The organism is Streptomyces sp. NPDC005811, from assembly GCF_040630405.1.
Taxonomy (GTDB): Bacteria; Actinomycetota; Actinomycetes; order Streptomycetales; family Streptomycetaceae; genus Streptomyces.
Genome location: NZ_JBEXXK010000068.1, coordinates 1 through 57,542 on the forward strand (window position 1 = coordinate 1; position 57,542 = coordinate 57,542).

The window sequence follows — 57,542 nt, forward strand, 5'->3', positions numbered from 1 at the left end:
CAGGGCCGCCGAGGGGCGGTGAGCACACGGCCGGTGCCGGTGGCACTCCCCGGGGCCGGGCCGCGGCGGTCGGCGTGATCGCAACCGGAGAGTGGCCGCCAGGGCCGTGCCGACCCTCCGAGCGCTCACCACGACCCGCGGCGGTACGGCGGCCGCTCACGGCCGCCGAGGGGCGGTGAGCACACGGCCGGTGCCGGTGGCTCTCCCCGGGGCCGGGCCGCGGCGGTGGGCGGTGATCAACCGGAGGGTGGCCGCCAGGGCCGTCGCGACCAGGACGAGGAGCAGCTGGGAGGTGTGCGTCCCGGCGCTGTCCGCGGCACGGGCGACGGGGTTGGCCAGGCCGAGCCGGTCCAGCAGCCAGCCGAGGGCCGCGCCGGCCGTCAGCGCCGCGCACGCGCCCCGCAGCACGGAGTGCCCGCGCAGCCGGGTGAGACAGATCAGGCCCGGCAGGGCGAGGAGGACCAGGACGAGTTGCACGGCTTCGATGCCGAGGTTGAATCCCGCGAGGCTGAGGGCCAGTTGGGTGGTGGAGAGGTGCATCTCGGCGAGCGTGAGCGAGAAGGCCAGGCCGTGCCCGAGCCCGAAGAAACCCGCGACCAGGGCTTCCCGCCCGGGGAATATCGGGCGCATGGCGTGCACGGCACCGACGAGAATACTGAAGGCGATGAAAACCTCGACCGGCTGAGCCGGAATGTCGAGACGTCCGAAAGCACTCAGCGCGAGCGCCAGGGAATGCCCGACGGTGAAAGCGAGAGTCGTCCGGCCTGTTCGCCGTATCGCGGTCCGGTTGTCCACTGTTCCCCGCCAGCGTTTTCCGGCCACCCGAAGAGGGGCGGGAAGCAGAAGAATCAGCAGGAAGAGCAGATGATCGGTGCCGTCGAGAATGTGAGCGGCGCCGAGCCGGAACATGGCGTACGTCCCGCTCCAGACGCTCCCGCTCTCCAGGTCGACGGTGAGGGGGGCGACGGTCATGGTCCGGGTGTCGACGCGGATGACGCCGACCTCGGTCGCGGTGTCCTGCCCCGCGTCGGCCACGCGGCCGGCGGCCCAGTCCTGCCGGACGGAGACCATCACGGTGTGGGTGACGACCTGGTGGACGACGGCGTCGTAGTCGAGGACGAACCGGCGCGGGTCCCCGCCGGAGGGCGGGGTGAGCGTGGCCCGCACCGTCAGCTCGCGGTAGGTGCCGGTGGAGGTCTGCTCCGCCCGCCCCAGGGCCAGGGCGCCGAAGGCGACGGTCCATGCCTCGCCCCCGCGGGTGGTGGGGTGCAGATGCGCGGACAGGTAGCGGCGGATCGCGGCGGTCCGCGCCGACAGCTGCTCGGCGGTGGTGGAGTCGTCCAGGGCGATACCGCTGGCCCGGGAGAAGTCGCTGACCGGCAGCTCCAGTTCGGCGGTCACCGACGTCTCGTGCACGTCGAGCAGCAGCACCGAGTGGGGCATGGGATGGGCGGCGGCGGGCGGCGCTGCCAGAAGCAGCGCCGCCGTCACCGTCACCGCGATCCCGGCCAGCATGCGCAGCGCATGCGACAGTGAGATCGGCCGGCGGTTCATCAGAACGAGAACTCTCCGCCGTAGTCGGTGGTGTGGTCCCGGTAGACGGTGTGGTAGTGGATCTGATCCGAGTACACCACGCCGTCCTGGCAGACGAACTCGATCCAGACACCGGGTCCGTCGATGCGCACGTAGTCGCCCTGGGCGCTCAGATCGGTCGAGCCGGAGTACGAGATGTAGGTCTCGTCCAGTTCCGACTTGTAGGTGCTCAGCACGGAGGCGGCGGTGGTGTCGTCCGCCACGTCGACCCACGGTTCGATGGCGTTCAGGACCAGCTCCTGCTGGTCGTCGGTGAGTTCGCCGACCGCGAGCCCCTCCTTCGTCGTGGGGAAGTCGCCGTCGTCGTCCGGACCGAGCAGCACGTCGCTGAACGACTCGGAGAGCTTCGCCTCCGTGAGTTCGTCGCTGCTCAGCGAGGAGACCATGGCGGACATCGCGTCGTACATCCCGGACAGCGGTGCGTACGTGGTGCCGTCGTCGGTCCAGCTGGTCGGCTCCACCCCGACGAAGTACGGCGTGGAGCCCTCGACCTCCCCGTCCTTGTAGGTGAGGTTCAGGGCGAGGTGGTGACCGCCGAAGTGCAGCTGCCAGGTGCCGTCCGTGCTCGGGGTGCCGAGGAACGCCAGGTAGTAGTTGCCGCTGCCGTAGCCGCTGGCGGACTCGCCGAGGTAGTCGTCGGCGGCCAGGATCTGGGTGATCTGGTCGTTGCCGGTGTCGGTGCCGGTACCGGTCGCCGCCTCGATCACCGCCTTGGCGGCGGTCAGCTGGGTGTCGCTGAGCGAGCTGAACGCGATGCCGACCCGACAGGTCGAACCGCACGGGAGGTTCGACCAGGCGGTGGCGTTCGCCTGGGTGAAGTCGAGGAGCACGGACGACTGCTGGTCGTCGTCGAGGGTGTCCAGGAAGGCGTCGGCCGCGGCGACCACATCCGAGGCGGAGGCGGTGGAGGCGGCGGAGGCGGCCGCGGACGGGGCGGTCGCGGTCGCCGCCCCGTCGACGGACGCGGCATGGGCGTTCACGTACACCGCCCCGAAGAGCAGGACCGTTCCCGCGGCGAACGCCGCGCCGGCCTTCTTCAACCGGTTCTTCGACCTGCGGTGGGTATGGTTCTCCGACATTTTCTCTATCCCTTCCAAAGAGGCTTCACGGAATTCCAGAAATCCCCTTCGGGAAGGTTGGTCTCAGGAATTCCGTGCCGTTGTTTTGGTGAGATAAAGAAACCAGTCGGCACTGTGGCAGACATCGAGAAACAGTCGGGGTTGGCTATGCGATGCTGTGCCCGGAAGCCGGCGGCTTAAGGTTTCCCGACTTCAACTCTCTTGCCCGGCTTGGGATATGACGTACCGTCATCACCCGGTCCGGCGGATGAGCGCCAGATACATGGCGTCGGTGCCGTGCACATGCGGCCACAGCTGGATGTCGGGCCCGTCGCCCAGCGACGGCACGCCCGGCAGCAGCGGCCTCGCGTCGACGAGGTCGGTCTGCGGGAACTGCTTGAGCACGTCGGAGACGACCGCCCGGGTCTCCGCGAGATGCGGTGAGCAGGTGGCGTACCCGACGACACCGCCGACCCGCACGGCCTCCAGGGCGGTCCGCAGCAGCCCGCGCTGCAACGGCGCGAAGCCTTCGAGGTCCTCGGGCCGGCGCCGCCAGCGCGCCTCGGGACGCCGTCGCAGGGCGCCCAGGCCGGTGCAGGGCACGTCCATCAGGACCCGGTCGAAGGAACCGGGCCGCCACGGCGGGCGGAGCCCGTCGGCGGCGATGACCTGGTAGGGCCCGGGATTGCCGTGCAGCGCCTTGGCCACCAGACCCGCCCGGTGCGGCTGCTTCTCGGAGGCGAGCAGCACGGCCCCGCGCTCGGCGGCCAGGGCGGCGAGCAGCGCGGCCTTGCCGCCGGGCCCGGCACACCCGTCGAGCCACCTCTCGTCCCGCCCCTCCACGGGCGCGGCGGCGAGGGCGAGCGCGACGAGCTGGCTCCCCTCGTCCTGGACCCCCGCACGCCCCTCGCGTACGGCGTCGACGGCCCCGGGCTCCCCGCCCTCGGTGAGCCGCACGGCGTACGGCGACCAGCGTCCCGGTACGGCGGCGTGCTCCCGGAGCAGTTCCTCCGGCGTGGCCCGCCCGGGCCGGGCGACCAGGGTGACCTCCGGCCGCTCGTTGTCGGCCTCGAGCAGGTCCTCGATCCCGGCCCGCCCGCCGCCGAGCGAGTCCCACAGCGCGGAGACGACCCAGCGCGGATGCGCGTGCACGACCGCGAGGTGCTCCTCGGGGTCGTCGTCGTACGGCGGGGCGACCTGCTCCAGCCAGCCGTCGAGATCGTGCTGGGCGATCTTCCGCAGCACGGCGTTGACGAACTTGGCCCGCCCGTCGCCGAGCACGACCCGCGCCAGCTCGACCGCGGAGGACACGGCGGCGTGCGTCGGGATCCGCGTCCCGAGCAACTGGTGCGCGCCCAGGCTGAGGACGTCGAGCACCGGGGGATCGACTTCCCTCAGCGGCCGGTCCACACAGGCGGAGATGACGGCGTCGTACGTCCCCTGCCGGCGCAGCGTGCCGTACACCAGCTCGGTGGCGAGCGCCGCGTCGCGCGCGTCGAACGTGTCGGGTCCCTCCTTCTCCCGCGCCTTGCGCAGCAGCGGCGGCAGCACCAGGTTGGCGTAGGCGTCCCGCTCGTCCACGGCCCGCAGCGCCTCGAAGGCGAGCATGCGGACCGGGTCCTTCTGGGGCCGGCGGTAGGGCCGGGCGGGCTTGCGGGGACGGGGGGACTGGTCGCTCACGAAAAAGGTGCTCCGGACTGGGGGAAGGAAGGGGCGTCCAGCGTACGACGTGCACGCCGGACCGGCGCAGGAGCGTTACGCCCCGACCCGCTCGCCCTCGCCGATGCGCACCCCGCGCGCCCAGTCGGCGGCCCGCATCGGCTTCTTGCCCTGGGCCTGGACCCACAGCAACTCGACGGCGTACGACCCGGTCCCGACGTGGACGCTGTTCTTGCCGACGGCCAGCGCGCCGGGAGCGAGGTCGTCCCGCCCGGGGACCGGCTGCACATGGATGAGCTTGAGCCGCTCGCCCCGGAAGGTGGTCCAGGCGCCGGGGGCGGGCGTGCACCCGCGCACGACCCGGTCCACCCGCAGCGCGGGGGCGGCCCAGTCGATCAGCGCGTCCTCGACGGTGATCTTGGGGGCGAGCGTGATCCCGTCCGCCGGCTGCGGCACGGCCTTCAGGCTGCCGTCCTCGATCCCGTCCATGGTGGCCGCGAGCAGTCCCGCGCCCGCGAAGGCGAGGCGCGTCAGCAGATCCCCGCTGGTGTCGGTGGCCCGCACCACCTCGGTGACGGTCCCGTAGACGGGCCCGGAGTCCAGCCCCTCCTCGATCAGGAAGGTGGACGCCCCGGTGATCTCGTCCCCCGCCATGACCGCGTGCTGCACCGGCGCGGCGCCACGCCAGGCCGGCAGCAGCGAGAAGTGCAGGTTGACCCAGCCGTGGGCCGGGATGTCGAGCGCCACCTTGGGCAGCAGGGCCCCGTAGGCGACGACGGGACAGCAGTCCGGCGCGATCTCCCGCAGCCGCTCCAGGAACTCCGGGTCCCGGGGCCGCGCTGGCTTCAGCACCTCGATGCCCGCCTCCTCGGCCCGCTGGGCGACGGGAGAGGCCACCATCCGGCGCCCCCGCCCGGCCTGCGCGTCGGGCCGCGTCACGACGGCGGCCACCTCGTGCCGCCCGGAGGCGAGCAGAGCATCCAGGGCGGGAACGGCGACCTCGGGGGTACCGGCGAAGACGAGCTTCATGAAGGGACGGGCCTCTCGAAGAAACCAACTACGGGCAACGCACAAGTCTATGACCCCACCCCGAGCCCCCCACCTCGATTACCGAGGGGGCGCGGACCGGCACCGGGAGCGCCCGCATATGCCCATACGCGCCCACACCGTGACCAGCGGAGCGCACCCGCGTTGGTCAAGAAAGAGTTGACCTTCTCCCCAACGCCGGTTCGAGAGGCTTGTTCATGGCCGACCATGCAACCCACGACGCCCAGGCCCGGGCCAGCCTGCACTTGCTGGTGCGGGACATCGAGCGGGTCCGCCGGCAGGTGGACGCGCTGCGCACCCTCACCGCCCAGCTGGGCAACGTCTACCGCCCCCGCCGCTCCGGCCCCTCCACGGGCTTCGTCGTCTACGGACGCGCCCCCGCCCCGACGGTCCGCCTCGCCCAGGAACTCCGGGACAGCGTCGAGACCCTGGTCACCGCGGCGGTGGACTTCGACCGCTCGCTCGGCTTCTCGTGGGACGCGGTGGGCTCCGCGCTGGGCGTCACCAAGCAGGCGGTCCACCGCCGCTACGGCTCCCGCAGGGCCGCCGCCGCCCAGGCGCCCGCCGAGACCGAGCGGACCCCGGTGGATCCGACCGGCCCCCGCACGGTCAGCGTGAACACGGGCCTGCCGACGGTCCCCACCGTCCCCGCCGCCCGCTCCATGCCGACCCAGCCGACGGCGGGCAGCCCGGCCCTGCGCGACGAGGTGAGACCGACCGCCTTCCCCGGCCCGCGCAACGGCTGAGGCCACCCGCCGCTCCTGCCCTCTCGGCCCCCTCCCGAGAGGGCAGCCGCAATTCCGGAGCCCCGGCTCAGCCCGGCCGGCCACCGCTCACCCGATGTCCCCGGGATCGACCCGCACCCACACCCGCCCCGATTCCTCCGCCCCCCGGGCCATCCGAGCGGCCTGAGCCGACTTCAGCGCGCCCGCCAGCGCCGCTCCCCGCCCCGGCGGCACCCGCACCAGCGCCCGCTCCCAGTGCTCCCCCGCGGGCGGCGCCCCCGTCCGCCTCGGCCGGCCCGGTGGGGTGACCGGCAACGGCACCGGCCCCAGCACCTCCGCCTCGGCGGGCAGTGCGGCCGCCCCCAGGAACGCGGCCACCGCCTCCGCCGTCCCCGACACCGACGCCATCCTCGACACCGGCGGGAATCCCAGCTCGGCCCGCTCCGAGAGCTCCCGCAGCGCATGGCCCACGGGATCCCACCGCACCAGCGCCTGCACGGGCCGTAGCGTCGGCTCGGCGACGACCACCACGGTCCCGCCCTCCCCCTGCGGCCGTACCAGCGCCGCGGCCGCGATCCAGCGCCGCAGCGCGTCCTCCCCGGCGCGCAGATCGGGCCGGCCCAGCATGGCCCAGCCGTCGAGCAGCAGCGCCGCCGCGTACCCGCCCTCGGCCACCGGCTCGGCCCCCGGGGTGCTCACCACCAGCGCGGGCGCCCCGGGCACCGTGTCGAGGACGTGCTCCCGCCCGGACGTGCGCACCGGGACGGCCGGGAACGCCCGCCCCAGCTCCTCCGCGGTCCGCCGCGCCCCCACGACCTGGGCCCGCAGCCGGAACGACCCGCACTCCGGACAGTGCCACGCGCTCTCCTCCCGTCCGCACCACCCGCACCACAGCGCCCCGCCGTCCCGCGCCTCCAGCGGCCCTGAGCAGTGCCGGCACCGGGCGGCGGCCCGGCACTGCGCGCACGCCATCCGCGGTACGTACCCGCGCCGCGGCACCTGGACCAGCACCGGCCCGTGGCGCAGCCCCTCCCGGGCCGCCTGCCAGGCGAGGGACGGCAGCCGGGCGGCGCGCGCGGCCTCGTCCCGCGCCAGGTCCTGGTCCCCCACGGTCCGCACCAGCGGCGCGGCCTGCCGCACCTGCTCCCGCGCGGCGACCAGCGGCCGTGCCCAGCCGCTCTCGACGAGCTGCGCGCCCTCGACCGTGCAGCTCCAGCCGCCCATGAGGAACCCGCACCGGTCCTGCGCGGCGCGCAGCAGCAGCACCTCGCGCGCGTGCGGCTGCGGCGCGTGCAGTTCGCTGTGGGTGTCGTCCCCGTCGTCCCAGAGGGCCACCAGCCCGAGGTCGCGCACGGGAGCGAACATCGCGGCGCGGGTCCCGACCACGGCCCGCACGCTCCCGCGCCGGACGCCGAGCCACTCGCGGTACCGCTTCTCCGGCCCGGCGTCCGCCTGGAGCAGTGCGTGCCGCCCCTCCCCCAGCAGGGCCGTCAGGGCCGCGTCGACCCGGGCGGCGGCCCGCCCGTCCGGAACGACCACCAGGGCCCCGCGTCCCGAGGCGAGGGTCGCGGCGACGGCCCGGGCCAGCTCCTCGCTCCAGCCGGGCCCGGGCAGCGCGTTCCACACGGCGCGCGGTACGCCGCCCGAGGCCAGTGACTCCAGGAACGCGGCCCCGCGTTCGTACCGGGCCCAGGATCCGGCCTCCGGTGCCGGCGGCGGGGGCAGCGGCGCGGGCGAGGGCCGCTGTTCGGCGCGCGCGTTGCGCGGCGGCACGGCGAGCTGGAGCACGTCGGCGAGGCTCCCGGCGTAGCGGTCGGCGACGGCCCGGGTCAGCGCCAGCAGCTCCGGGCCCAGCACCGGTTCGGGCGACACGACCTGGGCGAGGGCCGCGAGCGGCCCGGAGTAGTCGGAGGCGGCGAGCCGCTCGACGAGGAACCCGTCGATGAGTCCCCCGCCCTCGCGCCGCCCCTCGCGCACCCGGCCGCGGCCCGCGCCGAACCGCACCCGCACCCGGACCCCCGGCCGGGCCTCGGCGTCCAGCTCGGCCGGCACGGCGTAGTCGAAGTAGCGGTCGAGGTGGAGCACGCCCTTGTCGACGAGCACCCGCGCGACCGGCAGCTCCTCGGCGAGCGCGGCGCCCCGCCAGGTCCGCGGTTTGGCCCGCGGCTCCTTGGCCTTGCGCACGGTCTCCCGGATCAACGCGAGCTGCTCCGGCGGCGCGCCCTCCCCGCCTCCGGCCCCCGGCCCGTTCTCGCTGCTCACCCCTGCATTCTTACCAAACCCCACTGACAGCGGCCCCGCCCCGGACCCCGGACCCCCTAGCGTTCACATACATGTACCTGCGTTCAATCCATTGACCCGGAAGGATCACCTACTTAATCTCGCCCTCTACGTGACCGGAGTTCACGTACATGCACAGGGGAGTGATGACAACGATGTCGAGTCAGGCGGTCGAGGCGACGGTCGAGCAGCGGGCGGTGGGCAGGTTCCTGCGCCGGATGAGCCACGGTGAGGGCGATTCGGCGCAATCCGTGCCGGAACAGTACGATCAGCTCGGTGCCAAGCGATAACCAAGCGTGCGCCAATCTGAGCAACGCCTTGTCGCGGCGGGACACGCCGGAGGGGTGCCAGCCCGAAAGGGTTCGAGCGCCCGTGAACCTCAGCCCGTGATGGCTGGAATCCTTTGGCTTCAGCCGAAGGAGGATGTCAAAACGTCACCATGTTCTACGGACTGCGCTTCCTGCTCGGTGTCGCGGAGGCCGGCTTCTTCCCCGGCGCGATGCTCTACCTCACCCAGTGGCTGCCCGACTCCAGCCGGGGCCGGGCCACCGCGATCTTCCTGGGCGGCTCGGCGGCCGCCGGCGTCATCACCGGCCCGATCACCGGCGCCCTGCTCGAACTGCACGGTGCGGGCGGCATCGCGGGCTGGCGGTGGATGTTCGCCCTGGAGGGCACGTTCTCCGTGATCGTGGGCGTCATCGCCGGTTTCTTCCTCGTCTCCCGGATCGAGGACGCGCGCTGGCTGTCGGCCGAGGAGAAGACCGCCCTGCGCACGGCCGTCGCCCAGGACGAGACGGCCCGCGCCCGGGCCCCGAAGGTCTCGCGGCTACGGCTGATGTTCCACCCGCAGGTCGCCCTGCTCACCGGCGCGTTCTTCTCGATGACCCTCACCGGGTACGCGATCACCTTCTGGCTGCCGAGCCTGATCGAGGAGATCGGCGGTCTGTCCTCCTTCGAGGTCGGCCTGCTGTCGGCGATCCCCGCGGTCTGCTCCATGATCGCCATGTACACGATGAGCCACTTCACCGACCGCGCCCCCGACCGGCGCCCCTACCTCGCGCTGACCCTGGTGCTGTCCGCCCTGGGCACCTACCTGGCCACCCTCGGCTCCCCCTGGTTCGGCCTCGCCGCGATCACCCTCGCGGGCGTCGGCTCCAAGTGCGCCGCGACCCTGTTCTGGCCGATGGCGCAGTCCGGTCTCGACCTGAGGATCGCCGCCCCGGGGCTGGCGCTGGTGAACTCGATCGGCAACCTCGGCGGTTTCGTCTCGCCGTTCCTCTTCGGGTACCTCAAGGACACCACCGGCAGCACCAATGGCGGCCTCTACATCCTCTCCGCCGCCTCCCTGCTCGCGGTCGTCGCGGCCCGTTTCCTGCGCGGCGCACGGACGGCCGGCGCGGCCTCGACCACTCCTGCGGCGGAGCCCCAGAAGGCGTAACGCCGACGGCGCGACCCCGACGAAAAAAGCACCGGCTCCCGGGACCGTCTGAGTGAGGGTCCCGGGAGCCGGTGTCGTGCGTGGTGCGGACTACAGCCCCGCGGCCTTGCGCAGCGCCTCGACGCGGTCGGTCCTCTCCCAGGTGAACTCGGGCAGCTCACGGCCGAAGTGGCCGTACGCGGCGGTCTGGGCGTAGATCGGGCGCAGCAGGTCGAGGTCGCGGATGATCGCGGCCGGACGCAGGTCGAAGACCTCGTCGATGGCCTTCTCGATCTTCTCGGTCTCGACCTTGTTGGTGCCGAACGTCTCGACGAACAGACCGACCGGCTCGGCCTTGCCGATCGCGTACGCGACCTGGACCTCGCAGCGCGCGGCCAGACCGGCGGCGACCACGTTCTTGGCGACCCAGCGCATCGCGTACGCCGCCGAGCGGTCCACCTTGGACGGGTCCTTGCCGGAGAAGGCGCCGCCGCCGTGGCGGGCGAAGCCGCCGTAGGTGTCGATGATGATCTTGCGGCCGGTGAGGCCGGCGTCGCCCATCGGGCCGCCGATCTCGAAGCGGCCGGTCGGGTTGACCAGCAGCCGGTAGTTCTCGGTGTCGAGCTTGATGCCGTCGTCCAGCAGCGCCTTCAGCTCGGGCTCCACGACGAACTCGCGGATGTCGGGCGCCAGCAGGGAGTCCAGGTCGATGTCGCTCGCGTGCTGCGAGGAGACGACGACCGTGTCGAGGCGGACGGCCTTGTCGCCGTCGTACTCGATGGTGACCTGGGTCTTGCCGTCGGGGCGCAGGTAGGGGATGGTCCCGTTCTTGCGGACGTCCGAGAGGCGCTTGGACAGGCGGTGCGCCAGGAAGATCGGGAGCGGCATCAGGGTCGGCGTCTCGTCGGAGGCGTAGCCGAACATCAGGCCCTGGTCACCGGCGCCCTGCTTGTCGAGCTCGTCGTCATCGCCCTCGACCCGGGACTCGTACGCCGTGTCCACGCCCTGCGCGATGTCCGGGGACTGCGAGCCGATGGACACCGACACACCGCAGGAGGCGCCGTCGAAGCCCTTCTTCGACGAGTCGTAGCCGATCTCGAGGATCTTCTCGCGGACGAGCTGGGGGATCGGCGCGTAGGCCTTGGTGGTGACCTCACCGGCCACGTGCACCAGACCGGTGGTGATCAGGGTCTCGACGGCGACGCGGGACGTCGGGTCCTCGCGCAGCAGCGCGTCGAGGATGGTGTCGCTGATCTGGTCAGCGATCTTGTCGGGGTGACCCTCGGTCACGGACTCCGAAGTGAACAGGCGACGGGACACAACGCTCCCTGGGGTTGCAGCGGCTGCTGGCTGATCATTGGCGGACGCGACGGGAGCTGCGCCCGGCGTCGTCCGGGAACAGTTTATCGGTCGAGCCCGGCCACCGGCCCACCCGTCTCGCCTCTCGGGAGCGCTGTGACCTGCGGCACGGGCATTCTGCCGAATGCCGAGCACGCTTGGCCAGGGTCGCCACGCCCGAATCGAGCGGCGTACGAGGGAACGGCGAGCGCATCAAACAGTCAGGTCAGGCGTGGCGTCACCAGGTCCCACACGATTTCGGCCAAGGCTTCCTTGGGCCCGTGCGGTACCGGGGTCTCGGTGCCGTCGGCCCCCAGGACGACGGCCTCGTTCTCCTCGGAACCGAAGGTCCTGCGCTCCCCCACCTCGTTCACCACCAGCAGGTCGCACCCCTTGCGGCGGAGTTTGGTGCGGCCGTTGGCGAGCACGTCGTCCGTCTCGGCGGCGAAACCGACGACCACCTGCCCGGGGCGGGCGCGGTCGGCGGAGATCTCCGCGAGGATGTCCGGATTACGTAGGAGGACGATCGGATCGGGATCCTGTCCGTCCTTCTTCTTGATTTTCCCGGCGGCGTAGGTCTCGGGCCGGAAGTCGGCCACCGCGGCGGCCATCACGACCGCGTCGGCGTCGGCGGCCGCCTTGAGCACGGCCTCGCGCAGCTGTACGGCGGTCCCGACCTGGACGACGTCGACGCCCGCCGGGTCGGGCAGCCCGGTGTTGGCCGCGATCAGGGTGACCCGGGCGCCGCGGGCGGCGGCGGTGCGGGCGAGGGCGTACCCCTGCTTGCCCGAGGAGCGGTTGCCGAGGAAGCGGACCGGGTCGAGGGGCTCGCGGGTGCCGCCGGCGCTGACCACGACATGGCGGCCGGCGAGGTCGGGTTCGCGCACGCCCCGGGCCAGCACCCGGCGGCAGACCTCGAAGATCTCGGCGGGGTCGGGCAGCCGCCCCTTGCCGGTGTCGACGCCGGTGAGCCGGCCTACGGCGGGCTCGATCACGACGGCGCCGCGGCGGCGCAGCGTCGCCACGTTCTCCTGGGTGGCCGGGTGCTCCCACATCTCGGTGTGCATCGCGGGGGCGAAGACGACGGGACAGCGGGCCGTGAGCAGGGTGTTGGTGAGGAGGTCGTCGGCGAGGCCGTGGGCGGCCTTGGCGAGCAGGTCGGCGGTGGCGGGGGCGACCACGACCAGGTCGGCGTGCTGGCCGATGCGGACGTGCGGGACCTCGTGGACGTCGTCCCAGACCTCGGTGGAGACGGGCTTGCCGGAGAGGGCGGACCAGGTGGGGGCGCCGACGAAGTGCAGGGCGGAGGCGGTGGGCACGACCCGTACGTCATGGCCGGACTCCGTGAGCCTTCTCAGCAGCTCACAGGCCTTGTAGGCGGCGATGCCGCCGCTGACCCCCAGAACGACCTTGGGCTTGTCCACCGTCTCTCCCCGGACCTCGGAAGCGCGCCGCGGCTCCGGCGCACGACTCCATCACACACCACAGGCCCGGCAGGAGCACTGCCGGGCCTGTGGAAAAGTCAGCTGCAAGCTGAAAGTACTACTACTGCGTCCGTGGGACCGCGTTACTGCGCGGGGTCCGCGACGGCCTCGGACGTCAGCAGGCCCGCGTTGATCTCGCGGAGCGCGATCGAGAGCGGCTTCTCGTGGACGTGGGTGTCGACGAGCGGACCGACGTACTCGAGGAGGCCCTCGCCGAGCTGCGAGTAGTACGCGTTGATCTGGCGAGCACGCTTGGCCGCGTAGATCACGAGGCTGTACTTCGAGTCGGTGGCCTCGAGGAGCTCGTCGATCGGCGGGTTGATGATGCCCTCGGGCGCGGAGATGGAAGAGGACACGCTCTACCTTCCGATGGATGGGAAAGAATCAGTGAGTGTGACCTGCACGATCACACGACATCCATCAAGGCTAGCAGCTCACGCGCCACGTCCTCGACAGAGGTGTTGACCAGGGTCACGTCGAACTCCGGCTCGGCCGCGAGTTCGATCTTCGCGGCGTCCAGCCGTCGCTCGATGACCTCGGGCGGCTCGGTGCCCCGCCCGGTGAGTCTGCGCACCAGCTCCTCCCAGGAGGGGGGAGCCAGGAACACCAGCTGGGCGTCCGACATGGACTCGCGGACCTGCCGCGCGCCCTGGAGGTCGATCTCCAGGAGGACGGGCTCGCCCGCCTCCAGCCGCTCCAGCACGGCGCCTCGCGGCGTGCCGTAGCGGTTGCCGGCGAACTCGGCCCACTCGAGGAGCTCGCCGTTGGCGATCAGCTTGTCCATCTCGTCGTCGGTGACGAAGAAGTAGTGGACACCGTGCTGCTCACCGGGGCGGGGCTTCCGGGTCGTCGCCGACACCGAGAGCCAGACCTCGGGGTGTTCCTTGCGCATATGGGCGACGACCGTGCTCTTGCCGACCCCGGAGGGGCCGGAGAGCACGGTCAGCCGCGGACGTTCACTCATGCAGCGATTATTCCAGCAATCCCGGAGTGCCCGGGACTCCCTTCCCGGCAGTACCCGGGATCAGGACCCGGTGCTGCCGAACTCACGCTCCAGGGAGGCGATCTGGTTGGAACCGAGACCGCGTACGCGGCGGCTCTCGGAGATGCCGAGTCGCTCCATGATCTGCTTGGCACGGACCTTGCCCACGCCCGGCAGGGACTCGAGCAGGGCGGAGACCTTCATCTTGCCGATGACGTCGTTCTCCTGACCCTGCTTGATGACCTCGTGCAGGGAGGCGCCGGAGTGCTTGAGTCGATTCTTGACCTCGGCCCGCTCCCGGCGAGCCGCGGCGGCCTTTTCGAGCGCGGCTGCGCGCTGTTCGGGGGTAAGGGGCGGAAGAGCCACGCCTACGTCACCTCGGATGTCGAACTGTCGGATACGGACCGGTGAGGAACCTAGTCGCCCCACACCTAGGGAGCTACGAGCAACACGCTCTGCCCGTTCACCCCACTGCTGTAAAAGCGTGGGAGGGACCCCCACTGCTCGGAGACTAGCGGCCAAGTCCGCCTGAGTCAGCGAGAACAGAGGAAAAGTCCTGGTCAGCCTCTGTCAGGACGGGATATTTCAGACATAGTGCCCCGGATTTGAGAATGTATCCAGCCTCAAATCGGCCACGAAGCACTCATCGGAGGTTTGAAACGCCCTCGGACCGGCCGTCAGGAGGTCTCCAACGTGACGCGGATCTCGTCCGCGAAGCGGTCCGAGGCGTCACGCAGCGCGCTCACGTCGGGACCGTGGCGCAACACTCCCCGGCTGACGTTCGGCACGACGTTGCGCAGCACGCTCCCGAACACCCCGGGAAGATCGGCCGGGGTCGCCCCCTGGGCACCCACGCCGGGCGCCAGGAGCGGCCCGCCGATGCCGAGGTCGTAGGACGAGAGGTCCCCCAGGGTCGCCCCGACGACCGCCCCGAAGGAGCCCAGGGGCTCCTCGCCCGCGTTCTCGGCGGCCAGGTGCGCCAGCATGGTCGCGCCGACGTCCCGGCCGTCGGCGCGCACCGCGTGCTGCACCTCGCCCCCCTCCGGGTTGGAGGTGAGCGCCAGCACGAACAGCCCGGCGCCGTTCTCCCGGGCCAGCGCGACGGCCGGGGCGAGCGAGCCGTAGCCGAGGTACGGGGAGACGGTCAGCGCGTCGGAGAACAGGGGCGCGTCCTTGTGCAGGAAGGACTCGGCGTAGGCGGCCATGGTCGAGCCGATGTCCCCGCGCTTGGCGTCCATGACCACCAGGGCACCGGCGGCCCGCGCCTCCTGGACCGACTTCTCCAGCACGGCGACCCCGCGCGAGCCGAACCGCTCGAAGAACGCGCTCTGCGGCTTCAGCACGGCGACCCGGCCGGCCACCGCCTCGACGACCGTGCGGCTGAACCGCTCCAGACCCGCCACGTCGTCGTTCAGCCCCCACTCGGCGAGCAGGGAGCGGTGCGGGTCGATCCCGACGCACAGGGGGCCGCGCTCGTCCATCGCCCGGCGCAGGCGCGCGCCGAAGGGCTCGAGGGTCATGCCGTCTTCCTCACGTCGGCGCCGACCGCGTCGGCGAGGGTGGCGTACGGGCTCGTGCGCAGCCGCGCGGCGAGCCCCTTGTGGAGGGCGCGGCTCCAGAACGGGCCCTCGTAGATGAAGGCGCTGTAGCCCTGGACCAGCGTGGCGCCGGCCAGGATGCGCTGCCAGGCGTCCTCGGCGCTCTCGACGCCGCCGACGCCCACCAGGGTGATCCGGTCGCCCACGCGCGCGTAGAGCCGCCTGAGCACCTCCAGGGAGCGGGTCTTGAGCGGGGCCCCGGACAGTCCGCCGGTCTCCTGGACCAGCGCGGGGTCGGACCGCAGACCGAGCCCCTCGCGCGCGATGGTCGTGTTGGTGGCGATGATCCCGTCCAGGCCGAGCTCCACCGCGAGGTCGGCGACCGCGTCCACGTCCTCGTCGGCGAGGTCGGGGGCGATCTTCACCAGCAGCGGGACGCGCCGCGAGGTGACGGTGCGGTCGGCGGCCTCGCGCACGGCGCTCAGCAGCGGCCGCAGCGCCTCGGTGGCCTGGAGGTTGCGCAGGCCGGGCGTGTTCGGCGAGGACACGTTGACGACCAGGTAGTCGGCGTACGGGGCGAGTCGCTCGGTCGACTTCACGTAGTCACCGACGGCCTCCTCCTCGGGGACGACCTTGGTCTTGCCGATGTTGACGCCGACGACCGTGCGGAAGACAGGGGTACGGGACGCCAGGCGCGCGGCGACGGCGAGCGAGCCCTCGTTGTTGAAGCCCATGCGGTTGATCAGGGCGCGGTCGGCGACCAGCCGGAACAGCCGCTTCTTGGGGTTGCCCGGCTGCGGCTCGCCGGTGACCGTGCCGATCTCGACATGGTCGAAGCCCAGCATCGACATGCCGTCGATCGCGACGGCGTTCTTGTCGAAGCCCGCGGCGAGCCCGAAGGGGCCGTGCATGCGCAGTCCGAACGCCTCGGTGCGCAGCTCCTTGTGGCGCGGGGCGAGTGCGGCGGCGACGAAGGTGCGCAGGACGGGGACGCGGACGGCGAGGCGGATCCAGCGGAAGGCCAGGTGGTGCGCCTGCTCGGGGTCCATCCGCTTGAACACGAGATTGAAGAAGATCTTGTACATGGTTCCCTCATGAAGAGCCCTCATGAAGAGGGGGACACCGTTTCCGGTGTCCCCCTCAGGGCTGCTAGTCGCGGGCCGCGGTCAGGTGTTCCGCGTGTTCCTGGAGCGAGCGGACGCCCACGTCGCCGTGGTTGAGCGCGTCGATGCCCTGGACGGCCGCGGCGAGCGCCTGGACCGTCGTCAGGCACGGCACGGACCGGGCCACGGCCGCCGTACGGATCTCGTAGCCGTCGAGGCGGCCGCCGGTGCCGTACGGGGTGTTGACGATGAGGTCGACCTCGCCGTCGTGGATGAGCTGGACGATGGTCTTCTCGCCGTTCGGGCCGGTGCCCTCGGACTGCTTGCGCACGACCGTGGCGTTGATGCCGTTGCGCTTGAGGACCTCGGCGGTGCCGGAGGTGGCGAGCAGCTCGAAGCCGTGGCCGACCAGCTCGCGCGCCGGGAAGATCATCGAGCGCTTGTCGCGGTTGGCGACCGAGATGAACGCGCGTCCCTTGGTGGGCAGCGGTCCGTAGGCGCCGGCCTGCGACTTGGCGTACGCCGTGCCGAAGACGGAGTCGATGCCCATGACCTCGCCGGTGGAGCGCATCTCCGGGCCGAGGACGGTGTCCACGCCGCGGCCGGAGGTGTCGCGGAAGCGGGTCCACGGCATCACGGCCTCCTTGACGGAGATCGGCGCGTCCAGCGGCAGTTCGCCGCCGTCGCCGGTGGCCGGGAGCAGCCCCTCGGCGCGCAGCTCGGCGATGGTCGCGCCGAGCGAGATCCGGGCGGCGGCCTTCGCCAGCGGCACCGCGGTCGCCTTCGAGGTGAAGGGGACGGTGCGGGACGCGCGCGGGTTGGCCTCCAGCACGTAGAGGATGTCACCCGCCATCGCGAACTGGATGTTGATCAGACCGCGCACGCCGACGCCCTTGGCGATGGCCTCGGTGGAGGCGCGCAGGCGCTTGATGTCGAAGCCGCCGAGGGTGATCGGGGGCAGGGCGCACGCCGAGTCGCCGGAGTGGATGCCGGCCTCCTCGATGTGCTCCATGACGCCGCCGAGGTAGAGCTCGGTGCCGTCGTAGAGCGCGTCGACGTCGATCTCGATGGCGTCGTCGAGGAAGCGGTCGACGAGGACCGGCCGGGTGGGGCTGATCTCGGTCGACTCGGCGATGTAGGAGGACAGCCGGGTCTCGTCGTAGACGATCTCCATGCCGCGGCCGCCGAGGACGTACGAGGGCCGGACGAGGACCGGGTAGCCGATCTCGTCGGCGATGGCCTTGGCCTCGGCGAAGGTGGTGGCGGTGCCGTGCTTGGGGGCGGGCAGGCCGGCCTCGGCGAGCACGCGTCCGAAGGCGCCCCGGTCCTCGGCCGCGTGGATGGCCTCGGGCGGGGTGCCGACGATCGGCACGCCGTTGTCCTTCAGCGCCTGGGCGAGACCCAGCGGGGTCTGGCCGCCGAGCTGGACGACGACACCGGCGACCGGACCGGCCTGCGCCTCCGCGTGGACGATCTCCAGCACGTCCTCGAGCGTGAGCGGCTCGAAGTACAGGCGGTCGGAGGTGTCGTAGTCGGTGGAGACGGTCTCCGGGTTGCAGTTGACCATCACGGTCTCGTACCCGGCGTCGGAGAGCGCGAAGGAGGCGTGGACGCAGGAGTAGTCGAACTCGATGCCCTGGCCGATGCGGTTCGGGCCGGAGCCCAGGATGATCACCGCGGGCTTCTCGCGCTGCGCGACCTCGGTCTCCTCGTCGTAGGAGGAGTAGAAGTACGGGGTCTTCGCGGCGAACTCGGCGGCGCAGGTGTCGACCGTCTTGTAGACCGGGCGGACGCCGAGCGCGTGCCGCACCTCGCGGACGACGTCCTCGCGCAGCCCGCGGATCTCACCGATCTGCTGGTCGGAGAAGCCGTGCCGCTTGGCCTCGGCGAGCAGGCCGGCGTCCAGGCGCTCGGCGGCGGCCAGCTCGTCCGCGGTCTCCTTGATGAGGAAGAGCTGGTCGACGAACCAGGGGTCGATCTTCGTGTAGTCGAAGATCTCCTCGGGGGTGGCGCCGGCGCGGATGGCCTGCATGACGGTGTTGATCCGGCCGTCGGTGGGGCGGACCGCCTCGCGCAGCAGCTCGTCCTTGTCGCCGGGCTCGCCGACGAAGGTGAACTGGCTGCCCTTCTTCTCCAGCGAGCGCAGCGCCTTCTGGAAGGCCTCGGTGAAGTTGCGGCCGATGGCCATGGCCTCGCCGACCGACTTCATGGTGGTGGTCAGCGTGGAGTCGGCCTGCGGGAACTTCTCGAAGGCGAACCGCGGCGCCTTGACGACCACGTAGTCGAGCGTGGGCTCGAAGGAGGCCGGGGTCTCCTGCGTGATGTCGTTGGGGATCTCGTCGAGGGTGTAGCCGACGGCGAGCTTGGCGGCGATCTTGGCGATCGGGAAGCCGGTCGCCTTGGAGGCGAGCGCGGAGGACCGCGACACGCGCGGGTTCATCTCGATGACGATGACCCGGCCGTCCTCGGGGTTCACCGCGAACTGGATGTTGCAGCCGCCGGTGTCCACGCCGACCTCGCGGATCACGGCGATGCCGATGTCGCGCAGGATCTGGTACTCGCGGTCGGTCAGGGTCATCGACGGGGCGACGGTGATCGAGTCGCCGGTGTGCACGCCCATGGGGTCGAAGTTCTCGATGGAGCAGACGACCACGACGTTGTCGTGCTTGTCGCGCATCAGCTCCAGCTCGTACTCCTTCCAGCCGAGGATGGACTCCTCCAGGAGCACCTCGGTGGTCGGCGAGAGCGTGAGGCCCTGCCCGGCGATGCGGCGCAGCTCCTCCTCGTCGTGGGCGAAGCCGGAGCCGGCGCCGCCCATGGTGAAGGAGGGGCGCACGACGACCGGGTAGCCGCCGAGCGTGTCGACGCCCGCGAGGACCTCGTCCATGGTGTGGCAGATGACCGAGCGGGCGGACTCGCCGTGCCCGATCTTCTTGCGGACCTCCTCCACGACCACCTTGAACAGGTCGCGGTCCTCGCCCTTGTGGATGGCCTCCACGTTGGCGCCGATCAGCTCGACGCCGTACTTCTCCAGGACGCCGTTCTCGTGCAGCGAGATGGCGGTGTTGAGGGCCGTCTGGCCGCCCAGGGTGGGCAGGAGCGCGTCGGGGCGCTCCTTGGCGATGATCTTCTCGACGAACTCGGGGGTGATCGGCTCGACGTAGGTGGCGTCGGCGATCTCCGGGTCGGTCATGATCGTCGCCGGGTTGGAGTTCACCAGGACGACCCGCAGGCCCTCGGCGCGCAGGATGCGGCACGCCTGGGTGCCGGAGTAGTCGAACTCGGCGGCCTGGCCGATGACGATCGGGCCGGAGCCGATGACCAGGACGGACTGGATATCGGTGCGCTTAGGCACGCTGGCCCTCCATCAGGGATACGAAGCGGTCGAACAGGTAGGCGGCGTCGTGCGGGCCGGCTGCCGCTTCGGGGTGGTACTGGACGGAGAAGCCCGGCTGGTCGAGCAGCTGGAGCCCCTCCACGACGTCGTCGTTGAGGCAGACGTGGGAGACCTGGGCGCGGCCGAAGGGCGTCTCGCTCACCCGGTCGAGCGGCGCGTCCACGGCGAAGCCGTGGTTGTGCGCGGTGACCTCGACCTTGCCGGTCGTCCGGTCCTGGACCGGCTGGTTGATCCCGCGGTGGCCGTACTTCAGCTTGTAGGTGCCGAAGCCGAGGGCTCGGCCCAGGATCTGGTTGCCGAAGCAGATGCCGAACAGCGGGGTCTTCCGCTCCAGGACGGCGGTCATGAGGGCGACCGGGCCGTCGGCGGTGGCGGGGTCGCCGGGGCCGTTGGAGAAGAAGACGCCGTCGGGGCTGACGGCGTAGACGTCGTCGGCGGTCGCGGTGGCGGGCAGCACGTGCACCTCGATGCCGCGCTCGGCCATGCGGTGCGGGGTCATGCCCTTGATGCCGAGGTCGATGGCAGCGACGGTGAACTTCTTCTCGCCGACCGCGGGGACGACGTACGCCTCCTTGGTGGCGACCTCCTCGAAGAGGCTGGCGCCCTTCATGTGCGGCTGGGCCTGCACGCGCGCGAGGAGCTCGGTCTCCGCGGCGACCGTCTCGCCGGAGAAGATGCCGGCCCGCATGGAGCCGCGCTCGCGGAGGTGGCGGGTGAGGGCGCGGGTGTCGATGCCGGAGATCCCGACGATGTCCTGGGCGACCAGTTCGTCGTCCAGGGAGCGCTTGGCCCGCCAGTTGGACGGCACGCGCGCGGGGTCGCGCACGACGTAGCCGGAGACCCAGATGCGGCTCGACTCGTCGTCCTCGTCGTTCCAGCCGGTGTTGCCGATCTGGGGGGCGGTGGCGACCACGATCTGGCGGTCGTACGACGGGTCGGTCAGCGTCTCCTGGTAGCCGGTCATGCCGGTCGAGAACACCGCTTCGCCGAAGGTCTCCCCCACGGCCCCGTAGGCACGGCCGCGGAAGATCCGGCCGTCCTCCAGGACGAGTACGGCGGGAAGCACCCTCTTCTCAGAAGGGATTCCCCTGGTGGAGGTCGTCATCGTTCGGCGCCTTCCGTCGTGTTGTTCTTGATCATGGAGTTGATGGTTTCGACCCACGCGGTGTGCTCGGCCGCGTGGTCGGAGCGGAAACCGGAGTCGATCAGCCGGTCGCCGTGCTGCCAGGTCACGACCAGCAGTCCGCCCTCGGTGAGGACCTTGCCGGCGATGCCCTTGCCGAGCAGGGCCTCGCGCAGTGCTCCGGCGGGGACGAAGAAGTCGGTCGCGCCGGGGCGTACGACGTCCAGGCCCGCGTCGGTGAGCGTCAGCTCGACGCGGCTGCGGGTGCCGAGGCCGTGCGCCACGATGCGGTCGAGCCACTGCCCCGCGGTGGTGGAGCCGTGGTAGCGGCCGCTCATCGTCAGTCTCGCCTCGCCGGGCTCGTCCGGCGCGGTGGGGAGTTCCGGGAGGTCGCCCTGGAGGGTGCCCCGCCACTTCCAGCCCTCGCGCATCAGCCAGTAGACGAGTGCGACGAAGAGGCCGAGTCCGGCCACCCAGCCGATGCGCGCGGCCCAGTCGGTCACCTGGGCCGATTCCTTCTCGGCCGCGAGGGCCGTGAGGGCCGGCAGCAGGGGTGCTGAAGAGGTCACGTGAGCTTCCCGTCGACGAGCGTGGCCTTGCCCCGGAGCCACGTGTGCGTGACACGGCCCGGCAGCTCACGCCCCTCGTACGGAGTGTTGCGGCTGCGGGAGGCGAAGCCCGCGGGGTCCACGGAACCACGGTATGCCGTGTCGACGAGCGTGAGGTTGGCGGGCTCACCTGCCGAGACGGGGCGCCCGTGGCCCGTGGCCCGGCCGATGCGCGCGGGTGCGGCGGACATGCGGTCGGCGACCCCGGCCCAGTCCAGCAGGCCCGTCTCCACCATGGTCTCCTGGACCACCGACAGCGCGGTCTCCAGGCCCACCATCCCCATGGCGGCGGCGGCCCACTCGCAGTCCTTGTCCTCGTGCGGGTGGGGGGCGTGGTCGGTGGCGACGATGTCGATCGTGCCGTCGGCCAGGGCCTCGCGCAGGGCCAGCACGTCGCGCTCGGTGCGCAGCGGCGGGTTGACCTTGTAGACGGGGTTGTACGACCGCACCAGCTCGTCGGTGAGGAGCAGGTGGTGCGGGGTGACCTCGGCGGTGACGTCGATGCCGCGGGACTTGGCCCAGCGGACGATCTCGACGGAGCCGGCGGTCGACAGGTGGCAGATGTGGACGCGGGAGCCGACGTGCTCGGCGAGCAGGACGTCCCGGGCGATGATCGATTCCTCGGCCACCGCGGGCCAGCCGCCGAGGCCGAGCTCGGCGGAGACGACGCCCTCGTTCATCTGGGCGCCCTCGGTGAGCCGGGGCTCCTGCGCGTGCTGGGCGACGACTCCGCCGAAGGCCTTCACGTACTCCAGCGCGCGCCGCATGATCACGGCGTCGTCGACGCACTTGCCGTCGTCGGAGAAGACGGTGACGCCGGCGGCGGACTCGTGCATGGCGCCCAGCTCGGCGAGCTTCCTGCCCTCCAGGCCGACGGTGACGGCGCCGATGGGCTGGACGTCGCAGTAGCCGTGCTCCTGGCCGAGCCGGTAGACCTGCTCGACCACACCGGCGGTGTCGGCCACGGGGAAGGTGTTGGCCATGGCGAACACGGCGGTGAAGCCGCCGGAGGCCGCCGCGCGCGTGCCGGTCAGCACGGTCTCGGAGTCCTCACGGCCCGGCTCGCGCAGATGGGTGTGCAGGTCGACCAGGCCGGGCAGCAGCACCTTGCCGGCGGCCTCGACGACCTCGGCGCCCTCGGCGCTCAGGTCCGGGCCCACCTCGGCGATGACGGCCCCGTCGATCAGGACGTCCTGCGGCTCGCCGCCGAGCACCTTCGCACCACGGATCAGGATCTTGCTCATGGGTTCTTACTTCTCCTCGGTGGTACGGGCGTGGCTGACGGCGGGTTCGTTGCCGCCCAGGAGCAGATAGAGGACGGCCATCCGGATCGACACGCCGTTGGCGACCTGTTCGACGACGGTGCAGCGGTCGGAGTCGGCGACCTCGGCGGTGATCTCCATGCCGCGGACCATCGGGCCGGGGTGCATCACGATGGCGTGCTCGGGCATCCGCGCCATGCGGTCGCCGTCGAGGCCGTAGCGCCGCGAGTACTCGCGCTCGGTCGGGAAGAAGGCGGCGTTCATGCGCTCGCGCTGGACGCGGAGCATCATCACGGCGTCCGACTTGGGCAGGACGGCGTCGAGGTCGTACGACACCTCGCAGGGCCAGTGGTCCACGCCGACCGGGACCAGGGTGGGCGGGGCGACCAGGGTGACCTCGGCGCCGAGGGTGTGCAGCAGGTCGACGTTGGAGCGGGCGACCCGGCTGTGCAGGACGTCGCCGACGAGGGTGATCCGCTTGCCGGCGAGGTCCTGGCCGAGCCCGGCGTCCCGGCCGACCAGCCGGCGGCGCATGGTGAAGGCGTCGAGCAGGGCCTGGGTGGGGTGCTGGTGGGTGCCGTCGCCCGCGTTGACGACGGCCGCGTCGATCCAGCCGGAGGTGGCGAGGCGGTAGGGGGCACCCGAGGCGCCGTGCCGGATGACCACGGCGTCGACGCCCATGGCCTCCAGCGTCTGGGCGGTGTCCTTCAGGGACTCGCCCTTGGAGACGCTGGAGCCCTTGGCGGAGAAGTTGATGACGTCCGCGGAGAGGCGCTTCTCGGCGGCCTCGAACGAGATACGCGTGCGCGTGGAGTCCTCGAAGAAGAGGTTGACGATCGTGCGGCCGCGCAGGGTCGGCAGTTTCTTGATGGGGCGGTCGGCCACCCGGGCCATCTCCTCGGCGGTGTCGAGGATCAGGACGGCGTCGTCGCGGGTGAGGTCGGCGGCCGAGATGAGATGACGCTGCATCTGTCAGGCTCCGTAAGGCAGTTCAGACAAGTGGGGAGATTCAGGGCAGGCGGGGGCGCGCCGAGGCGGCGGGCGGGGTCCGGCTGCTACCGGGTCTGCTTCACACCGAGGAGCACGGTGTCCCGACCGTCCTCCTCGGCGAGCTGGACCTTGACCGTCTCCCGCAGCGACGTGGGGAGGTTCTTGCCGACGTAGTCGGCGCGGATGGGCAGTTCACGGTGGCCCCGGTCGACGAGGACCGCGAGCTGGACCGCGCGCGGGCGCCCGATGTCGTTGAGGGCGTCGAGGGCGGCGCGGATGGTGCGGCCGGAGAAGAGCACGTCGTCGACGAGGACGACCAGCTTGCCGTCGAGGCCGTCACCGGGGATCTCGGTGCGGGCGAGCGCGCGCGGGGGGTGCATGCGCAGGTCGTCGCGGTACATGGTGATGTCGAGCGAGCCGACCGGAATCTTGCGGTCGGTGATCTCCTCGAGCTTGGCGGCGAGCCGCCGGGCGAGGAAGACGCCGCGGGTCGGGATGCCGAGGAGCACCACGTCGTCGGCGCCCTTGGCGCGTTCGACGATCTCGTGGGCGATGCGGGTCAGGACCCGCGCGATGTCGGGGCCTTCGAGAACGGGCCGGGCATCGGAGGTGTGGAAGTCGGGCTTGTCCATACGAAACGGACCTCCTTCTCCGCCTCACGGGACGGATCTTAAAGGACGTCGGGTTTGCGCCATCCACCGTAGCAGCCCGCCGGGGCGGGCCTGATCACCCCTATGGAGTAATCGGCCATCGATACCACGGAAGAGTCGGTGTGGACCATTCGGCTTGACGCAGAAGAATCACGCTGCGTAACCTCACAATGAGTTACAAGCCGCGCGGTACGGAACCCAAGCCGGCCGCGTCGACCCAGTGCCGGGGAGCTATATGTCCAGCGAATACGCCAAACAGCTCGGGGCCAAGCTCCGGGCGATCCGCACCCAGCAGGGCCTTTCCCTCCACGGTGTCGAGGAGAAGTCCCAGGGACGCTGGAAGGCGGTCGTGGTCGGCTCCTACGAGCGTGGCGACCGCGCCGTGACCGTGCAGCGCCTCGCCGAGCTGGCGGACTTCTACGGCGTCCCGGTGCAGGAGCTGCTGCCCGGCACCACCCCGGGCGGGGCGGCCGAGCCGCCGCCGAAGCTGGTCCTGGACCTGGAGCGGCTGGCCCATGTGCCGGTCGAGAAGGCGGGCCCCCTGCAGCGCTACGCGGCGACGATCCAGTCCCAGCGCGGTGACTACAACGGCAAGGTGCTGTCGATCCGCCAGGACGACCTGCGCACCCTCGCCGTCATCTACGACCAGTCGCCCTCGGTCCTGACCGAGCAGCTGATCAGCTGGGGCGTGCTGGACGCGGACGCGCGTCGCGCGGTCTCCCACGAGGAGAGCTGAGCCGCTCCGCGGCTGAGCAGAAACGTACCGTCGGGGTGGCCTGAACCAAGTGGTTCAGGCCACCCCGACGGCGTTTCCAGGGGCTTCGGGGGCACCCGGGGCGCAGGAGGGCACGGACATGCCGGAGGGCCCGCAGCGGTGATGCTGCGGGCCCTCCGGCGTTCTGTCGCGCTCGTGCTACCGGGGTACTGCTCGTGGCGCTCAGGCGCCGTCGCGGCGGAGCGTCGGCTTGAGCTCCTTCAGCCGGGCGAGCAGTCCGTTGACGAACGACGGGGAGTCGTCCGTGGAGAACTCCTTCGCCAGCTGCACCATCTCGTCGATGACGACGGCGTCCGGGGTCTCGTCGACCCAGATCAGCTCGTAGGCACCGAGCCGCAGGATGTTGCGGTCGACGACCGGCATCCGGTCGAGCGTCCAGCCGACGGAGTACTGGGCGATCAGCTCGTCGATCCGCTTCACGTGGTCCGCGTAGCCCTCGACCAACTGCATGGTGTACTCGCTCACCGGCGGCTGCCGGGTGTCGGCCCGGGAGTGCCGGACCCAGTCCGCGAGGACCGTGAGGACGTCGGCTCCGCGCTGGTCGCCCTCGAAGAGGATCTGGAAGGCGCGCTTGCGGGCCGTGTTGCGAGCAGCCACGGTTAGCTGTTCACCCGGCCGAGGTAGTCGCTGCTGCGCGTGTCGACCTTGATCTTCTCACCGGTGGTGATGAAGAGCGGGACCTGGATCTGGTGACCGGTCTCCAGGGTGGCGGGCTTGGTGCCACCGGTGGAACGGTCGCCCTGGAGGCCCGGCTCGGTCTCGGCGACGGTCAGCTCGACGGCGGCCGGCAGCTCGACGAAGAGCACCTCGCCCTCGTGCCGGGCGACGGTGGCCTCGAAGCCCTCGATCAGGAAGTTCGCGGCGTCACCGACGGTCTTGCGGTCGATGTGCAGCTGGTCGTAGGTCTCCATGTCCATGAAGACGAAGTACTCGCCGTCCATGTACGAGAACTGCATGTCGCTCTTGTCGACAGTGGCCGTCTCGACCTTGACGCCGGCGTTGAAGGTCTTGTCGACCACCTTGCCGGACAGCACGTTCTTGAGCTTGGTGCGCACGAAGGCGGGGCCCTTGCCGGGCTTGACGTGCTGGAACTCGACGACGGACCAGAGCTGGCCGCCTTCGAGCTTGAGCACCAGGCCGTTCTTGAGGTCGTTCGTGGAAGCCACGGTTGCGGAATCTCCTGGACTGACGTGGACGACCCCGGGGCACGCACCTCTACAGCGCGAGCAGCTCCTTGGTCGTGATGGTGAGTAGCTCGGGTCCGCCGTCCGCCTCGGGGCGTACGACGAGCGTGTCATCGATCCGGACACCGCCCCGGCCCGGGAGGTGGACCCCCGGTTCGACGGTGACCGGCACGCAAGCGTCCAGTTTACCCATGGCCGCGGGAGTCAACTGCGGGTCCTCGTCGATTTCGAGTCCGACCCCGTGCCCGGTGAGCGCCGGGAGGGCCTGCGCGTACCCCGCGGAGTCCAGTACCTGACGGGCGGCGCGGTCCACGTCACGGTAGGCGGCACCGGGTGCCAGGGACTCGCGCCCGGCGCGCTGGGCTGCGAAGACGAGGTCGTACAGCTCGATCTGCCAGTCGGCGGGGGACGTACCGATGACGAAGGTACGGCCGATCTCGCAGCGGTAGCCGCGGTAGGCGGCGCCGAGGCAGACCGAGAGGAAGTCGCCCTCCTCGACCCGCCGGTCCGTGGGCCGGTGGCCGGGCCGGCCGGAGTTCGGGCCGGTGGCCACCGAGGTGGGGAAGGCGGGGCCGTCGGCTCCGTGGTCGACGAGCCGGCGCTCGAGTTCGAGGGCGAGGTGCCGCTCGGTCCGGCCGACGAGGATGGACTCCAGCAGCTCGCCGAGGGCCTGGTCGGCGATCTCGGCGCCGACGCGGAGACAGGAGATCTCCTCCTCGTCCTTGACGACGCGGAGCTGTTCGACGGCGCTGCCGAGGTCCGCGAGGCGCAGGCGGGGTGCGACCGAGCGCAGGGCGCGGTGGCGGGCCACCGTGAGGTGGTGCTCCTCGACGGCGAGGGAGTCGCCGCCCTCCGCCGTGAGGATGTCCGCGACGGCGACGGCGGGGTCGCCCCCGGCGCGGGGCAGGGTGTGCGCCCTGAGCCGTTCGTCGGGGCGGGCCTCACCGGGACGGTCGTCGGGCGGGCCGGGGCAGACGAGGAGGTCCTCCTCCTCGCGTCTGCCCAGGAGCAGGACGGCCGCCTTGGGGGCGGCCCCGGCGAGGTACCTCACATTGGCCGGGCGGGAGATGAGCGCGGCTGTGCTGCCGCCGGCGTTGCAGCGGTCCCTCAGTCGCTTGCGGCGTGACGCGTACACCTCTGACATGAGTCGAGCGTATGAGGGGTGGGGGTTTTGTGCCGGTTGGGAGGGGCCGAGTGGGGGTGCGGGGTCGGGTGCGGGCCGGTGGGGGTTGTTCGCGCAGTGCCCCGCGCCCCTGAAAAACCTCCCCCGGGTCACCACTTCGGTGGGCTGGCGATCGCTCTCGAGAGGACGTCGTCCAGGACCTTCGCCGTCGCCGGGACGTCGAGGTGGGAGTTGTCGATGATCGGGAGGCCGGAGCCGTACCAGCCGGCCATGCGGCCGTGGATGCGGGCGACCTCCTCGTCGGTGAGGCGGCGGTTGCCGGAGCGCTGGGCGTTGCGGTCCAGGACGACCTCCAGACCGGGGAGGAGGACGACCGGGAGGAGGCCCGGGCCGACGTGGCGCTTCCAGCCGCCGAGGCCGACGACCGGGCGGTCGGGGAAGATCGCGTCGTCGAGGATGCAGGAGATGCCGTTGGCGAGGAAGTTGCGGGCGGCGAAACCGCAGGTCCGGCGGGCCAGGCGGTACTGGGCCTCGGAGTGGTCGTTCCAGCCGCGCTGCGGGTCGGCGAAGCCCGAGCGGACCCATTCGCGGACGTCGTCCAGGCTGACGTGGGCGGTGGGCACCCGGCGGTGGTCGGCCCAGAACTTGGCGACGCTGGTCTTTCCGGCGCCCGCGGGACCGATGAGCAGCACCGCGACGGTGGTGGTCGCGAGGTCCGGTCCGGGTGCGGTGGGCGGGACCGTGGGCATGGCCACGGGACCGCCGGGCGGCAGCGGGACATGGCCGGTGACGTCGGTGCCGTGCGGGACGGGGGCGTGCTGCGGGGCCGGGGGCGGCGGCACGGGCGGGACGGGGGGCCGGGGCGCGGGCGGGACGGGCCCGGAGGGAGGCGGGGCGCCGAGGTAGCCCGGCTGGTGGTGGGGGGCGCCGCCCGGCTGGTGCGGAGGGGTGCCCGGCTGGTGCGGGCCCGGGTGTCGTGCGGCCGGTGACCAGCCGTCGGCCGGACCGTGCCCCGGCTGGTGGGGCGGCGGCAGCGGAGAACCCACTGCGTGCTGCATCCGGTGCCACTCCGTCTCGTACAGGCAATGGGCGCTGGTCGCGGGGTGCGAGCTCCCGTTTTCGATTCTGAACGGTACCGCCCCCGGCCGTCGTTTGGTGAACGGCCGGGGGCGGTCCGAAGTGCCCGGTGTGGAAGGTGAATCGGGCGGAAGGGATCCCTCGGGACTTACTGGCCGACCTCGCCGTAGGCGGCGAGGAGGACGGCCGGGTCGGGGCCCTCCAGGACGGTCGGCTTGGCGAGTCCGTCGAGGACGATGAAGCGCAGCAGGTCGCCCCGTGACTTCTTGTCGACCTTCATGGTCTCCAGCAGCTTGGGCCACTGGTCGTGGCGGTAGTGGAGGGGGAGGCCGACGGACTCCAGGATCGAGCGGTGGCGGTCGGCCGTCGCGTCGTCCAGGCGGCCCGCGAGGCGGCCCAGTTCGGCGGCGAAGTGCATGCCGACGGACACGGCCGCGCCGTGCCGCCACTTGTAGCGCTCGTTCTTCTCGATGGCGTGCGCGAGGGTGTGGCCGTAGTTGAGGATCTCCCGCAGACCCGACTCCTTCAGGTCGGAGGAGACCACGTCCGCCTTGACCTTGATGGAGCGTTCGATCAGCTCGGCGGTGTGCGGGCCGGCCGGCGTGCGGGCGGCCTCGGGGTCGGACTCGATGAGGTCGAGGATCGCGGGGTCGGCGATGAAGCCGGCCTTGATGATCTCCGCGAGCCCCGAGACGTAGTCGTTGACCGCGAGCGAGTCCAGCGCGGCCAGGTCGCACAGGACGCCCGCCGGCGGGTGGAAGGCACCGACGAGGTTCTTGCCCTCGGCGGTGTTGATGCCGGTCTTGCCGCCCACGGCCGCGTCCACCATCGCGAGCACGGTGGTCGGTACGGCGATCCAGCGCACCCCGCGCAGCCAGGTGGCGGCCACGAACCCGGCGAGGTCCGTGGTGGCGCCGCCGCCGACGCCCACGACGACGTCGGTGCGGGTGAAGCCGGACTGGCCGAGCGCCTTCCAGCAGTACGCGGCGACCTCGGCGGTCTTGGCCTCCTCGGCGTTGGGCACCTGGATGGCGACGGCGTCGTAGCCCTGTCCGGCCAGGTCGGCGCGGAGCGCGTCCCCGGTCTCGGCGAGGGCCTCGGGGTGGATCACGGCGACGCGCTTGGCCCGGGGGCCGATCAGTCCGGCGAGTTCGCCGAGGAGCTGACGGCCCACCAGGACCTCGTACGGCTCGGATCCCGCGCTGCCGCCGACCCGGATCCGGGTCACCGCCTCACTGCTGCTCATGCTTCCTTCAACTCCAGTGCGTCCAGGGCGGCTCGGGTGACCTCTTCGGGCGTACGGCCGTCCGTCGCCACCACGGCGGTGGCGACCTCCTCGTACAGGCCGCGGCGGGCCTCCATCAGCTCGCGCCACTGTTTGCGCGGGTTGACGGCGAGCAGCGGGCGGGCCGCGTTGAGGCCGGTGCGCTGGACGGCCTCCTCGACGTCCATCGACAGATAGACCACGCGCTGGTCCGCGAGCAGGGCACGGCTGTCCGCGTCGAGGATCGAGCCGCCGCCGAGTGCCAGGACGCCCGCGTGCCCGGCGAGCGCGCGGCGCACGGCCTGCTTCTCGATCGCGCGGAACGCCTCCTCGCCCTCGTCGACGAAGATCTCCGCGATGCTGCGGCCCTGCTCGGCGACGATGTCGTCGTCGGTGTCCCGGAAGCCGGTGCCGAGCCGCTCCGCGAGCAGCTGTCCGACGGTGGACTTGCCGACGCCCATCGGGCCGACCAGGACGACCAGGGGCCCGCTCATCGGATGTGGAGGTGGTCGAGGTAGGACCGGACGTTGCGGCGGGTCTCGGGGACGCTGTCGCCGCCGAACTTCTCCGCGACCGCGTCCGCCAGGACGAGGGCCACCATGGCCTCGGCGACGATGCCGGCCGCGGGGACCGCGCACACGTCGGAGCGCTGGTGGTGGGCCTGGGCCTGCTCGCCGGTGGTCACGTCGACCGTCCGCAGGGCGCGCGGCACGGTCGCGATCGGCTTCATCGCGGCGCGCACGCGCAGCAGCTCGCCGGTGGTGAGACCGCCCTCGGTGCCGCCGGAGCGGCCGGAGGAGCGCCGGATGCCCTCGGGGGTGGTGAGGATCTCGTCGTGGGCCTGGGAGCCGGGCACGCGCGCGAGGCCGAAGCCGTCGCCGACCTCGACGCCCTTGATGGCCTGGATGCCCATCAGCGCGGCGGCGAGCCGGGCGTCCAGGCGGCGGTCCCAGTGCACGTGCGAGCCGAGGCCCACGGGAACGTCGTACGCCAGGACCTCGACGACGCCGCCGAGGGTGTCGCCGTCCTTGTGGGCCTGGTCGATCTCCGCGACCATCGCCTTCGAGGCGTCCGCGTCCAGGCAGCGCACCGGGTCGGCGTCCAGCTTCTCGACGTCGGCGGGGGTCGGCAGGACGCCGTAGGGGGCCTTGGCCGCCGCCAGCTCCACCACGTGGGAGACGATCTCGATGCCGGCCGTCTCCTTGAGGTACGAGCGGGCGACGGCGCCGAGGGCCACGCGGGCGGCGGTCTCGCGGGCGGAGGCGCGCTCCAGGATCGGGCGGGCCTCGTCGAAGCCGTACTTCTGCATGCCCGCGAGGTCGGCGTGGCCGGGGCGGGGGCGGGTCAGCGGGGCGTTGCGGGCGAGGCCGGCGAGGATCTCGGGGTCGACCGGGTCGGCCGACATGACCTGCTCCCACTTGGGCCACTCGGTGTTGCCCACCATGACCGCGATCGGGGAGCCGAGGGTGAGGCCGTGCCGGACGCCGCCGAGGAAGGTGACCTCGTCGCGCTCGAACTTCATCCGCGCGCCGCGTCCGTAGCCGAGCCGCCGCCGCGCGAGATGGTCGGCCACCATCTCCGTGGTGATCGGCACGCCGGCGGGAAGGCCCTCCAGCGTCGCGACAAGTGCGGGACCGTGGGACTCCCCCGCGGTCAGCCAACGCAGCCTGCTCAACGATGCTCCTCAGTGCTCGCGCCCTGGTACTGCCCTACGCGCGTCCTCGCGTACGTCCTCGGCTTGGTCGGTGCGCGGCTCCGGCCAGCCACCTCGATCCTCCCACGTCCGGGCCACGGATCGGGCGCCCGGTCCATTGGGCGGACCGAACGGCTCAGGAGCCGGCGCCGTCCGCTGTCACGGCCGGTCCGCCTGCCGGGAGGCCAGCGCGTGTTCGCCCGCCTTGCGCATCGCCTCCAGCGGTGCCGGGGTGATGCCGGTCATCTGCTCCACCTGGAGCACGGCCTGGTGGACGAGGAGGTCGAGGCCGCTGACGACGGCGCCGCCGAACATGGACCAGCGGGCGGCCAGCTCGGTCGGCCAGGGCTCGTAGAGCACGTCGAAGAGGGTGGCGGGCCGCTCGGGCACCGAGGCCGCCAGGGCGTCCGTCGCCCCGGCCGGGGTGGTGGCGATCACGAGCGGGAAGCGCAGGGCCTCGGCCGCCTCGGACCAGTCGGCGATCCGGACGTCGACGTCCAGGCGCTCGCCCCACTGCCGCATCTCGTCGGCGCGGGCCGCGCTGCGGACATAGGCCACGATCTCGCCGGAGCAGACCCGGGCCAGCGCCGCGAGCGCGGAGGACGCGGTGGCGCCCGCGCCGAGGATCGCGGCCGAGTCGACCTGCTGGACACCGTGCTCGCGCAGGGCGGCGACCATGCCGGGGATGTCGGTGTTGTCGCCGACCCGGCGGCCGTCCTCGGTGAACACCAGGGTGTTGACCGCGTCCACGGCGGCGGCCGTCTCGCTGATCTCGTCGAGCAGCGGGATCACGGCCCGCTTGAGCGGCATGGTCAGGGACAGCCCGGCCCACTCCCCGCCGAGCCCCGCGACGAAGCCGGGCAGGGCGGCCTCGTCGATCTCGAAGCGGTCGTACGTCCATGCGGTGAGCTCGAGCGCCTCGTAGGCGGCGCGGTGCAGCACCGGGGAGAGGGAGTGGGCGATGGGGCTGCCGAGAACGGCAGCCCGGTGGGCGTCAGTTGCCCGTGCTCTCATCGAACTTGTCCTTGAGCTTCAGGAAATCTGCGTGCGTCCGGGCGAATTCGGTCTTGCTCACCCCGTCGGTCGCCACGAAGTAGTACCAGCCGTCGTCGGTCGGATTCAGCATCGCCTTGATGGCGACATCGCCGGGATTGCCGATCGGCCCGGGCGGCAGACCCTTGTTGGTGTAGGTGTTGTACGGATCCTTGTTGCTGTTGATCTCCGACTCGCTGATATTGATCTTGCTCTCGCCCCTCAGGTAGTTGAAGGTCGAGTCGAACTGGAGGAATCCGTACGTCTCGGGGTTCGCGCGGTCGAGGCGGTTGTAGATCACCTCCGCCATCTTGCGGTAGTCGTCCTCGGTCTTGCCCTCGGCCTGGACCAGGCTCGCGACCGTGACCAGCTGGAGCGGGCTGTCCAGCTTGAACGTCTTGGCCTTGGCCTCCAGGCCGTACGCCGCGTACTTCTTCGCGGCACTGGCCACCATCGACTTCAGCACCGCCTCGGGCTTCATGCCCTTGGCCGCGGGATAGGTGCCCGGGTAGAGGAAGCCCTCCAGGGGGTCCTTGATGTTGCTGTTGTCGTTCGCCCACTTGGGCAGCCCGAGCGTCTTCCATTCCTTCTCGGCGACCTTGCGGGTGGCGCCCGCGGAGAGGCCGAGTTTCTGGTCGATGACCTCGTAGACCTTCACATTGCGCTGGCCGGGCACGACCATCACATTGGCCTGGCTGTCCCCGTCGAGCATCATCTCGACGGCGGCCTTCGCGGACATCTCCTTCTTCAGAATGTACGCGCCCGCCTGGATTTTGTTCCCGTTGGGATTGTTCGTGGCCGCGGAGACGAAGGCGTCGACGCTCTTGACGACACCGGCATCCTTCAGCAGCCGGCCGATCCCCGCGCCCACGGTCCCGTCGGGCACCTGGACACTGACCGTCTGGCTCGTACCGTTGCCCGAATAGTCCGGGGGTGCGCCGTAACGATTCTTGTAGAAGTGGTAACCGAAATAACCGACGCCGCCGACACCGCCGACGAACACCAGTACGACGAGCAGGCAGGCGACGCCGTTGCGGCTCTTCTTCTTGCCCTTGCCCGCCTTGACGTCCTTGCCGCCGCGTCCCCTGCGGCCCCCGCGGCCGTCGGGATCGTCGTCGTCCTCGTCGTCGTCGGCGGCGCCCCCGCCCGCGAAGAAGGCGTGCTCGCCCTGGTCGGGTCCGGGGTCCCAGTCGGGTTTCTGTTCGGCCTCCGCCTCGGGCTCGGGCTCCGGTTCGGCGACCCGCCGGGCCGGGGGCTCCGGCGGCGGATACGCGTCGGGCGTGCCGTAGAAGTCGGGCTGTTCGGCGCCGTACGCGGCGGGCTGCTGTCCGTACGGGTCACCGGGGTCGGCGGCGTACGGCAGGTGCGCGTGGGTGCCGGAGCCGTCCCAGCCGCCTTCCTGGTAGCCCTCGTGGTACCCCTGCTGCCCCTGGCCCGGGACCTGTGCGGGGTCCTGGGGGACGTACTGCTGCTGGTACTGCTGAGGGTCGTAGGGCTGCTGAGGGTCGTAGGGCTGCTGAGGGTCGTAGGGCTGCTGCGGGTACTGCTGCTGACCGTACTGGTGCTGGTCGTACTGCTGCGCCTGTCCGTTGCCCCAGTCGCCGTATCCCGGCTGCTGCGGCTGCTGCGGGTAGTGGTGGTGCTGCGGCTGGCCGCCGTAGGCAGGCTGATGGCCCTGGTGGGCCTGCTGCTGCCCGTCCCATCCGCCGTCCCCGTACAACGGGTCCTCGGGATGCCACGGTTCGGAGCCTGGGCCCCGGCCATACTCAGTCATCGATCCCCTAGAGCCGCGAGGCGGCGATCACGCGGCCTTCCCAGGTCCGTCACCGTTCCGCCTCTCTCTGTGCGGCGGCTGTTCGAACACCGCCGCATCGCGCGGAACGTTACCGTATCGCGATCAGATGACCACTTCGACGCCCTCGCCCGGTGCTTTACCTGACACCCGTTCGGATTCCAGGGCCTGCTGAAGGATGATCACAGCGGCTGCCTGGTCGATCACCGAGCGGCCCTTCTTCGCCTTCACCCCCGACGCACGCAGCCCCTGACTGGCCGTCACGGTCGTCATCCGCTCGTCCACCAGGCGTACGGAGACGGGCGCGATGCCCCGGGCGAGCTCCTGGGCGAAGCCGCGAACCTTTACCGCGGCCGGACCCTCGCCCCCCTTGAGGGAGCGAGGGAGACCGACGACGACCTCGATCGGCTCGTACTCCTCGACGAGTTGCCTCAACCGCCGATGGGCCGCCGGGAGGTCCCGGCCGGGGACCGTCTCCACCGGGGTGGCGAGGATCCCGTCGGGGTCGCACGAGGCGACCCCGATCCGGGCGTCCCCGACATCGATCGCGAGTCGACGGCCCCTGCGCATGGGCTCGCTCACTTGGCCGTGTCGGCCACGAGGCGCTCGACCGCGTCCACGGCCTCGCCGATCGCGCCCGGGTTCTGGCCGCCGCCCTGGGCGACGTCGGGCTTGCCGCCACCGCCGCCGCCGAGGGTCTTGGCGGCCGTACGGACCAGATCGCCGGCCTTCAGACCGCGCTCGCGGGCGGCCTCGTTGGTGGCGATGACGGTGAGCGGCTTGCCGTTGTTGACCGTGAACAGGGCGACCACGGCGGCCCGTCCGCCCTGGATGCGGCCGCGCACGTCGAGGACCAGCCTGCGCAGGTCGTCCGGGGTCGTGCCGTCCGGGACCTGCCCGGTCACCACGGCGACGCCCCGCACGTCCTTGGCGGACTCGGCGAGACCGGCGGCGGCCTGGAGGACCTTCTCCGCGCGGAACTTCTCGATCTCCTTCTCGGCGTCCTTCAGCTTGCCGAGCATGGTGGAGACCTTCTCGGGGAGCTCCTCCGGACGGCCCTTGATCAGCTCCTGGAGCTGGGCGACGACCGTGTGCTCACGGGCGAGGAAGTTGTAGGCGTCCACGCCGACGAGGGCCTCGATACGGCGCACACCCGAGCCGATCGACGACTCGCCGAGCAGCTTCACCAGGCCCAGCTGGGCGGTGTTGTGCACATGGGTGCCGCCGCACAGCTCCTTGGAGAAGTCGCCGATGGTCACCACACGGACCCGCTCGCCGTACTTCTCGCCGAACTCGGCGATGGCGCCCTGCTTCTTGGCCTCGTCGATGCCCATGACCTCGGCGCGCACGTCGAGTTCGCGGGAGAGCACCTCGTTGATCTTCTGCTCGACGTCGGTCATCACGGCCGTGGGAACGGCGGACGGCGAGCCGAAGTCGAAGCGGAAGCGCCCGGGCTGGTTCTCGGAACCGGCCTGGGCGGCCGTCGGGCCGAGCGCGTCGCGCAGGGCCTGGTGGGTGAGGTGGGTGGCCGAGTGGGCGCGGGCGATGGCGGTGCGCCGGCGGGAGTCGATCGTGGCGTGCACCAGGTCGCCGACGGTCACCTCGCCGACCTGGACGACGCCCTTGTGGACGTAGACGCCCGGGACCGGCTTCTGGGTGTCGCGGATCTCGACGACGGCACCGGAGGCCACCTTGAACCGGCCGGTGTCGCCGATCTGGCCGCCGCCCTCGGCGTAGAACGGGGTGCGGTCCAGGACGATCTCGACCTCGTCGCCCTCGGAGGCGGCCGGGGAGGAGACACCGTCGACGAGGATGCCGACGACGGTGGACTCGCCCTCGGTGTCGGCGTACCCGATGAACTCGGTCTCGCCGGCCTTGTCGGCGATCTCCCGGTAGGCGCCGGCGCCGGCGTGGCCGGTCTTCTTGGCCTGGGCGTCGGCCTTGGCGCGCTCCCGCTGCTCCTTCATCAGGCGGCGGAAGCCGTCCTCGTCCACGGACAGCCCCTGCTCGGCGGCCATCTCCAGGGTGAGGTCGATCGGGAAGCCCCAGGTGTCGTGGAGCAGGAACGCCTTGTCGCCGGCGAGCACGGTGGAACCGGCGGCCTTGGTCTCGCCGACGGCGCCGTCGAGGACGTTCGTGCCGGCGTTGAGGGTCTTGAGGAAGCGGGCCTCCTCGGCGAGGGCGACGTTCTCGATGCGCTCGCGGTCGGTGACCAGCTCCGGGTACTGCTGGCCCATCATGCCGATGACGGTGTCGATGAGGTCCTTGACGACCGGGCCGGTGGCGCCGAGGAGGCGCATGTTGCGGATGGCGCGGCGCATGATGCGGCGCAGCACATAGCCGCGGCCCTCGTTGCCGGGGGTGACGCCGTCGCCGATGAGCATCACGGACGTGCGCATGTGGTCGGTGACCACGCGCAGGGAGACGTCCGAGTCATGGGCGTCGCCGTAGGCCACGCCGGTCAGCTCGGTGGCCTTGTCGATGACGGCCATGGAGGTGTCGATCTCGTACATGTTCTGCACGCCCTGCAGAATCATGGCGAGTCGCTCCAGGCCGAGGCCCGTGTCGATGTTCTTGCTCGGCAGCTCGCCGAGGATCTCGAAGTTGTCCTTGCCGATGCCCTCGCCGCGCTCGTACTGCATGAAGACGAGGTTCCAGATCTCCACGTACCGCTCGTCGTTGACGGCGGGGCCGCCCTCGACGCCGAACTCGGGGCCGCGGTCGTAGTTGATCTCGGAGCAGGGGCCGCAGGGGCCGGGGACGCCCATGGACCAGTAGTTGTCCTTCATGCCGAGGCGCTGGATGCGCTCCTTCGGCACCCCGACGACCTCGTGCCAGATGCGCTCGGCCTCGTCGTCGTCGAGGTAGACGGTGATCCAGAGCCGCTCCGGATCCAGGCCGTAACCACCCTGGTCCTGGGCGCCGGTGAGCAGCTCCCAGGCGTACGTGATGGCGCCTTCCTTGAAGTAGTCGCCGAAGGAGAAGTTGCCGCACATCTGGAAGAACGTGCCGTGGCGGGTGGTCTTGCCGACCTCTTCGATGTCGGGGGTGCGCACGCACTTCTGCACACTGGTGGCGCGCGACCACGGCGGCTTGACCTCACCGAGGAAGTACGGCTTGAAGGGGACCATGCCGGCGGGGACGAGGAGCAGAGTCGGGTCGTCCGCGATGAGCGACGCCGAAGGGACGACGGTGTGCCCGCGCTCCTCGTAGAAGCTCAGCCAGCGGCGGCGAATCTCGGCCGACTCCATCAGTGGTCCTCATTCCGGTCGTACGAGTACGTCGTGGTCTGGACGTACCTCGGGTGGGTGCTGTTCTCGATGGCGGCGAACCGCCGGGGCGCGGGAAGCGCGGGGTCCTCGTCGATACCGAGGGCGTCCTGGAGCTCCGCCTCGCGCTGGGCCATGTTGTCGCGGACGTCGAGCGCGAAGCCCACCGCACGGTCCTTCAGGCGCGCCCCCGTCTCGAGGGCCTTGTTGGCCGCGGTCGCGGCGAGGCTCTCCGGGGTGAGCTGCTTCAGCTTGCGGTTGACCTTGGTGGTGGCCCAGACACCGGCGGCGACGCCGGTCGTGAACCAGAACGTACGGCGGAACATGGCTGGCTCTCAGTCCCTCTTTCCACGGGGCTTGCGCTTCTCCCGCCGGGAGACCGTGCGGCCCACGATCACGGTACGCCGGGGCTCACGGGCGGGCATGTCCTCCCGCCGTCCACCGAGGGCCCGGCGCACGCCGTAGCCGAACGCGGCGACCTTGACCAAGGGGCCGCCGAAGGTGGACGCGACGGTCGTCGAGAGCGCGGAGGCGTTGGAGGTGACCTCCTGGACGTCGGAGGCGATGGCGTCGACCCGGTCGATCTGGGTCTGCGCGGAGCGCACCGCCGCGGAGGCGTCGGCCAGCAGCGGGACGGCCTGGTCGGTCACGTCCGCGACCAGCTTGGTGGTCGCCCTGAGCGTCTGGGCCAGCCTCGCCAGCGCGACGGCGAGGAAGGAGACCAGGATCGCCCAGAAGACGGCCACCAGGATCCCGGCCACCTCTCCACCGGACACCTGGCACCTCTTTTGCAGTGTTGGGATCTATCTCGGGAACCGAGCCTATCGCGCCGGGGGCGGCGTTCCGTACCGCATTACGGGCATGCGAAAGCCCGTCGCCTCCGGGGAGACGACGGGCCTGGGCGCAGGAGTCCTACGACCGCCGAGGGATCATCAGCGGGCGTAGTACTCGACGACGAGCTGCTCGTCGCAGATCACCGGGATCTCCTTGCGGTTCGGCTCACGGTCCAGGCGGAACGCCAGGGCCTTGAGGTTCACCTGGAGGTAGCGCGGGGTCTCGCCGTCGGGGGCGAAGCCACCCTCGCGGGCGATGGAGAAGAGGGTCTTCTCGCGGCTGCGCTCGCGGACCATCACGACGTCGTCGGGACGGACGCGGAACGACGGCTTGTCGGTCTTCTGGCCGTTGACCTCGATGTGGCCGTGCACGACCATCTGACGGGCCTGGTAGATGGTGCGGGCGATGCCCGAACGCAGCACCAGCGCGTCGAGACGGCGCTCGAGCTCGATGATCAGGGCCTCACCGGTCTTGCCCTGCACCTTGGAGGCACGCTCGTAGGCGCGGACCAGCTGGCGCTCGGAGAGGTCGTACTGCGCGCGCAGACGCTGCTTCTCCAGCAGACGGACCTTGTAGTCCGAGTTCTGCTTGCGGCCACGGCCGTGCTCGCCCGGCGGGTAGGGGCGGGCCTCGAAGTACTTGACGGCCTTCGGGGTCAGCGCGATGCCGAGGGCACGCGACTTCTTGACCTTGGGGCGGGACTGGTTCGCCACTTGTCTCTCATTTCCTGGTTTTCGGCTTGTCAGAGTTAGGGAGGTCGCAATCCGCAGCCGGGGAAACCCGTCGGGTCCGCGAGGGAACCCGCTGGGCAGCCGCTCCCCTGGTCTGGGCACATACGTGCAGCACGCGAGTGGCCCACCGACCTCTCCCGCCGTGCGGCGGGTGGTGGTGGGCTGCCCGCGACACCGATCGACGGTGCGCGACGCTCCTGGAGCCGGTCCGGGGACCGGGCTCCGGCTGACTGTCCCGTTCTGACAGCGCGGGACGCAGCACTCCGAGTGAGTTTACAGGGTGCTCAGGACCGCTTTCGACCGAGGTGCTTCCTGGTCCACTCCACGGCGTCGGCGTACCGCGCCTCCGCGCCGTGCCGGGTGGGGGTGTAGTACTCCCGGTCCTTGATCGCGTCCGGTGCGTACTGCTGGGCGGCGATGCCCTCCGCCAGGTCGTGCGGATACACGTACCCCTGGGCGTGGCCGAGCTTGGCGGCGCCCTTGTAGTGCCCGTCGCGCAGATGCGGCGGCACGGATCCGGCCAGTCCCTTGCGTACGTCGTCCAGGGCGGCGCCGATCGCGGTGGTCGCGGAGTTGGACTTGGGCGCGAGGGCGAGGGCGATCGTGGCGTGGCTGAGGATGAGGGCGGCCTCGGGGAAGCCGATCAGGGCGACGGCCTGGGCGGCGGCGACGGCCGTGGGCAGCGCGTTCGGGTCGGCGAGGCCGATGTCCTCGCTGGCGGAGATCATCAGCCGGCGGGCGATGAAGCGGGGGTCCTCGCCGGCCTCGATCATGCGGGCGAGGTAGTGCAGGGCGGCGTCGACGTCGGAGCCGCGGATGGACTTGATGAGGGCGCTGGCGACGTCGTAGTGCTGGTCGCCGTCGCGGTCGTACTTCACCGCCGCCCGGTCGACCGTCTGCTCCAGGGTCGCCAGGCCGATCTCGCTCTCGTCCTGGTCGAGGGCGGCCCCGGCGGCGGCCTCCAGGGCGGTCAGGGCGCGGCGGGCGTCGCCGCCGGCGATGCGCAGGAGGTGGGCCTCGGTGTCCTCGGGGAGGGTGACGGAGTCCTTGAGGCCGCGCTCGTCGGTCAGGGCCCGGCGGAGCAGCCCGCGCAGATCGTCGTCGGTGAGGGGTTCGAGGGTGAGCAGCAGGGAGCGGGAGAGCAGCGGGGAGATCACCGAGAAGTAGGGGTTCTCCGTGGTGGCCGCGATCAGGGTCACCCAGCGGTTCTCGACGGCCGGGAGGAGGGAGTCCTGCTGGGCCTTGCTGAAGCGGTGGATCTCGTCGAGGAAGAGGACGGTCTCCTTGCCGTACCCCCCGGTGGCACGGCGGGCGCCGTCGATGACCGCGCGGACCTCCTTGACGCCGGCGGTGATCGCGGAGAGCTCCACGAACCGCTTGTTCGTCGCCTTGGACACGACGTACGCCAGGGTGGTCTTGCCGGTGCCGGGCGGGCCCCAGAGGATCACCGAGGAGGGCCCGGCCGGGCCCTTGGCCCCCTCGCCGACCAGGCGGCGCAGGGGGGAGCCCGGCTTCAGCAGGTGCTGCTGGCCCACGACCTCGTCCAGGGTGCGCGGGCGCATCCGGACGGCCAGGGGACTCCCGGCGGGGTCCTTCTCCTGGCGTTCTTCTGCTGCGGCGGTGAACAGGTCGGGCTCCACGCTGAAACCCTAATTCACACCACTGACAATCCCGCCGGGCCCTGCGGCGGCCGGGTCAGCTGGTCCAGAACTCCCACCAGCGGGTCAGGATCAGCATGCCGATGATGCCGATGTGCAGCACGGGCACGACCCAGGTGAACTCGCCGAAGAAGCTCTTCAGCCAGCGCGGGGCGGGCAGGAAGGCGTTGCGGATGTTGAACGAGGTCACGTACCAGAACATGGTGATCGTGGCGACCCAGGCCAGCGAGCACCACAGGCACAGGGCGTTGATCCGGTACAGGGACTGGAACTGGAGCCAGGTGCAGAAGGCGACGCCGAAGAGCGTGCCGAAGTTGAAGGTGAGCCAGTACCAGCGCGGGAAGCGGGCCCCGGCCAGCAGGCTCATGCCGACGCAGATGACGATGCCGTAGCAGACCAGGCCGAGCATCGGGTTGGGGAAGCCGAAGGCGGCGGCCTGCTTGGACTCCATCACGCTGCCGCAGGAGACCACCGGGTTCAGGCTGCACCCGGGGGTGAAGGTCGTGCCCGCGACCTTGGCCTCGAGCAGTTTGAACTTGTCGATCGTGATGACCCACGCGGCGAGCAGACCGGCCGCACCGGTGATCAGCATCAGGATCGCGAACGCACGGCTGCCGCCCTCCGTCCGGGGCGCGGCCGCGGTGTCGTGCTCGGGCTCGGACTCCGTGGAGACGTCGTTGACTGTCGTCTTGCTCATCACGCCGATCCGTGTTTGAGAGTTGGACCATCTTCGGGCAGGGGCCATTGTGCCGCACCGGGCCGGGTATCCACCGTTCGATGGACATAAGGAAGCCCGCACGGTCGTCCCAGAACGCGCGGTTCCGGCCGACTCTGGACGGCATGACAGCACACGCGAACGAACTCGCGGTGGACGTACGGGGGCTGCGCAAGCAGTACGGGGACGTGACCGCGCTGGACGGCGTCGACCTGGGGATCCGCACGGGCGAGGTGTTCGGCCTGCTCGGACCGAACGGCGCCGGCAAGAGCACCACGGTGGAGATCCTCCAGGGCCACCGCGCGAGGGACGGGGGCGAGGTGAGGGTGCTGGGCGCGGACCCGGCGACGGCCACGCGCGCGTGGCGCTCACGTGTCGGAATCGTCTGGCAGGACGAATCCGCGCCCGCCGAGTTGACGGTCCGCGAGACCGTACGGCATTTCGCGCGCTACTACCCGAGGCCGCGCGACCCGGAGCAGGTGATCTCCCTGGTGGGTCTGGAGGCGAAGGCGGACAGCCGGACGAAGAGCCTCTCGGGCGGTCAGCGCCGCCGTCTCGACGTGGCGCTCGGGGTGATCGGCGGCCCGGATCTGCTGCTGCTCGACGAGCCGACGACCGGGTTCGACCCGGCGGCCCGCCGTCAGTTCTGGGACCTGATCCGCACCCTCGCCGACGAGGGCACGACCATCCTGCTGACCACGCACTACCTGGAGGAGGCGGAGGCGCTCGCCGACCGGCTCGCGGTCGTGGCCGGCGGCCGGGTCGTCGCCGAGGGCGAGCCGGCCGCCCTGCGGGAGCGGTACGGCACGGGCGCGACGGTCGGCTGGACCGAACCCGACGGGAGCGCGCGGAGCACGCGCACGGACACCCCGACCCGGGTGGTCGCCGAGCTGACACAGCGCTTCGACGGCGAGATCCCGGGGCTGACGGTGACCCGCCCCACGCTGGAGGACGTGTATCTGAGCCTGACCGGACAGGGGGACCCCCGATGACCACGACCGTGTCCGCACCCAGGACGCAGGCCGCGTCCCCGCGCCTGCCCGGTGCCTGGACGCTGGGCCTGCGCCGGGGCGCTCTCGAACTGAGGCAGTTCTTCCGCCAGCGCGAACAGGTGGTCTTCACCTTCGCCTTCCCCGTCGTCTTCCTGTTCCTGTTCGCGTCGATCTTCAAGGACGACGTCGCCGGGGCGGGCGTCACGGCCTCCCAGCTGTACGTCCCGGCGATGATGGCGGCCGGCATCATGTCGACCAGCTTCCAGTCGCTGGGCATCTCGATCGCGATCGAGCGGGACGAGAAGGTGCTGCGCCGGCTGCGCGGCACACCGATGCCGCCGGCCGCGTACTTCCTGGGCAAGATCTGGCTGGTTCTGGTCACCGGTGCGCTGGAGACGGCCCTCCTGCTGCTGGTCGGCACCACGCTGTACGACGTCGATCTGCCCTCGTCGGCGGCCCACTGGTTCGACTTCGCGTGGATCTTCGTCCTCGGGCTGACCGCGTGCGCGCTGCTCGGCATCGCGATCAGCTCGGTGCCGAAGTCGGGCAAGAGCGCCACATCGGTGGTCGTCCTGCCTTTCCTGGTGCTGCAGTTCATCTCCGGCGTGTACATCTCGGTGGCCACGATCCCCGACTGGATGCTGAGGATCGGCGCGCTGTTCCCGCTGAAGTGGATGTGCCAGGGGCTGCGCGGGGTGTTCCTGCCGGAGTCGGCGCGGGTCCTGGAGCAGGCGGGCAGCTGGGAGTTCGGACGGGTGGCCCTGGTCCTGGGGGCGTGGTGCGTCGGAGGATTGGCGCTGTGTCTGCTGACCTTCCGGTGGAAGAACCGACGCGACGGATGAGCGGCCCCGCCGAGGCCGACGCACACATCTGGGACTCCTCCTTCCGTATCTGGCACGTGTATTTCGCGCTGGTCTGGACGGCCACCCTGGTCACCGTGCTCGGCACGGACCACCCGGGGTGGCCGGTCCGCGCGGTGGCGGCCGCGCTGCTCGTCCCGCTGGTGCCCTGGTACGTCCTCGTGGGGCGCCCCCTGATGCAGGGCGAACCGCAGACGGACGAACGCAGGTCCCTGGTCTATCTCCTGGGCGCGATCGCGCTGTTCCTGCCCTCGGCGGTGCTGGTGGGCGAGACCCGGCTGATCACGTTCGCCCTGGTCCCACAGTGCTTCATGACGCTACGGATGCGGCCCGCCCTGATCGCCGTGGCCGTACTGAACGTCGCGCCCGTGGTGGGCTGGGCGCTGCTGTGGTGGCCCGACGGCCAGGCCGTCTTCTTCAACGGTCTGTTCGCGCTGGTCAGCCTGGTGTTCTCGGTGGCCGTCGGCAGCTGGATCATGCGGATCATCGAGCAGAGCGTGGAGCGCGCCGAGCTGATCGCCGAGCTGGACGCCAGCCGCAGCGAGGTGGCCCGGCTGTCGGCGGCCCACGGCGCGCTGGCGGAGCGGGAGCGGATGGCCCGCGAGATCCACGACACCTTCGCGCAGGGCTTCACCAGCCTGCTGATGCTGACGCAGGCGGTGGAGGCGGAGCTGGGGACGGACCCGGCACGGGCCCGGGCGCATCTGCGGCTGATGGACGAGACCGCCCGGCAGAACCTGGCCGAGGCCCGCGCCCTGGTCGCGGACGGCACCCCCGCCGATCTGGCCGGGACCTCGCTGCCGGACGCGCTCGGCCGGCTGGCGGCGCGGCACTCGGCGGACCTGGACGTCACGGGCGAGGTGCGCGCGCTGCCCGCAGGGCCGGAGGTGGTGGCACTGCGCTCCTGCCAGGAGGCGCTGACCAACGCCCGCAAGCACGCGGGGAGTTCGGCGCGGGTGGCGATCCGGCTGGGCTACGACGAGGGCGGGCTGACGGTGTCGGTGTGCGACGACGGCCGGGGCTTCGATCCCGCTCGGGCCTCGGACGGCTATGGTCTGGCGGGGCTGCGCGCGAGGGCGGCGGAGGTGGGCGGGACGACGCTGGTGCGCAGTGCGCCGGGCGAGGGCACGACGGTCACGGTCCGGCTGCCCGTCCCGGCCGGCGCGAGGAGGGGGACCGAGTGATCAGGATCGTCCTGGCCGACGACCATCCCGTGGTCCGCGAGGGGCTGCGGGCGATGCTGAGCGCCGAGCCGGATCTGGAGGTCGTCGCCGACGCGGAGAGCGGGCCCCGGGCGGAGGCCCTGGCCGCCGAACTGCGCCCCGACATCGTGCTGATGGACCTCAGGATGCCGGGCGGCGGGGGCGTGGAGTCGATCGTGCGGATGACGGAGGCCGGGCTGCCGTGCCGGGTGATCGTCCTGACGACGTACGAGACGGACCGGGACATCCTGCGGGCCGTGGAGGCGGGCGCGGCGGGCTATCTCCTGAAGGACCTGCCCCGGGGTCAACTGGCGGAGGCGGTACGGCGCGCGGCCCGCGGCGAGACGGTCCTCGCCCCCTCGGTCGCGGCCCGCCTGGTCGACCAGCTCCGCACCAGGCCGGAACGTCCCCGTCTGTCGGCCCGTGAGACGGCGGTGCTGCGGCTGGTGGCCGAGGGCTGCACCAACGCGGAGATCGGCAGGCGCCTGTTCATCGGGGAGTCGACGGTGAAGACGCATCTGCTGCGGGTCTTCGGCAAGCTGGGCGTGGACGACCGGACGGCCGCGGTGACGAGCGCGATGCGGTGCGGACTGCTGGACTGAGCGGGCGCGTCAGACTCCGGTGCGGCAGGTCCGCGCCGACTCCAGCCACGGTGCCAGGGTCGTCACGAGGGTGACCAGGAGCGCGGCGAGCCAGACCCGGTAGAGGTCCTCGGGCCGTGCCCGGCGACGCGAGACCACCCACACCGGCCACGCGGCGGCCGACCCCGCGGCCAGGGCCGGCGCGACGCAGAGCGGTACCGCCCAGTCGGCGAGCGGATGCCCGGGCGGGTGGATGCCGCCGGAGCAGTAGGTGACCGGCCAGTGCGTGCGCGGGCACCCGCGCCCTGGACGTGCCGGGTAAGGAGGCCGGCCACAGGATGTGGCGGGCTTCCGTACCCGGTCCCGGGCCGATCGCCGCCCCGGATCACCTCCGTTGAAACACGTGCATCACCACGTAACCGTGCTAGCCGAGCCGGGACTCCAGCTCCGCCACGATCTCGTTCACACCGATCGCCGACTGCTCGCCGGACTCCATGTCCTTGAGCTGGACGACGCCCTCGGCGAGGTCGCGTTCGCCGGCGACGATCGTGTAGCGGGCGCCGCTGCGGTTGGCACTCTTCATGGCGCCCTTGAGTCCCTTGGCGCCGTAGGAGAAGTCGGCCGCGACGCCGAGCTTGCGCAGCTCCGTGACCTTGGCGAACAGCACCCGGCGGGCCTCCTCGCCGAGCGGGACGGCGTAGACGGAGGTGGTGGACGGCAGGTCGAGCCCGACGCCCTCGGCCTCCAGGGCGAGGACCGTGCGGTCGACGCCGAGCGCCCAGCCGACGGACGGCAGGGCCGGGCCGCCGATCATCTCCGACAGACCGTCGTAGCGGCCGCCGCCGCCCACCGCGGACTGGGAGCCCAGACCGTCGTGGACGAACTCGAAGGTCGTCCGGGTGTAGTAGTCCAGGCCGCGGACCAGCTTCGGGTCGTCCTCGAAGGCGACACCGGCGGCCGTGATCAGCTCACGGACCTCCTCGTGGTACGCCTTGCAGGCGTCGCAGAGGTAGTCCCGCAGGAGGGGGGCGTCACCGAGCTGCTTCTGCACCGCCTCGCGCTTGTCGTCCAGGACGCGCAGCGGGTTGATGTCGGCGCGGCGCAGGGTGTCCTCGTCGAGGTCCAGGCCGCGCAGGAAGTCCTGGAGGGCGGCCCGGTACACCGGACGGCACTCCTTGTCGCCGAGGCTGTTGAGCAGGATGCGGAAGTTCCGCAGGCCCAGCGAGCGGTACGCCTGGTCGGCCAGGATGATCAGCTCGGCGTCCAGCGCCGGGTCCTCCGCGCCGATCGCCTCGGCGCCGACCTGGGAGAAGTGGCGGTAGCGGCCCTTCTGGGGGCGCTCGTAGCGGTAGTACGAGCCGGAGTACCAGAGCTTGACGGGGAGGTTCCCCGTCTTGTGCAGATTGGCCTCCAGGGCCGCGCGCAGGACGGAGGCGGTGCCCTCGGGGCGCAGGGCCAGCCGGTCGCCGCCCTTGGTCTCGAAGGCGTACATCTCCTTGGTCACGATGTCGGTGGACTCACCGACACCGCGGGCGAAGAGCTCCACGTTCTCGAAGCCGGGCGTCTCGATGTAGCCGTAGCCGGAGTTGCGCAGCGGTGCGGCGATCGCCTCGCGGACCGCGAGGTAGCGGGCGGAGTCGGGCGGCAGAAGGTCGTACGTGCCCTTGGGGGCCTGAAAGGTGCTCACGGAAGTCTCTCGTCACATTCCTCGTCGGGGAGCGTCGGACGCTCCCTGGCCGCCGGCGGCCACCTGCCGCAGATACGGGTTGGTGGCGCGCTCCTGGCCGATGGTCGTCTGGGAGCCGTGGCCGGACAGGACCACGGTCGAGTCGTCGAGCGGCAGGCACACGCGGGCCAGCGAGTCGAGCATCTCGGCCATGTCACCGCCGGGCAGGTCGGTGCGTCCGATGGAGCCGGCGAACAGCAGATCCCCGGAGAAGAAGACCGAGGGGATCTCGGTCGTCTCGGGCATCCGGAAGGTCACCGACCCCTTGGTATGGCCCGGCGCGTGCGCGACGGAGAACCGCAGACCCGCCAGGTCCAGCTCGACGCCGTCGGTCAGCTCGCGGACGTCGTCCGGCTCCCCCACGGTCAGCTCGCCCATCAGCGGCATCCCGATGGACCGGCCGAGCGCCTTCTCGGGGTCGCTCATCATGAACCGGTCCTCGGGGTGGATCCAGGCCGGCACGTCGTGCGCGCCGCAGACCGGGACGACCGAGGCCACATGGTCGATGTGGCCGTGGGTGAGGACGACGGCGACGGGCTTGAGCCGATGCTTCTTCAGCGCTTCCTCGACTCCGGGGGCCGCCTGATGGCCCGGGTCGATGATCACGCACTCCTCACCGGCGGCGGGGGCGACGAGATAACAGTTCGTCCCCCAGGCCCCGGCGGGGAACCCGGCAATGAGCACGATCGTCCTTGGTTGTGTCGATTACGGGAGGCTTCTGCGCGGCGACAGCCGCTGTCAGAGCCTACCGGCGCTGCCGTTTCCTCAGCGAACCCATATACGGTACGGGGCACACGCAAGCGGTCGATGTCACGAGACGCACGAGGAGAGAATCCGGTGGTCACCCAGGAACAGCGCAAGCGTCAGCTCGCCCGGGAGAAGTTCTTGCGGCAGCAGCAGCGCCGAACGGCGTCGCGGCGCAAGGCGCGCGTGCGCAACTCGGTGATCGCGTCGGTGCTCGGCGTGATCGTGATCGGCAGCCTCACGCTGTACACCACGGGCGTCCTCAAGGACGACAAGGACGACAAGTCGAACACGAGCGCGGAGGCGACCCCGGAGGCCTCGGCGAGCGCGGCGAAGGACCCGTGCGAGAAGGCCGCCGCGGGCTCGGTGAAGAAGCTCTCGTGGAAGAAGGAGCCGGCGGTCACCATCGACAAGTCGGCCGACTACACGATGAAGCTGGCCACGACGTGCGGTGACATCGACATAGCGCTGAAGACGGCCGCGGCCCCGCAGACGGTCAACTCGTTCGACTTCCTCGCCGGCAAGGGCTACTTCGACCACACGAAGTGCCACCGGCTGACCACCAACGGGATCTACGTCCTGCAGTGCGGCGACCCCACGGGCAGCGGCAGCGGCGGACCGGGCTACACCATCCCGGACGAGAACCTCAAGGACAAGAGCCTCAAGGACAACGTCTACCCGGCGGGCACGGTCGCGATGGCCAACACCGGGCAGGCGCACACCGGCGGCAGCCAGTTCTTCCTCGTCTACCAGGACAGTTCCCTCCCGCCGAGCTACACCCCGTTCGGTACGGTGTCGGCCGAGGGCATGAAGGTCCTGAAGAAGATCGCCGCCGCGGGTGAGAACACCGGCGCCGGTGACGGTGCCCCGAACGCGACCGTGGTGATCAACAAGGCGACGGTCACGAAGTCCTGACGTCCGGGGCGGCCAACTGCGGAATTCGGTCGCGCTGGATGCGGACAGGCGGACCACCGGTCGCCTATGTTGGCCGTGACGAAACTGTGGACGATGCCCAGGGGCGCCGTAGCCCCTCGGAGGCATCATGTGGAGGAGGCGCTGTGAGCAGCGACCCGTGGGGCCGCGTCGACGAGACGGGGACCGTGTACGTGCGTACGGCCGATGGCGAGCAGGTCGTCGGTTCCTGGCAGGCAGGCTCCCCCGAGGAGGCCCTGGCCTACTTCGAGCGCAAGTACGAGGGCCTGGTTGTCGAGATCGGCCTCCTCGAGAAGCGAGTGCAGACGACCGATCTGTCGGCGAAGGACGCCCAGGTCGCCATCGACCACATTCGCGAGCAGGTCGACGCGCATCACGTGGTCGGTGACCTGGACGCGCTGCGGGCCCGGCTGGACAAGCTGGTGGCGGCGGTCGAGTCGCGCCGCGAGGAGCGCAAGCAGCAGCGGGCCAAGCAGTCCGACGAGGCCCGCCACGCCAAGGAGGACCTGGTCGCCGAGGCGGAGCAGCTCGCGCAGTCCGACCAGTGGCGGGCGGCCGGCGAGCGGCTGCGGGCCCTGGTGGACACCTGGAAGGGTCTGCCGCGGCTGGACCGCAAGTCCGACGACGAGCTCTGGCACCGGTTCTCGCACGCGCGCTCGGCGTTCTCCAAGCGCCGCAAGGCCCACTTCGCGCAGCTGGACGCACAGCGCGAGGACGCCCGCCGGATCAAGGAGCGCCTGGTCGCGGAGGCCGAGGCGCTGTCGGGTTCGACGGACTGGGGTCCGACGGCCGCCCGCTACCGCGAGCTGATGGCCGACTGGAAGGCCGCGGGCCGCGCCCAGCGCGAGCACGAGGACGACCTGTGGAACCGCTTCCGCGGCGCCCAGGACGTGTTCTTCGCGGCGCGCAGCTCGGTCTTCGCCGAGCGGGACGCCGAGCAGACGGAGAACCTGAAGCTCAAGGAGGAGCTGGCCGAGGAGGCCGAGAAGCTCCTGCCGATCGGTGAGCTGAAGTCGGCGCGTGCCGCGTTCCGCTCGATCAACGAGCGCTGGGAGTCCATCGGTCATGTGCCGCGGGACGCCCGGCCGAAGGTCGAGGGCCGGATGCACGCCGTGGAGCGGGCGATCCAGGAGGCCGAGGAGGCCGAGTGGCGGCGCACCAACCCGGAGGCACGCGCGCGTGCCGAGGGTCTGACCGGCCAGCTCCAGGCCGCGGTGGACAAGCTGCGGACGCAGATCGACCAGGCCCGCGCCCAGGGCAACGCCTCCCGCGCGGACAAGCTGGAGCGCGAGCTGGAGGGCCGCCAGGCCCTGCTGGACCAGGCGCTGAAGGGTCTCCAGGAGTTCGGCGGCTGATACCGCCACTGCCATGAGGAAGGCCCCCGTACGCGGTGTACGGGGGCCTTCGTCATGCCCTGCTACGGGCGGGCCCTGTTACGGCCGGCGGGCCGAGGTCACCCGGTAGACGTCGTACACGCCCTCCACGCCCCGTACGGCCTTCAGGACGTGACCGAGGTGCTTGGGGTCGCCCATCTCGAAGGTGAAGCGGGAGGTCGCGACCCGGTCGCGGGAGGTCTGGACGGCCGCCGAGAGGATGTTGACGTGCTGGTCGGACAGTACGCGGGTGACGTCCGAGAGCAGCCGGGAGCGGTCCAGGGCCTCGACCTGGATGGCGACCAGGAAGACCGAGGACTGCGTGGGCGCCCACTCGACGTCCAGGATGCGCTCCGGCTCCCGGGACAGTGACTCCACGTTGACGCAGTCGCTGCGGTGAACCGATACGCCACTACCACGGGTGACGAAACCGATGATCGGGTCGCCGGGGACGGGCGTACAGCAGCGGGCCAGCTTGACCCAGACGTCGTCGACGCCCTTGACCACGACCCCGGGGTCCTGGTTGCTGCGCCGCTTGCGGCCACGGGTGCGCGACGGCGGGACCACCTCGTCGATCTCCTCGGTGGCCGCCTCCTCGCCGCCGAGCGCCTGCACCAGCTTCTGCACGACGTTCTGCGCGGCCACATGGCCCTCGCCGATCGCCGCGTACAGCGAGGAGATGTCCGGGTAGCGCATCTCGTGCGCCAGCGTGACCAGCGAGTCGCCGGTCAGGATGCGCTGGATCGGCAGGTTCTGCTTGCGCATGGCCCGCGCGATGGCGTCCTTGCCCTGCTCGATCGCCTCGTCGCGGCGCTCCTTGGAGAACCAGGCCCGGATCTTGTTGCGGGCCCGGGGCGACTTGACGAAGCCCAGCCAGTCGCGGGACGGGCCCGCGCCGGTGGCCTTGGAGGTGAAGACCTCCACGAGGTCGCCGTTGTCCAGCGTCGACTCGAGCGGTACGAGCCTGCCGTTGACCCGCGCTCCTATGGTGCGGTGGCCGACCTCGGTGTGGACCGCGTAGGCGAAGTCCACGGGGGTGGCACCCGCGGGCAGCGCGATGACATCACCCTTCGGGGTGAAGACGAAGACCTCGTTGCGGGACAGGTCGAAGCGCAGGGACTCCAGGAACTCGCTGGGGTCCTCGGTCTCCTTCTGCCAGTCGAGCAGCTGGCGCAGCCACGCCATGTCGTTGAGGTGGTCGTCCTTGCCCTTCCCGGCCTTCGGCACGTCGGTGCGCACCTTGGAGGCGCCGGCGACGGCTTCCTGCTTGTACTTCCAGTGCGCGGCGATGCCGTACTCGGCGCGGCGGTGCATGTCGAACGTACGGATCTGGAGTTCGACGGGCTTGCCGTTGGGCCCGATGACCGTCGTGTGCAGCGACTGGTACATGTTGAACTTGGGCATCGCGATGTAGTCCTTGAACCGCCCCGGAACCGGGTTCCAGCGGGCGTGGACGGTGCCCAGCGCCGCGTAGCAGTCGCGGACGGTGTCCACCAGGACGCGAATGCCCACCAGGTCGTAGATCTCCGCGAAGTCCCGGCCGCGGACGATCATCTTCTGGTAGACGCTGTAGTAGTGCTTCGGGCGGCCGGTGACGGTCGCCTTGATGCGGGCGGCGCGCAGGTCCGACTGGACCTCGTCGGTCACTATGGCCAGATACTCGTCACGCTTCGGTGCCCGCTCGGCCACCAGCCGTACGATCTCGTCGTACATCTTGGGGTAGAGGATCGCGAAGGCGAGGTCCTCCAGCTCCCACTTGATGGTGTTCATGCCGAGGCGGTGGGCGAGGGGCGCGTAGATCTCGAGGGTCTCGCGCGCCTTCTTCTCCTGCTTCTCGCGCTTGAGGTAGCGCATGGTGCGCATGTTGTGCAGGCGGTCGGCGAGCTTGATGACCAGGACGCGCGGGTCCTTGGCCATGGCGACGACCATCTTGCGCACGGTCTCGGCCTGCGCGGCCTCGCCGAACTTGACCTTGTCCAGCTTGGTGACGCCGTCGACGAGCAGGGCGACGACGTCGCCGAAGTCGCGGCGCAGGTCGTCGAGGCCGTACTCGGTGTCCTCGACGGTGTCGTGCAGCAGGCCCGCCATGAGGGTGGCCGGGTCCATGCCCAGCTCGGCGAGGATCGTGGTCACCGCGAGGGGGTGGGTGATGTACGGGTCGCCGCTCTTGCGCTTCTGGCCCCGGTGCCAGCGCTCGGCGACCTGGTAGGCCTTCTCGATCTGGCGCAGTGTCGCGGTCTCGACCTTGGGGTCGTTGCTGCGCACTATCCGCAGCAGCGGCTCCAGGACCGGGTTGTAGGGGTTGGCGCGCTGGACACCGAGGCGGGCGAGACGGGCGCGGACGCGGTTGGAGGAGCCGGAGCGGGCGGGCGGCTGCGCGGCCGCGGGGCGCTCGGGCGGGGCCGGCTTGGGGCGCGGCTGCTCGGCCGGCCTCTCGACGGGCGCGGAACGGTCGTGCTCGACCGGCCCGCCGGCGTCGGCTTGCGCCGGCTTGGCCGCGGGTGCCGAGGCGGACTCGGGCTTGGCGGCTGTCAGGTGCTGGGCCTCGTCAGGCAAGAGGACTCCTCGTGCGCGATCCGGGTCCCCCGGTCAGGCTCCGGAGGACCCATCGTAGCGATCCTGGGCTCCGGCATCGCCTTCAGGCCGATGTGAGGACCGTCTACCCCTGCAACGCAAGGGGCGGGCGCCGGATTCCTCCGGGCCCGCCCTTACGGCGTACAGCGGTGCTCAGACGGTCAGCAGGGCGTCCAGCGGGGCCTCGCCGAGCGCCGCCTGAAGGCGGGGGCGGCCGTCCAGGAAGCTGAGTTCCATCAGGACGGCGACGCCCGCGACCTCGGCGCCCGCGCGGTGGATGAGCTGGATCGCGGCCTCGGCGGTGCCGCCGGTGGCGAGCACGTCGTCGACGATCAGGATCCGGTCGTCGGCGGTGAGGTCCTCGGCGTGCACCTCGATCTCCGCCGAGCCGTACTCCAGGTCGTAGGCCTGGCTGAGGGTGGCGCCGGGGAGCTTGCCCGCCTTGCGTACGGGGATGAACCCGAGGCCGGCGCGGACGGCGACCGGGGCGCCCAGGATGAAGCCCCGGGCCTCCAGGCCGACGATCTTGGTGGCGCCGGTGCGCTCGGCGATCGCCGCGAGGGCGTCGGTGAGTGCGGTGAACGCCACCGGGTCCGCCAGGAGCGGGGTGATGTCCTTGAACATCACCCCCTGCTCCGGGTAGTCGGCCACATCGCGGATGCGGCTGAGCAGCAGGGTCGTGGTGTCGACGACGTCGGTCATCGGCGCTTCCCCGACGGCCGGCGGCGGCTGCGCGGCCCGGACTGGTCGCGCGGTCCGACGACGGCCGGGGTGGCGTCCTCGGCGTCGAAGTCACCGCGGGAGTCGGCCGGTTCCTCGTCGGTGGCGGCCTGGGCCCGCTTGGCGAGGACGCGCTTCTTCAGGGCCTTCATCTGCGGCTCGCGCTCCTTGAGGTCGGCGACGAGCGGCGTGGCGATGAAGATCGAGGAGTAGGCGCCGGCCGCGAGACCGACGAACAGCGACAGCGAGATGTCGTTGAGCGTGCCCGCGCCGAGGACACCGCCGCCGATGAACAGCAGGCCCGCGACCGGCAGCAGCGCGACCACCGTGGTGTTGATGGAACGGACCAGGGTGCCGTTGATCGAGCGGTTGGCGACCTCGCTGTAGGTGAAGCGGGTCTGCTTGGTGAGGTCCTTCGTCTGTTCCTTGAGGGAGTCGAAGACGACGACCGTGTCGTACAGCGAGTAACCGAGGATCGTGAGCAGACCGATCACCGTACCGGGCGTGACCTCGAAGCCGACGAGGGCGTAGATGCCGACGGTGATGGTGATGTCGTGGATCAGGGCGACGAGCGCCGCGATGGCCATGCGCCATTCGAAGGCGATCGCCAGATAGATCACGACGAGGACCATGAAGATCGCCAGACCCTGCCAGGCCTTGTTGGCGATCTGGTCACCCCAGCTGGGGCCGACGAGGTCCGCGGCGATCGACTCGGCGTTGAGGTCGAAGTCCTTGGCCAGGTCTTCCTTGATCTGGTCGGACTGCTGGGTGTCCATGCCGGCGATCTGGATGCGCAGCGAGCCGTCGCCGAGCTTCTGCACGACCGCCTCGTGGCCGGACGCCGCCGCGGCGGCGTCCTCGGCCTGCGAGACGGAGACATGGGTGTTCTTCGGGGTGGTGAAGACCGCACCGCCCTGGAAGTCGATGCCCATGTTCAGGCCGCGGACCGCGAGGCCCAGGATGGCCGTGATGGTGATCAGGATCGAGATGCCGTACCAGAGCTTGCGGTGGCCGATGAAGTCGTAACTGACCTCGCCACGGTGCAGTCGGGCGCCGAGGTTGCCGAGTTTCGACACGCTCACGCCTCCTTCGTCTCGACGGGGCCGGCAGGACCGGCGGGACGGCGGGTACGGCGAATCGGCGGCTGCGCGCCCAGGCTCTTGGGGTCGAGCCCGGACCACTTGTGACCGTTCGCGAAGAACTTGCGGCGGGCGAGCAGGGTCATCAGCGGCTTGGTGAAGAAGAAGACCACGACCACGTCGAGGACGGTCGTCAGACCGAGGGTGAACGCGAAGCCCTGGACCTTGCCGACGGTGACGATGAACAGCACCGCGGCGGCGAGGAACGACACGAAGTCCGAGACCAGGATGGTGCGCCGGGCGCGCGGCCAGGCCCGCTCGACGGCGGGTCGCAGGGTGCGGCCCTCGCGGATCTCGTCCCGGATGCGTTCGAAGTACACGATGAACGAGTCCGCTGTGATACCGATCGCGACGATGGCACCACAGACGGCGGGCAGGTTCAGCGCGAAGCCGATGGCCGGGCCGAGCAGCGCCATGAGCACGTAGGTGAGGGCGCCGGAGACCAGCAGCGAGGCGAGCGCGACGAGCGCCAGACCGCGGTAGTAGGCCACCAGGTAGATGACGACCAGGGCGAGGCCGATAGCGCCGGCCAGCAGACCGGCGTGCAGCTGGTCACCGCCGAGCGCGGCGGTCACGGTGGTCACGCTCTGCTCCTTGAAGGAGAGCGGGAGCGCGCCGTACGACAGCATGTTCGCGAGGTTCTGGGCCTCTTCCTGCGTGAAGCTGCCGGAGATCTGGGCGTTGCCGCCGGAGATCGCGTTCTGCACGTAGGGGCTGGAGACGACGTCGCCGTCGAGGACGATGGCGAACTCGTTCTGCGGCTGGGTGTTCTGCGCCAGCTGGGCGGTGATGTCGGCGAACTTCTTGGTCCCCTTGGAGTTGAAGTCCATGGTGACCTGCCAGCCGGAGGCGCCCTGCGTGTCGAAGACGGCCTTGGCCTTGTCGATCTCGGTGCCGGCGACGGCGGACGGGCCGAGCACGTACTTGTACCAGACGCCGGAGATCTCACCACAGGCGACGGTGGGGTCCTCGGGGCTGACGCCCTCGCCCGCCTTGGTGCGCACGGACTTCTTGGTGCAGTCCAGCGCCGCGTACTTGGCCTGGAGCGCGGCGGACTCGGCGTCGGTGCTCGTCGAGGCGGAGGCCGACGGGCTCGCGGAGGCCTTGGCGCTGCCGCTCGCGGACGCGGACGGCGTGGAGTCGGCCTTCAGCGCGTCGGTGACGGCGCGGCCCTGCGAGGTGGCGGTGGCGGACGGCGAGGACGAGTCGCTCGCCTTCTCACCGGTGCCGGAGGCGCTCGCGGAGGGACTCGCGGTCGAGCTCGGCGAGGCGCTGGAGGAGCCCGTGGCGGACGCGCTCGGCGAGGCGGTGCCCGCGGCGGCGCCGGTGGCCTCCTGGGCCAGCACGGGACGGAAGTACAGCTTGGCGGTGGTGCCGACCTGCGCCCGGGCTTCCTTGGAGTTGGTGCCCTTGGGGATGTTGACGATGATGTTCTTGTCGCCCTGGGTCTGCACCTCCGCCTCGGAGACGCCCAGGCCGTTGACACGGCGGTTCATGATCTCGACCGCGGTGTCCATGTTGGCCTTGTTGATCGCGGACCCTTGGTCGGCCTTCGCCTCCAGTGTGATGCTGGTGCCGCCGGCAAGGTCGATGCCGAGTCGCGGGGTCGTGTGCCCGGTGGCGAACATGCCCCCGGTGAGCCCCGCGATGGCGATCAGGATCAGGGCCAGAGAGCGCCCTGGCTTGCTCTGGGCGCTCGCGCTCCGGCCCTTCTTAGGTGCTGCCACCTTCTTGTACTCCCTCTCGGGCCGCCTCGTGCCTGGTCAGGGCGGCGGCCATGACATGTAGTCGGGATCCCGTGCGAGATGCGCACGCCCCGGGGCGCACGGGTGTGATCCGTGAGCCCCGGGGGCGTGACTACTTCTTCGCGTCGGAGTCGCCGTCGGTCTTCTTCGGCTCCTCGTCGGCCTCGGCCTGCTGGGCCTCGGGCTCGTCGGCCTTCACCGCGTCCTCGTCGGACGCGCCCTTCTTACCGAGGTCGACGGACTTGTCGTCGGAGGCGGCGGCAGCTTCGTCGGCGGTCTCGTCGGCGTCGGCGGGGTCGGTGAGGGAGGAGGCGTCGTCGGGGACGACGTCGGAGTCGGACTTCAGGTCGTGCTCGATGCCGTGGACGATGCGGTTGTACTCGTCGTCGGTCAGGACGGCACCGATCGCGTTCTTCGCGAAGAGCAGTTCCACCCCCGGGCCCGCGTCGAGGAGGACCGTGTCGTCACTGACCTCCTTGACCGTCGCGTACATGCCGCCGATGGTGCGGATGCCGCTGCCGGGCTGCATCTGGGTCCGCATGTCGGCGGCCTGCTGCTGCTTCTTCTTGGCCGACCGGGTCATCAGGAACATGGCCCCGATGAGCACGATGAACGGCAGGAGGGTCAAAGGACTCACGGGTCGGAACTTCCTTCATACGACCGCGATGGCTGAGCGGCCTGATGGATGGGGGTTGGTTGTGTGCTGCCGACAAAGGCGGCATCGGCGGAGTCTAAGCGAGTCCGCGTGCATGGAACAACGCTCAGCATGGCACCTGGGTTCCTGGCCCCGCCATTGCCCCCGCCGATGAACCGCTCAGGTCCCGAACAGGTCCTGTTGTCCGTTTCCTGCCGCGGCCGTGCGGGGCGGGGTGAGGCCGAGGTGTGCCCAGGCCGCCGGGGTGGCCACCCGTCCCCGCGGGGTGCGGGCGAGCAGTCCCTCACGGACGAGGAACGGCTCGGCCACCTCCTCCACGGTCTCACGTTCCTCGCCCACGGCGACGGCGAGCGTGGAGAGGCCGACCGGTCCGCCGCCGAACAGCTTCAGCAGGGCCTGGAGGACCGCGCGGTCGAGGCGGTCGAGACCGCGGGCGTCGACCTCGTAGACGGCGAGGGCCGCCGAGGAGATGTCCCGGGTGATCACACCGTCGGCCTTGACCTGCGCGTAGTCGCGGACGCGGCGCAGCAGACGGTTGGCGATCCGGGGCGTGCCACGGGAGCGGCCGGCGATCTCGGCGGCGCCGGCCGGGTCGATCTCGACGTCGAGCAGATGGGCCGAACGGTGGACGACGCGCTGGAGCTCGGCGGGCTCGTAGAACTCCATGTGCGCGGTGAAGCCGAAGCGGTCGCGCAGCGGGGGCGGCAGCAGGCCCGCGCGGGTGGTGGCGCCGACCAGGGTGAAGGGCGGCAGTTCGAGGGGGATGGCGGTGGCGCCGGGGCCCTTGCCGACGATGACGTCGACGCGGAAGTCCTCCATGGCCATGTAGAGCATCTCCTCGGCGGGCCGGGACATGCGGTGGATCTCGTCGAGGAAGAGGACCTCGCCCTCCTGGAG

General features: G+C 71.1%; 52 protein-coding genes (1 of these 52 running past the window's edge). 9 read left to right on the top strand and 43 right to left on the bottom strand.

What is annotated here, in order from left to right:
* Positions 1-156: 156 nt before the first annotated feature.
* The 4 genes from ABZ490_RS44890 to fmt all read right to left on the bottom strand — a co-directional run bounded on the left by ABZ490_RS44890 (position 157) and on the right by fmt (position 5,339).
* Positions 157-1,554: a HupE/UreJ family protein gene (locus ABZ490_RS44890; protein ID WP_359004212.1), complete on the bottom strand. Its 1,398-nt coding sequence runs from the start codon at positions 1,552-1,554 to the stop codon at positions 157-159.
* The gene (locus ABZ490_RS44895) at positions 1,554-2,672 is read right to left on the bottom strand and encodes a DUF3500 domain-containing protein (protein WP_359004215.1); all 1,119 of its coding nucleotides are present in this window, start codon (positions 2,670-2,672) and stop codon (positions 1,554-1,556) included. Before ABZ490_RS44895 ends, ABZ490_RS44890 begins: the two co-directional genes overlap by 1 nt.
* A gap of 231 nt (positions 2,673-2,903) precedes the next feature.
* Entirely contained in the window at positions 2,904-4,331 is a 1,428-nt protein-coding gene (locus tag ABZ490_RS44900) for a transcription antitermination factor NusB (protein WP_359004218.1), read from the bottom strand.
* A gap of 75 nt (positions 4,332-4,406) precedes the next feature.
* Positions 4,407-5,339: a methionyl-tRNA formyltransferase gene (fmt, locus tag ABZ490_RS44905; RefSeq protein WP_359004221.1), complete on the bottom strand. Its 933-nt coding sequence runs from the start codon at positions 5,337-5,339 to the stop codon at positions 4,407-4,409.
* Positions 5,340-5,554: 215 nt separating this feature from the next.
* Here fmt and ABZ490_RS44910 point away from each other — a divergent pair, with 215 nt between their 5' ends.
* Entirely contained in the window at positions 5,555-6,103 is a 549-nt protein-coding gene (locus ABZ490_RS44910) for a hypothetical protein (protein ID WP_359004223.1), read from the top strand.
* 87 nt (positions 6,104-6,190) lie between these two features.
* Here ABZ490_RS44910 and ABZ490_RS44915 read toward each other — a convergent pair whose 3' ends face one another.
* Positions 6,191-8,344 carry a primosomal protein N' gene (locus ABZ490_RS44915; RefSeq protein WP_359004225.1) on the bottom strand — a complete coding sequence of 718 codons (2,154 nt, stop codon included), beginning with the start codon at positions 8,342-8,344 and terminating at the stop codon, positions 6,191-6,193.
* Between the two features lie 457 nt (positions 8,345-8,801).
* Here ABZ490_RS44915 and ABZ490_RS44920 point away from each other — a divergent pair, with 457 nt between their 5' ends.
* Entirely contained in the window at positions 8,802-9,800 is a 999-nt protein-coding gene (locus ABZ490_RS44920; RefSeq protein WP_359004228.1) for an MFS transporter, read from the top strand.
* Positions 9,801-9,890: 90 nt separating this feature from the next.
* Here ABZ490_RS44920 and metK read toward each other — a convergent pair whose 3' ends face one another.
* From metK to pyrR, 13 genes are all read right to left on the bottom strand, one after another.
* A complete protein-coding gene (gene metK / locus ABZ490_RS44925) occupies positions 9,891-11,099 on the bottom strand; it encodes a methionine adenosyltransferase (RefSeq protein ID WP_359004231.1) in 1,209 nt (402 codons plus the stop codon).
* A 239-nt stretch (positions 11,100-11,338) separates the two neighbouring features.
* A complete protein-coding gene (gene coaBC, locus ABZ490_RS44930) occupies positions 11,339-12,541 on the bottom strand; it encodes a bifunctional phosphopantothenoylcysteine decarboxylase/phosphopantothenate--cysteine ligase CoaBC (protein WP_359004234.1) in 1,203 nt (400 codons plus the stop codon).
* Positions 12,542-12,684: 143 nt separating this feature from the next.
* Positions 12,685-12,957, bottom strand: coding sequence for a DNA-directed RNA polymerase subunit omega (rpoZ, locus tag ABZ490_RS44935; RefSeq protein ID WP_067250001.1), 273 nt, complete (start codon positions 12,955-12,957; stop codon positions 12,685-12,687).
* A gap of 50 nt (positions 12,958-13,007) precedes the next feature.
* On the bottom strand, positions 13,008-13,565 hold the full coding sequence (gene gmk, locus ABZ490_RS44940; protein ID WP_359004237.1) for a guanylate kinase: 558 nt from the start codon (positions 13,563-13,565) through the stop codon (positions 13,008-13,010).
* Positions 13,566-13,625: 60 nt separating this feature from the next.
* Positions 13,626-13,949 carry an integration host factor gene (locus ABZ490_RS44945; RefSeq protein WP_003977346.1) on the bottom strand — a complete coding sequence of 108 codons (324 nt, stop codon included), beginning with the start codon at positions 13,947-13,949 and terminating at the stop codon, positions 13,626-13,628.
* Between the two features lie 311 nt (positions 13,950-14,260).
* Positions 14,261-15,103: an orotidine-5'-phosphate decarboxylase gene (gene pyrF / locus ABZ490_RS44950; RefSeq protein WP_359004240.1), complete on the bottom strand. Its 843-nt coding sequence runs from the start codon at positions 15,101-15,103 to the stop codon at positions 14,261-14,263.
* Entirely contained in the window at positions 15,100-16,206 is a 1,107-nt protein-coding gene (locus tag ABZ490_RS44955; RefSeq protein WP_359004242.1) for a quinone-dependent dihydroorotate dehydrogenase, read from the bottom strand. The genes pyrF and ABZ490_RS44955 overlap by 4 nt, the downstream gene beginning before the upstream one ends.
* Before the next feature lie 64 nt (positions 16,207-16,270).
* The gene (carB, locus tag ABZ490_RS44960; RefSeq protein WP_359004245.1) at positions 16,271-19,579 is read right to left on the bottom strand and encodes a carbamoyl-phosphate synthase large subunit; all 3,309 of its coding nucleotides are present in this window, start codon (positions 19,577-19,579) and stop codon (positions 16,271-16,273) included.
* Positions 19,572-20,726, bottom strand: coding sequence for a glutamine-hydrolyzing carbamoyl-phosphate synthase small subunit (gene carA, locus ABZ490_RS44965; protein ID WP_359004248.1), 1,155 nt, complete (start codon positions 20,724-20,726; stop codon positions 19,572-19,574). The genes carB and carA overlap by 8 nt, the downstream gene beginning before the upstream one ends.
* A complete protein-coding gene (locus ABZ490_RS44970) occupies positions 20,723-21,313 on the bottom strand; it encodes a hypothetical protein (RefSeq protein ID WP_359004250.1) in 591 nt (196 codons plus the stop codon). The genes carA and ABZ490_RS44970 overlap by 4 nt, the downstream gene beginning before the upstream one ends.
* The gene (locus tag ABZ490_RS44975) at positions 21,310-22,596 is read right to left on the bottom strand and encodes a dihydroorotase (RefSeq protein ID WP_359004253.1); all 1,287 of its coding nucleotides are present in this window, start codon (positions 22,594-22,596) and stop codon (positions 21,310-21,312) included. The genes ABZ490_RS44970 and ABZ490_RS44975 overlap by 4 nt, the downstream gene beginning before the upstream one ends.
* 6 nt (positions 22,597-22,602) lie before the next feature.
* Positions 22,603-23,583, bottom strand: coding sequence for an aspartate carbamoyltransferase catalytic subunit (locus tag ABZ490_RS44980; RefSeq protein ID WP_359004256.1), 981 nt, complete (start codon positions 23,581-23,583; stop codon positions 22,603-22,605).
* Positions 23,584-23,669: 86 nt separating this feature from the next.
* Positions 23,670-24,236, bottom strand: a complete 567-nt coding sequence (gene pyrR, locus ABZ490_RS44985; RefSeq protein ID WP_359004259.1) for a bifunctional pyr operon transcriptional regulator/uracil phosphoribosyltransferase PyrR — start codon at positions 24,234-24,236, stop codon at positions 23,670-23,672.
* A gap of 253 nt (positions 24,237-24,489) precedes the next feature.
* Here pyrR and bldD point away from each other — a divergent pair, with 253 nt between their 5' ends.
* Entirely contained in the window at positions 24,490-24,990 is a 501-nt protein-coding gene (bldD, locus tag ABZ490_RS44990) for a transcriptional regulator BldD (protein WP_009313753.1), read from the top strand.
* A gap of 201 nt (positions 24,991-25,191) precedes the next feature.
* On the opposite strand, the gene nusB is transcribed toward bldD, so the two are convergent.
* The 16 genes from nusB to ABZ490_RS45070 all read right to left on the bottom strand — a co-directional run bounded on the left by nusB (position 25,192) and on the right by ABZ490_RS45070 (position 41,383).
* Positions 25,192-25,626 (bottom strand): transcription antitermination factor NusB, encoded by a 435-nt coding sequence (gene nusB / locus ABZ490_RS44995; RefSeq protein ID WP_340383014.1) that lies wholly within the window; start codon positions 25,624-25,626, stop codon positions 25,192-25,194.
* A 2-nt stretch (positions 25,627-25,628) separates the two neighbouring features.
* Complete coding sequence (gene efp, locus ABZ490_RS45000; RefSeq protein WP_067250029.1) at positions 25,629-26,195, bottom strand: elongation factor P; 567 nt, start codon at positions 26,193-26,195, stop codon at positions 25,629-25,631.
* A gap of 49 nt (positions 26,196-26,244) precedes the next feature.
* Complete coding sequence (locus ABZ490_RS45005) at positions 26,245-27,357, bottom strand: aminopeptidase P family protein (RefSeq protein ID WP_359004265.1); 1,113 nt, start codon at positions 27,355-27,357, stop codon at positions 26,245-26,247.
* Between the two features lie 128 nt (positions 27,358-27,485).
* On the bottom strand, positions 27,486-28,394 hold the full coding sequence (locus tag ABZ490_RS45010) for a Pro-rich N-terminal domain-containing protein (protein ID WP_359004268.1): 909 nt from the start codon (positions 28,392-28,394) through the stop codon (positions 27,486-27,488).
* Between the two features lie 167 nt (positions 28,395-28,561).
* The gene (gene aroB, locus ABZ490_RS45015) at positions 28,562-29,659 is read right to left on the bottom strand and encodes a 3-dehydroquinate synthase (RefSeq protein ID WP_359004271.1); all 1,098 of its coding nucleotides are present in this window, start codon (positions 29,657-29,659) and stop codon (positions 28,562-28,564) included.
* Positions 29,656-30,171: a shikimate kinase gene (locus tag ABZ490_RS45020; protein ID WP_359004273.1), complete on the bottom strand. Its 516-nt coding sequence runs from the start codon at positions 30,169-30,171 to the stop codon at positions 29,656-29,658. Before ABZ490_RS45020 ends, aroB begins: the two co-directional genes overlap by 4 nt.
* Positions 30,168-31,352: a chorismate synthase gene (aroC, locus tag ABZ490_RS45025; RefSeq protein WP_359004276.1), complete on the bottom strand. Its 1,185-nt coding sequence runs from the start codon at positions 31,350-31,352 to the stop codon at positions 30,168-30,170. The genes ABZ490_RS45020 and aroC overlap by 4 nt, the downstream gene beginning before the upstream one ends.
* 177 nt (positions 31,353-31,529) lie before the next feature.
* Positions 31,530-32,384 (bottom strand): shikimate dehydrogenase, encoded by an 855-nt coding sequence (locus ABZ490_RS45030; protein WP_359004278.1) that lies wholly within the window; start codon positions 32,382-32,384, stop codon positions 31,530-31,532.
* A complete protein-coding gene (mltG, locus tag ABZ490_RS45035; RefSeq protein WP_359004281.1) occupies positions 32,365-34,176 on the bottom strand; it encodes an endolytic transglycosylase MltG in 1,812 nt (603 codons plus the stop codon). The genes ABZ490_RS45030 and mltG overlap by 20 nt, the downstream gene beginning before the upstream one ends.
* A gap of 123 nt (positions 34,177-34,299) precedes the next feature.
* Positions 34,300-34,764, bottom strand: coding sequence for a Holliday junction resolvase RuvX (ruvX, locus tag ABZ490_RS45040; protein WP_359004284.1), 465 nt, complete (start codon positions 34,762-34,764; stop codon positions 34,300-34,302).
* A gap of 8 nt (positions 34,765-34,772) precedes the next feature.
* Positions 34,773-37,445 carry an alanine--tRNA ligase gene (gene alaS, locus ABZ490_RS45045; RefSeq protein WP_359004286.1) on the bottom strand — a complete coding sequence of 891 codons (2,673 nt, stop codon included), beginning with the start codon at positions 37,443-37,445 and terminating at the stop codon, positions 34,773-34,775.
* Complete coding sequence (locus ABZ490_RS45050) at positions 37,445-37,789, bottom strand: hypothetical protein (protein WP_340382993.1); 345 nt, start codon at positions 37,787-37,789, stop codon at positions 37,445-37,447. The genes alaS and ABZ490_RS45050 overlap by 1 nt, the downstream gene beginning before the upstream one ends.
* Positions 37,790-37,798: 9 nt before the next feature.
* The gene (locus ABZ490_RS45055; RefSeq protein ID WP_359004290.1) at positions 37,799-38,239 is read right to left on the bottom strand and encodes a DUF948 domain-containing protein; all 441 of its coding nucleotides are present in this window, start codon (positions 38,237-38,239) and stop codon (positions 37,799-37,801) included.
* A 156-nt stretch (positions 38,240-38,395) separates the two neighbouring features.
* Positions 38,396-39,010 carry a 30S ribosomal protein S4 gene (gene rpsD / locus ABZ490_RS45060; RefSeq protein WP_055633391.1) on the bottom strand — a complete coding sequence of 205 codons (615 nt, stop codon included), beginning with the start codon at positions 39,008-39,010 and terminating at the stop codon, positions 38,396-38,398.
* A 302-nt stretch (positions 39,011-39,312) separates the two neighbouring features.
* On the bottom strand, positions 39,313-40,668 hold the full coding sequence (locus ABZ490_RS45065) for a replication-associated recombination protein A (RefSeq protein ID WP_359004294.1): 1,356 nt from the start codon (positions 40,666-40,668) through the stop codon (positions 39,313-39,315).
* Positions 40,669-40,723: 55 nt separating this feature from the next.
* Entirely contained in the window at positions 40,724-41,383 is a 660-nt protein-coding gene (locus tag ABZ490_RS45070) for a vitamin K epoxide reductase family protein (protein ID WP_359004297.1), read from the bottom strand.
* 143 nt (positions 41,384-41,526) lie between these two features.
* Between ABZ490_RS45070 and ABZ490_RS45075 the strand changes: the two genes are divergently transcribed.
* Genes ABZ490_RS45075 through ABZ490_RS45090 form a run of 4 tightly spaced genes read left to right on the top strand, consistent with a single transcriptional unit; the run spans position 41,527 to position 45,057 of the window.
* Positions 41,527-42,393, top strand: a complete 867-nt coding sequence (locus ABZ490_RS45075) for an ABC transporter ATP-binding protein (RefSeq protein WP_359004299.1) — start codon at positions 41,527-41,529, stop codon at positions 42,391-42,393.
* Complete coding sequence (locus tag ABZ490_RS45080) at positions 42,390-43,235, top strand: ABC transporter permease (protein ID WP_359004302.1); 846 nt, start codon at positions 42,390-42,392, stop codon at positions 43,233-43,235. Before ABZ490_RS45075 ends, ABZ490_RS45080 begins: the two co-directional genes overlap by 4 nt.
* Entirely contained in the window at positions 43,232-44,437 is a 1,206-nt protein-coding gene (locus ABZ490_RS45085) for a sensor histidine kinase (RefSeq protein WP_359004305.1), read from the top strand. Before ABZ490_RS45080 ends, ABZ490_RS45085 begins: the two co-directional genes overlap by 4 nt.
* A complete protein-coding gene (locus ABZ490_RS45090; protein WP_359004308.1) occupies positions 44,434-45,057 on the top strand; it encodes a response regulator transcription factor in 624 nt (207 codons plus the stop codon). Before ABZ490_RS45085 ends, ABZ490_RS45090 begins: the two co-directional genes overlap by 4 nt.
* Positions 45,058-45,066: 9 nt before the next feature.
* Here the strand turns inward: ABZ490_RS45090 and ABZ490_RS45095 are convergent, their stop codons facing one another.
* The 3 genes from ABZ490_RS45095 to ABZ490_RS45105 all read right to left on the bottom strand — a co-directional run bounded on the left by ABZ490_RS45095 (position 45,067) and on the right by ABZ490_RS45105 (position 47,446).
* Positions 45,067-45,195: a hypothetical protein gene (locus ABZ490_RS45095; protein ID WP_359004310.1), complete on the bottom strand. Its 129-nt coding sequence runs from the start codon at positions 45,193-45,195 to the stop codon at positions 45,067-45,069.
* A 265-nt stretch (positions 45,196-45,460) separates the two neighbouring features.
* Positions 45,461-46,723 (bottom strand): histidine--tRNA ligase, encoded by a 1,263-nt coding sequence (gene hisS / locus ABZ490_RS45100; RefSeq protein WP_359004313.1) that lies wholly within the window; start codon positions 46,721-46,723, stop codon positions 45,461-45,463.
* A gap of 12 nt (positions 46,724-46,735) precedes the next feature.
* A complete protein-coding gene (locus ABZ490_RS45105; RefSeq protein ID WP_359004316.1) occupies positions 46,736-47,446 on the bottom strand; it encodes an MBL fold metallo-hydrolase in 711 nt (236 codons plus the stop codon).
* Between the two features lie 153 nt (positions 47,447-47,599).
* On the opposite strand from ABZ490_RS45105, the gene ABZ490_RS45110 reads away from it, so the two are divergent.
* Positions 47,600-48,421 carry a peptidylprolyl isomerase gene (locus ABZ490_RS45110; protein ID WP_359004319.1) on the top strand — a complete coding sequence of 274 codons (822 nt, stop codon included), beginning with the start codon at positions 47,600-47,602 and terminating at the stop codon, positions 48,419-48,421.
* Between the two features lie 143 nt (positions 48,422-48,564).
* The gene (locus ABZ490_RS45115; protein WP_359004322.1) at positions 48,565-49,794 is read left to right on the top strand and encodes a DUF349 domain-containing protein; all 1,230 of its coding nucleotides are present in this window, start codon (positions 48,565-48,567) and stop codon (positions 49,792-49,794) included.
* Positions 49,795-49,872: 78 nt separating this feature from the next.
* Here ABZ490_RS45115 and ABZ490_RS45120 read toward each other — a convergent pair whose 3' ends face one another.
* The 6 genes from ABZ490_RS45120 to ruvB form a co-directional block, all read right to left on the bottom strand.
* Positions 49,873-52,368 carry a bifunctional (p)ppGpp synthetase/guanosine-3',5'-bis(diphosphate) 3'-pyrophosphohydrolase gene (locus ABZ490_RS45120; RefSeq protein ID WP_359004324.1) on the bottom strand — a complete coding sequence of 832 codons (2,496 nt, stop codon included), beginning with the start codon at positions 52,366-52,368 and terminating at the stop codon, positions 49,873-49,875.
* Between the two features lie 171 nt (positions 52,369-52,539).
* Positions 52,540-53,088: an adenine phosphoribosyltransferase gene (locus ABZ490_RS45125; protein WP_359004327.1), complete on the bottom strand. Its 549-nt coding sequence runs from the start codon at positions 53,086-53,088 to the stop codon at positions 52,540-52,542.
* Positions 53,085-54,182 (bottom strand): protein translocase subunit SecF, encoded by a 1,098-nt coding sequence (gene secF, locus ABZ490_RS45130; protein WP_359004354.1) that lies wholly within the window; start codon positions 54,180-54,182, stop codon positions 53,085-53,087. The genes ABZ490_RS45125 and secF overlap by 4 nt, the downstream gene beginning before the upstream one ends.
* A 2-nt stretch (positions 54,183-54,184) precedes the next feature.
* The gene (gene secD / locus ABZ490_RS45135; protein ID WP_359004330.1) at positions 54,185-55,972 is read right to left on the bottom strand and encodes a protein translocase subunit SecD; all 1,788 of its coding nucleotides are present in this window, start codon (positions 55,970-55,972) and stop codon (positions 54,185-54,187) included.
* Positions 55,973-56,102: 130 nt separating this feature from the next.
* Positions 56,103-56,627 (bottom strand): preprotein translocase subunit YajC, encoded by a 525-nt coding sequence (yajC, locus tag ABZ490_RS45140; RefSeq protein ID WP_359004333.1) that lies wholly within the window; start codon positions 56,625-56,627, stop codon positions 56,103-56,105.
* Between the two features lie 177 nt (positions 56,628-56,804).
* Positions 56,805-57,542, bottom strand: partial view of a Holliday junction branch migration DNA helicase RuvB gene (gene ruvB, locus ABZ490_RS45145; protein ID WP_359004336.1) — the 3' portion only. The gene runs 330 nt beyond the window's last position; the window shows 738 of its 1,068 coding nt (coding positions 331-1,068); its start codon lies beyond the right edge, outside the window; its stop codon occupies positions 56,805-56,807.

Excerpts from the sequence above, each read along its gene's own strand:
- ABZ490_RS44890 (WP_359004212.1), bottom strand. The coding sequence starts at position 1,554 with ATGAACCGCCGGCCGATCTCACTGTCGCATGCGCTGCGCATGCTGGCC.
- bldD (WP_009313753.1), top strand. The coding sequence starts at position 24,490 with ATGTCCAGCGAATACGCCAAACAGCTCGGGGCCAAGCTCCGGGCGATC.
- ABZ490_RS44975 (WP_359004253.1), bottom strand. The coding sequence starts at position 22,596 with ATGAGCAAGATCCTGATCCGTGGTGCGAAGGTGCTCGGCGGCGAGCCG.
- ABZ490_RS45005 (WP_359004265.1), bottom strand. The coding sequence starts at position 27,357 with ATGTCAGAGGTGTACGCGTCACGCCGCAAGCGACTGAGGGACCGCTGC.
- ABZ490_RS45085 (WP_359004305.1), top strand. The coding sequence starts at position 43,232 with ATGAGCGGCCCCGCCGAGGCCGACGCACACATCTGGGACTCCTCCTTC.
- aroB (WP_359004271.1), bottom strand. The coding sequence starts at position 29,659 with ATGAGCAGCAGTGAGGCGGTGACCCGGATCCGGGTCGGCGGCAGCGCG.
- pyrF (WP_359004240.1), bottom strand. The coding sequence starts at position 15,103 with ATGACCCTCGAGCCCTTCGGCGCGCGCCTGCGCCGGGCGATGGACGAG.
- alaS (WP_359004286.1), bottom strand. The coding sequence starts at position 37,445 with ATGGAGTCGGCCGAGATTCGCCGCCGCTGGCTGAGCTTCTACGAGGAG.
- ruvX (WP_359004284.1), bottom strand. The coding sequence starts at position 34,764 with ATGCGCAGGGGCCGTCGACTCGCGATCGATGTCGGGGACGCCCGGATC.
- ABZ490_RS45080 (WP_359004302.1), top strand. The coding sequence starts at position 42,390 with ATGACCACGACCGTGTCCGCACCCAGGACGCAGGCCGCGTCCCCGCGC.
- ABZ490_RS44895 (WP_359004215.1), bottom strand. The coding sequence starts at position 2,672 with ATGTCGGAGAACCATACCCACCGCAGGTCGAAGAACCGGTTGAAGAAG.
- ABZ490_RS44920 (WP_359004228.1), top strand. The coding sequence starts at position 8,802 with ATGTTCTACGGACTGCGCTTCCTGCTCGGTGTCGCGGAGGCCGGCTTC.
- ABZ490_RS45050 (WP_340382993.1), bottom strand. The coding sequence starts at position 37,789 with ATGTTCCGCCGTACGTTCTGGTTCACGACCGGCGTCGCCGCCGGTGTC.
- ABZ490_RS45125 (WP_359004327.1), bottom strand. The coding sequence starts at position 53,088 with ATGACCGACGTCGTCGACACCACGACCCTGCTGCTCAGCCGCATCCGC.
- carA (WP_359004248.1), bottom strand. The coding sequence starts at position 20,726 with ATGACGACCTCCACCAGGGGAATCCCTTCTGAGAAGAGGGTGCTTCCC.
- gmk (WP_359004237.1), bottom strand. The coding sequence starts at position 13,565 with ATGAGTGAACGTCCGCGGCTGACCGTGCTCTCCGGCCCCTCCGGGGTC.
- ABZ490_RS45070 (WP_359004297.1), bottom strand. The coding sequence starts at position 41,383 with ATGAGCAAGACGACAGTCAACGACGTCTCCACGGAGTCCGAGCCCGAG.
- ABZ490_RS45075 (WP_359004299.1), top strand. The coding sequence starts at position 41,527 with ATGACAGCACACGCGAACGAACTCGCGGTGGACGTACGGGGGCTGCGC.
- mltG (WP_359004281.1), bottom strand. The coding sequence starts at position 34,176 with ATGACTGAGTATGGCCGGGGCCCAGGCTCCGAACCGTGGCATCCCGAG.
- ABZ490_RS45010 (WP_359004268.1), bottom strand. The coding sequence starts at position 28,394 with ATGCAGCACGCAGTGGGTTCTCCGCTGCCGCCGCCCCACCAGCCGGGG.
- ABZ490_RS45030 (WP_359004278.1), bottom strand. The coding sequence starts at position 32,384 with ATGAGAGCACGGGCAACTGACGCCCACCGGGCTGCCGTTCTCGGCAGC.
- ABZ490_RS44910 (WP_359004223.1), top strand. The coding sequence starts at position 5,555 with ATGGCCGACCATGCAACCCACGACGCCCAGGCCCGGGCCAGCCTGCAC.
- ABZ490_RS45020 (WP_359004273.1), bottom strand. The coding sequence starts at position 30,171 with ATGAGCGGGCCCCTGGTCGTCCTGGTCGGCCCGATGGGCGTCGGCAAG.
- pyrR (WP_359004259.1), bottom strand. The coding sequence starts at position 24,236 with ATGGACAAGCCCGACTTCCACACCTCCGATGCCCGGCCCGTTCTCGAA.
- ABZ490_RS44955 (WP_359004242.1), bottom strand. The coding sequence starts at position 16,206 with ATGTACAAGATCTTCTTCAATCTCGTGTTCAAGCGGATGGACCCCGAG.
- fmt (WP_359004221.1), bottom strand. The coding sequence starts at position 5,339 with ATGAAGCTCGTCTTCGCCGGTACCCCCGAGGTCGCCGTTCCCGCCCTG.
- ABZ490_RS44980 (WP_359004256.1), bottom strand. The coding sequence starts at position 23,583 with ATGCAGCGTCATCTCATCTCGGCCGCCGACCTCACCCGCGACGACGCC.